The following is a 54516-nucleotide window of genomic DNA, read 5'->3' as shown; positions in this document are numbered from 1 at the left end:
GCGACGCCGGTGGGAGGCCAGATGGGGGTGACCACCACGCCTTCGACGACGAGGCGGCCCATCAGGCCGAGTCGTCCGGCCGCGTAGTAGCAAACCGCCACGGCCAGCGACATCAGAGCCGCCTCCGTGGAGGACCGGAACTGCCGAGTATCCAACACGTCAGCCATCAGACACCGGCCGGGCCGCCACGACCGAGCAACGCCCCTGCGTGTCGGGCGCCGCCGTCCGGCACGGGCCCGGGCGGGTCCGAGGACCGACCCGGCCCGAGGCGAGCCCCCTCCCCTCACTCCTTGGCCGCCGGCCGGGCCGGACCGCCGTCATGGCCGACGACCAGGACGGCCGCGTCGTCCTCGTGCCCCACCGTGGCCGCCAGCTTCATGACGGCGGTGGCGAGCGCGTCGACGTCCAGTCCGGCGACGGCGGTGATCCCGGCGAGCCTCGTCACCCGGTCCAGACCCTCGTCGACGTGGAGCGAGGGCCCCTCCACCACCCCGTCGGTCAGGAGGACGAAGACACCGTCGGCGGCGAGCCGGTGGCGCGAGGCCGGGTAGTCGACGCCGCGCAGCACACCGAGCGGAGGCCCGCCCTCGCTGTCGTCGATGCCGGAGCGGCCGTCGGTGGTGGCCCAGATGTGAGGGATGTGACCGGCCCGGGCGCACTCCAGGGTGCCGGCAGCGGGGTCGAGCCGCAGGAAGGTGCAGGTGGCGAAGAGGTCGGCGCCCAGAGAGATGAGCAGGTCGTTGGTGCGACCGAGCAACTCTCCCGGGTCTCCGGTGACGGAGGCCAGCGCGCGCAGTGCCACGCGGACCTGTCCCATGAAGGCGGCGGCCTCGATGTTGTGTCCCTGCACGTCTCCGATGGACATGCCGATCTGCCCGCCGGGCAGGGAGAAAGCGTCGTACCAGTCACCGCCGACGTTGAGCCCGTGGTTGGCGGGCTCATAGCGGACGGCCAGCCGGACGCCCGGAAAACTGGGCAGGTGCGAGGGCAGCATGCCGCGCTGCAGGGCCACGGCGAGCTCGACACGCGAACGCTGCGTCTCGGCCAACTCCCGCGCCCTGGCGGTCAGCGACCCGAGCCGGACCAGAAGATCCTCACTGTTGTCGGCCGGCCGTCTGCGGAACATCGATCACTCCGACGTCACGACAATCCTCGCATCACTTCGTCCCGGTCTCCAGCACGCGGGACCACAGGGAACCACCTCGGTACGAACAGGTCCTTCCCACTCTGCCCGGAGGGGACAGCGTCCGCATCTCATCGGCGGAGAACGCGGCGGATCCCAGCGGGGCCACCCCGCACCGCCGGAAACGAGCAGCGGTTCCGCGAGATCGAAGGCATCGCCCCGCCCCTGACCTACGTCCGGACCGAGCAGGCCGACGCCGCGCGACTCGCAAGACACCGGCGGCCCCAAGGACGCCGGGCATGAACACGAACCACACCCCCGTCCCCCGGCGCGAGGAGTTCTGCGCCGGTCCTCCTCGCCGCCGGGTGATGCCGGTGACGTCCGCCCGGCAGAACCTGCTGCCGACGGGGTGGGGCGCAGACGGGGCCGGCGGAGGGCATCGAGTCGTTCCAGCCGGAACGCCCCCACGACGTCGATATCGAGATCGTCTTCTGGCACGAGTACGGGAACCTGTTCAGTCCGGAAGCTTCCGTGAGGTTGTACGACGGCTCACGGCTGATCGCGACCGGCGAGTACCTGTCCCCTGCTGAAGACTCACGTCGCAGCCAGCGGTGCTTCGCCGAACCGCAGCCCCGTTTCGGCGAAGCAGCCATCGATCACCTGCGGCCTGTACTGCAGCATCTTGAGCTTGCGCTTGACCGCGCGTGTGATCTGTCCGAGGCCGGCCGAAGTCCTTCGGCTCACCCTTGCGGCCTCGGTACTCACGGATCCGGTAGATCAGCCGGGATCGCTCGCCAGGCTTGTAGCAGGTCATGCCCGCCATCGACACGCGCCCCGAGCCCGACCGCGTACCCGCACCACTGGGGTTCGGCCAATCCGCCCCAGGTCCTGGAGCGCGGCGGAGTCATCGATTGCCCAGCCTCGTCCTCGAAGACGAGGTAGGCGCGCGCTCCGCCGCGATGCTCTTCCCCGCGGCCAGGTCTCCTTCTTCCAGACCACGACCGCCACGTCGTCGCGCTCGATCGCCCGCCGGGCGGGCTGCTGCCACGACCAGCCGTGCCGCTTCAGCAGTTGCCAGGTGCCCTCCACCGTGTAGCCCACGTGGCACAGTCGGCCGATCAGAGTCTTGATCCGGGCCAATGTCCACTGCTGGTCGGCCCAGCCGTGGACCAGAGGCCCACGCTCCAGCTCCCGTTCCAGTCTCGCGATCTGCGCCTTGCTGAGCCTCGGCCGCCCGGCGATCCCTTCGACAGGACCCCCGCTTCACCACGCTCATACCACTGACGGCGTCACCGTGCCACGGACCGCTCACTGACCCGCAGCGCGCGAGGCTGGAGGGAGGACCGTGTGGCGAGGACGCGGCGGCTGCCGCGGAGCGCGGTGCAAAGCATGAGCCGTTCCGCTGCGCCGTGTCGCCCTGCGTGTCAGAGGGTTTCGCCTGCCTATTGATCTTTTCGTTAGTTCTGTGGGTGCGGTGGAGTCGTCGGCGGGATCCTGATGCGGTGTCTTTCAGGCCTTCGCCTGTTGTTCCTCCTTTGACACGGCCGCAGTGGGCCGAGGCCCGGCGTGTGCGGGCGGCCGAGTTGTTCGATCAGGGGCGTTCGGGTGCCGAGATCGCGCGGATGCCGGGGGTCAGTGACGAGAGTGCGCGGCGGTGGAAACGGGTCTGGGAGAAGGACGGCGCCGATGCCTTGCGCCGGCGCCCGGCCACCGGTCGTCCGCCCAAGCTGGACGAGGCCCAGGTCGAGCGGGTGCGGACCGCGCTGGAGCAGGGCGCCCAGGTCGATGGCTTCGAGGCCGGTCTGTGGACCCTGGGACGAGTCGGTCTGGTGGTCGAGCGGGTGACAGGGGTGAGGCTGTCGAAGGCCTCGGTGTGGCGGCTGCTGACCGGCCGGCTGGGATGGGGTCTGCAGCGGCCCGAACGGCGGGCGGCCGCACCCCTCTCCTGCGGCACCGGCTGAACCGGAAACGCGCCTCGATGGCCGGGCTCTCGGCTATCACGCCACCGACCCCGATCGCGGGGCCCGCCTGTACTTCCACCTCAAGCCCGGCAGCTACGACACGGCCGGACTCATCGAGGTCCTGGAGCAGATGAAGACGTTCTACTGCGGGGAGCGGGTGGTGCTGGTCTGGGACGGACTGTCTGCTCATGGGAGCCGGGCGATGCGGGCCTGGGTCGCCGGGCAGGACTGGTTCACCCTGGAGCGATTACCCGCCTACGCACCCGAGCTCAACCCGGTGGAACTGCTGTGGTCCTCGCTCCAGAAGCGTGAACTCGCCAACCTCGCCGGCAACCATCTCGCCGATGTCGCCGATGTCGCCGACGTCACCGAACAGGGCATCCGCCGCATCAACCAGAACGACCGCCTTCCCTGTTCCTTCCTCACCCCCACCGGCCTGACCATCCACCCGTCAACCCCACAGAACTAACGAAAAGATCAGTAGGCGGTGTTTAGGTAGGGCGGCCAGCCATTTGGTGAGGTTGCCCGCGATCTGGTTGATGCTGGTCTCGGTGGTGACGTCGTGTTCGCGACGGGTGGTGTCGCGCCGGACGATCTCGTAGCCGGGCATCGTCGGCAGGACGAGGTGGAAGGCGTCTGCGGCGCGACCGCCGTGCGCCGTCGGCTTCGTGAGCGGTCCGACGACCTTCAGCAACTCGACGATCGAGCCTGGCCGGCCGTGCGTCATGAGCAGCGGCAGGACGTTCGCGTGCGACGAGCGGACATGCGCGCACCGGATGTCGAGGCCGCGCAGGCCTGGTCGGCCAGGCCGAGCCGGGTGGCGACGGTGGCGCCTGCCGGCAGGCCCAGGAAGGGCCGTCGTGGCCGCTGGTCTCGAGTGTGGCCATGGGAACTCCTTGTCCCGACCACAGGGGGTGAGGCCATGTATCCCGACCGGACGCGGCTGAAGCCGCATCAGTTCCCCGACGCGCAGCCACTCGAAACCAGGGAGACTCCCTGGCCTCTCTTGGCGCTGTGCCCGGGGCCGGCCGGAGCCAGGGGCACCCGGGCGCGAGCACCGTGCCGGTCCCGCGGCAGTGCTTCTTCCCTCACCGGAGCACCAGTGAGGCGTACGTGTCCGGGGCCTGCTTCATCACGAGGTCGCTGGCGAGCAGGCCCCTGACCTGGAGCTCAAGGGTGTTGTTGCGGCTCTCGGCGCGATCGGCGCCCGGAACGCGGTCAGGTCCTCGGCGGGACGTCGTACGGTGAGCCAGGTGCAGCCGTACGCGTCCGAGGTGTACGTCACGGGGGACGCCCCCGGCCCGGCGCCCCGGCCCACGCCCTGGCCGCTGCCGCCCGCGCCCCGATCGGGCCGGGCCACCACCTCGACGTCGAGGAGATCCCGTACGTCCCCGCCGGTCGTGCGAAGGCACGCCCTCGCGTCATCCCTCGGCGGGGGCGTCGACGATGTCGCCGTCCTTGTCGAGGGTGTGGGTGCGCCAGTACACGTCCCACGTGTCGTCGACCTCGCGCGGTACCTTGCCCTCCGGATACCGGGCGAATCCCGCCGGAGGCTCCTCGCCGTCCTGGACACAGGCGGATCCGGTACCGCCCACGGACAGCACGGGGTACTCGCCCGAGCTGCAGACGTCCTCCTCGTACTCCAACCCGGCGCATCCCGTGAGCACGGCCATCGCGGCAGCGCCCGTCAGGGCGGCGACGGCGAAGCGGTGCTTCCCGCGTCGGACGGGGGCGGCGGGCCGGATCGTGCCCGAGGACGTGCTCATGAGGGTCTCCTGTTGTTCGGTGTGCCCTCACCTTCGCCGCCGGCCGTCTGCCACGTCGTGAGTGCCCGTACTCAGAAGCGCACACAGGAATGCTCAACACCGCACGGTCCAGCGAGCGTTGCGCGGCCGGCCGCAACCGTCCCCCTGATCCGGCTCAGGGGACGTCCGCGTGCTGTCGGCAGTCTCATTCTCATCGAGTCGGCCACCCTCACCTGGCGGCGGTCCGGGCCGACGACGGCCCGCCAGACGCCGATGCCGCGGAGCTCGCCGACGGGGCGCCACAGGCGGGCGAGACGCCCGGCCCCGGCGAGCTCGCCCGCCCGCACGGCCTCGGCGGCGCGGCGCCGGTCGACCTCTTCCTGGGATGTGCCCTCGGGGACGGCGGTCGTGATCTCGACCAGGAACTCACGCATGGCCAGGCTCCGAAGGTGCGCCTGTTCGACCGTGACCGGCGCTCGGTCGTGCTCACCCCTGCCGGTACCGCGCTCCTTCCGCACGTACGAGCCCTGCTGGACCGTGCGGAGGACCTCCAGCGCATGGCGGGCCGGCTCTCGGGGGCGGACCCGGTGCGACTGGGCTATGTGAACTGGCTGCCCGCCGATCTCACCGCTCGCACCTCCGGGGTGGCCCGGGTGCACGTCGACGCCTGGGGCGCCCCGTCCCACGCGCAGGCTGCCCGGGTCGCTGACGGCGGCCTGGACCTCGCGGTGTGCTGGGTGCGGACGGCGGATGCGGAACGCCGGGGGCTGGCCGCCCGGCTGGTCGGGGCCGACCGGCTCTACGCCGTGTCGACCGGTACCGCGACCGGCGCCGTGCGTGCCCGTGACACCGTCGTCCTGTCGGCAGGGTCGAACGCGGCAGGGGCCAGCCGGATGCGGTCCGGCTTCTCGTTGGCCAATTCGAGGAGCGTGTCCTCGATGTAGGCGATCCGGAGGTTCCTCGGGCTGCGGCCACGGATCGAGTCGGGGCCGACCGGCAACATTTCGGAGAACGTGTCGCCGCGGAACAGGTGCTCCTGCACCTCCTCGGGAAGGTTCAGGTACTGGCGGCTCTGCACCGTGACGACCTGCTGCCGGCGCACGTTGCCCTGGCCTTCACTCTTCCAGACGGCCTTCGGTCCGTCCTGGGTCCAGCGGCCGTCGTGCACGGGGGTGGCCGGGGTTGCCGGGCCCCGCGCCCCCGCCGACGCGCATCTTCGGGTGCCCGAACCTAGCGTGGAGGTGGGAACCGAAGCGACGGAGGGACCACGGACATGGGTGGTGCCATGGACAAGGCCAAGGGCAGGCTCAAAGAGATCACCGGAAAGATCACCGGCCACGAGCGCCTTGAGGCCGAGGGCAAGACGGACCAGATGAAAGTCAAGATCCGTCGGAAGATGACGAGTGTCCGCCACCGAGCCGAAGGCATCAGGGACTCACTCAAACACGACCGCTCGTAGGGGACCGGTGGCGTGGAGAGCCGTGATCCGGACGATGCCGAGCGGCCCGCGGTACGAGGGCGGCGCACCGCGGACGACCGGGCGCGAAGCCGGTGGCGCGGGCCGATCGGCACCTGGCCGGCCGTCATCCTCACGGTCGTCGTCCTCGCCGCCGCGAATCTGCTGCTGCACCGCTGGACCGGCCCGCTCCGCCTGCTGACGGCCGTCGCGGTCAGCGGCCTGCTGCTCGGTGTGCTCCGCTGGGCGGGAGGCACCCTGGCGGACGCGGGTCTCGCACCCGGGACACTCGCCCGCGGCGCGCGATGGGCGCTGGTCCTGATGGGCCTCGTCGGACTCGTCTACGCCGCCGGAGCGCTGCTGCCGGACACCCGCTCGCTGTTCGAGGACCGGCGGTACGACGGGATGACAGGGAGCGAGCTGGCGGCGCGCGTCCTCGTGGAGGTCCCCGTCGGCACCGTCCTGGTGGAGGAGATCGCCTTCCGCGGAGTGCTCTACGGGCTGGTGCGCAGGGCCCGTGGAACCGTCTGGGCGACCACCGTGTCGAGCGTGCTCTTCGGCCTCTGGCACGTCCTGCCGTCCCTGCACCTGGCAACCGCGAAACCCGCGCTGACCTCGGTCCTGGGGGACTCCGCGCTCGGCTCCGTCCTCGCGATCATGGGAGCCGTGCTGTTCACGGCGGCGTCGGGCGTCCTCTTCTGCGAGCTGCGACGCCGCAGCGGCAGCCTGCTGGCCCCCATGGGGCTGCACTGGGCGGTCAACGCGTTCGGCTACGCCGTCGGCTTCCTGCTGCGCTGAGCGCGCGACCCGGGCCGGGCGGGGAGCTCAGTGCTCCGGTGGCTGGATGACGTCCCGCAGCCGGGCCAGGTCCTGCGGCGTGAAGCCCGAAGGCCTCATGACGGCGTTCCAGCCGTCGACGTACGCCGCCTTGTACGTGTGACCGTGTCCGTCCGGCACACCCGTGGAGAACGGCAGGTCCGCCGTGACCTGCCAGAAGGTGACGAACGGGATCCAGACCATTTCTTCCAGCACGTCGCTGCCGGGCGCCTCGCCGATCCAGTCGGGCTCGGAGAGCGCCAGCTTCGGGCTCCACCAGACGATCGGGTCGGACGCGTGCATGAGGTACAGCACCCGCGTGCCGTTCCACGGCGCGCCCTCCGGAGTGATCCCGGCGGTCGGGTCCTCGGTGAACCGTACGGTTCGCCCCTGCCGGTACACGGGCTCGATCTCCGGACTTCCCGTCTCGCGGTGGTCACTGAACTCGCGGAACAGGGTGTTGAAGTTCGGCGGACCGGCGAACAGGGTGCCGGCGGTGCGGTTGCGCAGGTCGTACTCGCCGCTGAAGGCCGCCTCGCCGCCGAACGACCCCAGGCTCTCGCCGGCGACGAACAGCCGCGGGCGCTGGCCCTGGGGCAGCTTGGACCAGACGTCGTACACCGCGTCGAAGAGCTCCCGGCCGGCCTGGCGCGCCTTGGACTGGTCCACGAGATAGGAGATCCAGGACGGGAGGTACGAGTACTGCAGGGCCACGGCGGCGGAGTCGCCGTCGCTGAGGTACTCGAACGAGTCCACGGCGGCGGGGTCGACCCAGCCGCTTCCCGTGGTCGTCATGACGAGCAGGTTCGCACGCTCGAAGCCGCCGGCCCGCTGGAGGTCGGCGACGGCCCGCTCGGCGCGTGCCTCCGTGTCGTCGGCGGTCTGGAGCCCGGCGTAGGCCCGGACGGGCTCCTGCGCCGGGCGGTGGGTGAAGGCGCCGATGTCCCGGGCCGTCGGACCGCTGCCGGTGAAGGCCCGGCCCTGGTAGCCCAACGTGTCCCACGGCACCAGCGAACCGGGCCCGCCGGAGCGCAGCGTGGATGTGGGCTGGTGCACGCCCTCCGGCGTCGTGGTGTCGCGCAGCGAGAACGACTCGTTCGCCGCGTTCATGAAGCCGGCAAGCAGTACGCCGCTGACGACCGACCACACCAGGCCCGCCACCACGACCCAGCCGACCACCCGCGCCGCCCGCGGCCCGATCCGGCGGCGGAGGAGACGTGCGAACCACCGGTACAGGCGCCGCAGCCCCCGGCCCGCGAGCAGGAGGAGCCAGAAGACGAGCGCGGCCAGGAACGGGGAGGCGACGGCGGCGGGAACGCTGTAGTCGGTGATCCCCATCAGTCGGCGGATCTCGTGCTGCCAGTACTGACCGAACCCGAACGCCAGCCCGAACAGCACGATCGCGCAGACGAGGAGAACACGCCACGACCTCCGCGACGCCTCTCGCGCCTCCCGGTCGGCGAACGCTCGCCACACATAGGCCGCGATCACGCCGAGCCCGTAGCCGATGGCCGCGCTGATACCGCAGATCAACCCCTGGAGCACCCCGCTGCGGGGCAGCAGGGAGGGGGTGAAGGAGAGGCAGGCGAGGAGGAGCGCACCCCAGCAGCCGGGGAGCGTGAGCCGGAGTGACCGACGGTGCTTCCCGGAGCCGGTCGCCGGCTCCACGCCCTCGGTCTCCCCGTGTCCCGCAGAGCCTTCCGGCGGAGACTTGTGCATGCCAGGAGCCATAGGTGTCCTCCGGGGAAAATGGTCCCAAGGCCCGATCCGACGTGCCACCCGTGACTCCCCGTGCCGTATGTGCCCCGTGGGCGCTGCTGCCGGCGGGGCCGACTCGGGGTGAGCCGTCATCTATGCTTCGTAGCGGCCGTGAGACGGTCGCCGTCCCTCTGGGCGGCGCCCGCGAAGCGGCAGGTCAGCGGGCCGGGGACGGCGCCGGTGTCGGGGGTTCGGTCCTGGGTGGGGACCACGTGACACTGATCACGAAGATCCTGGGGAATCGAGTGACCGCCGCGGCATGTCCCCGTGGTGGGGGTGGCCAAGCCCCCGCCCGCGAACAGAGGTCCCCAGGGAGAAGTGAGGTATGTCAGTGATCGTCGTCGGCGGCATGATCGGGATCGGCAAGACGAGTGTGGCCGAGCTGCTCGCGAAGGAGCTGGGCAGCGGGGTCTTCTACGAGAGCGTGGACGACAACCCGATCCTGCCCCTCTTCTACACGGCGAGTCCCGAGGAGATCGAGGCGAAGCGCTACCCGTTCCTGCTCCAGCTCTACTTCCTCCAGACGCGGTTCGCCTCGATCAAGGAGGCGTACAAGCAGGGCGACAACATCCTCGACCGGTCCATCTACGAGGACTGGTACTTCGCCAAGGTCAACCACGACCTGGGCCGCATCAGCTCGCTCGAGATGCAGGTGTACGAGGGGCTGCTGAACGAGATGATGCGCGAGATCGACGGCCTGCCGTACCGCAAGGCACCCGACCTCATGGTGTACCTCAAGGCGGACTTCGAGACGGTGCTCAAGCGCATCGGCCTGCGCGGCCGTGATTTCGAGCAGGACGAGGCCCTCGTGGAGTACTACCGGACGCTGTGGTCCGGTTACGACGACTGGGTGCACAAGCACTACTCGGCCAGCGAGGTCCTCGTCATCGACATGAATCACACCGACGTGGTGAACAACCCCGGCGACGCCGCCCGCGTGGCGCGCGAGGTCAAGGACGCCCTGACGGAGGCCGCACGCCGCGTCTGAGTGCCCTGGCGTTGCGCCAGGAGGACAGGGCGAGCGGCGCGGCGGTGGGGAAGGCTGCCGCGGCGATGAGAGCGGAGATGTGCAGGCCCGGGATCAGGTCCCGGCCAGCGGCGAGCGAGGCGAAGAGGACGACGCCGAGCGAGTTGCCGATTTGGCGAGCGACGTTGAACACCGCCGAGGCCGCACCGGTGTTCTCGGCGGCGCGGCCTGCACGACGGCGGCCGTGGCAGCAAGGACGGTGCTGGGGGTGGCGGGTCCGGTCGCGACGAGGGCCGGCAGCAGCACCCAGCAGGGCGTGTCGGGGCCGGTGAACCCCGCCGCGCCGAGCAGCAGCGCTCCCGTCATCGGCGTGTACGGGCGGTGGCGGGCCGTCAGGCGCCCTGGAGCGGGGCCGCGACCAGCAGACTGCCCACGAGAGGGCCGGCGGCGAACGCGATGGCGGACATCCCGGCCCAGACGACCAGGGCCCTGGTCCGTGCCGCCGCTGCCGGGTGGGCGGCGGTCAGGAGGGCCAGGGAGGCGGGTACCAGGAGGGCGCCGCCGGGCACCCTGCACCATGCGCCCCGCGCCGAGTACCGCCGGAGTGGAGGCCGGGGCGCACCCGGCCGAGGCGAGGGCGAAGACACCGAGGTCGGTGAGGGACACCTTCCGGTGCCCGAGCCGGTCGCCGAAGCCGCCGCCCATGAGCAGCAGGCCGCCGAAGACGGCACCGCAGCCGGAGACGGCCCAAGCCGTCGCCGAGGCCCCGGCACCGACCGAGTCACGGATGGCGGGAACGGCCACCGTGACGACGGTGACATCCGGCATCACCAGGAAATGCCCGGGCCGAGGGTGATGAGCGGGCGCAAGGCCAGTCGCCCGGTCGTGGCGGGCGGCGCCTCGTGAACCGCGCTCCTTACGGTCGTCGTACTCCTGCCGGTGATCCTCGACTCCCGACACTTACAGAGCCGGTCAGAGCATCGAGGTCCCCTTCCGCTTCTACGCCGAGTTCCTGGACGGCGTTCGGGGGCAGGCGAACCGTCTTGCCGAGCAGTCCAGGGAGGAGTGGGACCGCGTCAGCCGGGTGAGGCGCCTGCGGGGTGAGCCGGAGTCTTGGTCCGTGGCTGGTCCGGAAGAGCTGGTCAGGAGTGGGAGACCGATGGGATGAACAGGGAGTTTCGACGCAAACGCGACCCTCCGATAGGTGGGGCGCGCGAGAGGCGCCTGCCGGGTAAAAACCCAGGTCAGGCGCCTCCTTTCGTGCCCCTAGAAGAAACCGAGCTTCTTCGGCGAGTACGACACCAGGAGGTTCTTCGTCTGCTGGTAGTGCTCCAGCATCATCTTGTGGGTCTCCCGGCCGATGCCCGACTGCTTGTAGCCTCCGAAAGCGCTGTGGGCCGGGTAGGCGTGGTAGCAGTTCGTCCAGACGCGGCCCGCCTGGATCGCGCGGCCCGCGCGGTAGGCGGTGTTGGTGTCGCGGGTCCAGACGCCGGCGCCGAGGCCGTAGAGGGTGTCGTTGGCGGTGCGGATGGCGTCGTCGAAGTCGGTGAAGGAGGTGACGGCGACGACGGGGCCGAAGATCTCCTCCTGGAAGATGCGCATGCGGTTGTCGCCCTCGAAGATGGTGGGCTGGACGTAGTAGCCGCCTGCGAGGTCGCCGCCGTGCTCGACGAGTTGGCCGCCGGTCAGGATCTTGGCGCCTTCCTGCTGGCCGATCTCCAGGTAGGAGAGGATCTTGCGGAGCTGGTCGGCGGAGGCCTGGGCGCCGATCATGGTGTCGGTGTCGAGGGGATGGCCGGGGAGGATCTTCTCCGTGCGGGCGACGGCGGCTTCGAGGAACTCGGCGTAGTGGCCGCGCTGGACGAGGGCGCGTGAGGGGCAGGTGCAGACCTCGCCCTGGTTGAGGGCGAACATGGTGAAGCCTTCGAGGGCCTTGTCGCGGAAGTCGTCGTCCGCGGCCCAGACGTCGTCGAAGAAGATGTTGGGGGACTTGCCGCCGAGTTCGAGGGTGACCGGCTTCAGGTTCTCCGAGGCGTACTGCATGATCAGCCGGCCCGTGGTCGTCTCGCCGGTGAAGGCGATCTTCGCGACGCGCGGGCTGGTGGCCAGTGGCTTGCCGGCCTCCTCGCCGAAGCCGTTGACGATGTTCAGGACGCCGGGCGGCAGGAGGTCCGCGACCAGGCTGAGCCAGAAGTGCACGGAGGCGGGGGTCTGTTCGGCCGGTTTGAGGATCACCGCGTTGCCGGCGGCCAGGGCCGGGGCCAGCTTCCAGACCGCCATGAGGATCGGGAAGTTCCACGGGATGATCTGAGCGACGACGCCCAGCGGCTCGTGGAAGTGGTACGCGACGGTGTCGTCGTCGATCTCGCTCAGCGCGCCCTCCTGGGCCCGCAGTGCCCCCGCGAAGTAGCGGAAGTGGTCGATCGCGAGGGGGATGTCGGCAGCGAGCGTCTCCCGGACGGGCTTGCCGTTGTCCCAGGTCTCGGCGACGGCGAGCGCCTCCAGGTTGTTCTCCATGCGGTCCGCGATCCGCAGCAGCACCTGCGCCCGCTCCGCCGGTGCCGTCCGCCCCCACGCCGGGGCGGCCGCGTGTGCCGCGTCGAGGGCGCGTTCCACGTCCTCGGCGGTGCCGCGCGCGACCTCCGTGAAGGGGCGGCCGTCGACCGGGCTGGGGTTCTCGAAGTAACGGCCGGACGCCGGGGCGACGTACTCGCCGCCGATCCAGTGGTCGTAGCGGGCCTGGTACGACATGAGCGCGCCCTCGGTACCGGGTGCGGCGTAACGGGTCATGGGCATGGCCTCCCTGGGACGCGCCGGCCGTCCCTGGCCGGCGCTCACGCCCGAGTGTGGTGACCCGTACGTTGCAAGTCCGTTGCACCGGCGGACAGTTCCGCCTCCAGGGAGTCGAGCCTCGCCCGTACGGGAGGGAGTTGCGGCGCCGGTACGGCCGCGCACAGCGCCCGCCAGACCACCACGTCGTCCTCGCCCCACGCGCTGTACGCCCAGTCCGCGAGCAGCCCCGGATCGCGCCGGTCCACCAGCGCGGCCCGCAGCCGGCCCGCCAGCCGCTCCCGCAGCCGTACGACCCCGGGCGCGGTCGACGCGGGCAGCAGCGGACCCGCGTACTCCCCGGCCGCCGCCGCGACGGCCCCCGAGGCCAGTCGTCTGTCGACCGTCGCGAAGTCCGCGTCCACCACCCCGGCGAGCCGGTACGGGCGCGACCGCAGCACGTCCGGGCCCAGCAGCGCGCGCAGCCGCGACAGCTCCGCCCGCAGCGTCACCGGGGTGACCGACTCGTCCTCGTACAGGAGGGTCAGGAGCTCGTCGCCGCCGACGCCCTCCGGGCGGTGCGCGAGGATCACCAGGATCTCGCTGTGGCGACGGCTCAGCCGCAGCCGCCGCCCGCCCACCGAGAGCAGCGCCTCGTCCCGGCCCAGCGCCGACAGCCTCGGCCGCCCCGGCTCCGGCGCCGGCCCGAGCAGCGCCAGTTGGGACTCGGCAGCCCGTGCCACCGCCTGGACGAAGCCGAGGCTGTGCGGGTGCGCGAGCCGTTCCCCGCCGGTGACGTCGACCGCGCCCAGCACCCGCCCGCTGTGCGGATCGTGCACGGGCGCCGCGGCGCAGGTCCACGCCCGCACCGGACGCCGGAAGTGCTCGGCGGAGACCACCTGGACGGGACGGTCGACGGCCAGGGCCGTACCCGGCGCGTTCGTACCCGCTGCCGCCTCCGACCAGCGGGCCCCGGCCACGAAGTTCATCGCCCGGGCCTTGCGCAGGGTGCCCGGATGCCCCTCGACCCACAGCATCCGCCCGGCGGCGTCGCAGACCGCGAGGAGGTGCTCCCCGTCCGTCGCGTACGCCCCCATCAGCTCCCGGATCACCGGCATCGCCGCGGCGAGGGGATGGGCCTCCCGGTACGCGGCGAGCTCGTCCTCGTCCAGTTCCACCCGCGCCGTCCCGTCGGGGCTCACGCGCGCGCGTACCGACCGGCGCCACGACGCGGCCACCAGCGGACGGGCCGGCCCGGTGCGCGGATCGCCTCCCGCGCCCAGGCCCGTCGTCTCCACGTGAGGATCGGCTCCCGCCGCCGGATCCCGCTCCGCCCTTGGCTCCGCGGCCACCCGCGCATCGCTCAACTCGGCCTCCTCGTCGAGGTCGTCCCGGCCCGTCGCGCTCATCGTGGTGCGCCCGGAGGCCACCGACAAGCTCCCCCGCATCCCGGCATATGCACCCTGTCCGGGACCGGCCCCCGACCCCTCACGTAGAGTGGGGCCCGGGCCGTGACTGGCGCTTGAGGTGGATCACCACCGGGGAGCGGCCCGGCGGAGCGCGCCCGACGGCGCGACCGTGCCGATGCCGTGCGCCTGGGCGAGAAACCGGTCAGAGACGACGCCCAGGAGTTGCCATGTCCACCAGCACCGCCACCCTCATGGACGGTACGGCCCTCGCTCGCCGCACGGTCGAGGAGACCGCCGCCCGCGCCGCCGAGATCACCCGCCGCACCGGCGTCACCCCCTGCCTCGCGACCGTCCTGGTCGGCGCGGACCCGGCCTCCGTCACGTACGTGAAGATGAAGCAGAACCGCTGCGCGAAGGCCGGAATCCGCTCCAAGCACGTCGAGCTGCCCGCCGAGACGACCACGGAGGAGCTCGTCGCGGCCATCACCGCCCTGTCCGAGGACCCCGAGGTCCACGGCATCCTGCTCCAGCACCCGGTCGGCCCGCACATCGACGAGCGCGCCGCCTTCGAGGCCATCGCCCCCGAGAAGGACGTCGACGGCGTCACCATGGCCTCCTTCGCCGCCATGGGCTTCGGGCTGCCCGGCTTCGTCTCCTGCACGCCCGGCGGCATCATGCGCCTCCTCGACGCGTACGACGTCGAACTCAGCGGCAAGCGCGCGGTCGTCGTCGGCCGCAGTGCGATCCTGGGCAAGCCGGCCGGCCTGCTGCTCCTCGGCCGCGACGCCACCGTCACCTACTGTCACTCCCGTACCGAGGACCTCTCCTCGGTCGTCCGCGAGGCCGACATCCTCGTCGCCGCCGTCGGCAAGCCGAACTTCATCAAGGGCGAGGACATCAAGCCGGGCGCCGTCGTCATCGACGCGGGCTACAACCCGGGCAACATCGGCGACGTCGACTTCGCGTCGGCCGCCGAGCGCGCCTCCCTCATCACCCCCGTCCCCGGCGGTGTCGGCCCCATGACCATCGCCGTGCTCCTCGCCCAGACGGTCGAGGGCGCGGAGCGTCAGCTCGGCCTGTAGGCAGCTGTGACGGGGCGGCGGCGGTGACGGGGCGAGGGATCGTGGCGGGGGAGTGCGCGGCCTGCGATCGTCACGATTCTGTACAGGTCGTGTCCGGTGGCCGATAATCGCTGGCCGCGCCGCCGCCGAGCGGTGAACCTGGTCCCTGTGCCCCACCCGCCGACCGTCACTCCTCCGCCCGATCCGGACCGCCCGGGCGCGTCCGACAAGCCTGACACGCCTGGAGTATCCGGAGTGTCCGGTCCCACCGGTGCGGACTCCTCGCCGGGCCCGGGCCCGGCGAGGAGTCCGGGCCTGAACCCGAGCCCGGGTGCCGTCGGCGCGATCCGGTCCCGGCCGGTCGAATCCCTCGCGGTCGAGCCCGACGTGCTCGACGCGCCCGATGTGCCCGGCGTCGAGTCCGCCTGGTCGGCCCGCTTCGTGCGTCTCGGCGCGCCCCGGCCCGGACCGGCGGCGCGGCGCGCCCGCTGGTTCGGCGTGCCGCTCGTTCCGCTGATGACGGCCGCCCTGGTGGCCGGTGCCTTCCTGACCGCCCAGGGCGGAGCGGAGGGCGGTGGACTCGCGGACGGACGGTCGGGCGGGGACCCGGTCGGCGTGCCGTCCCCGGTCGTCACCAGCGGTACGGGACCGGCCGTCCCCGCTCCGACGACCGGAGCCGGGACGGCCGACACGCCGGGCGCGGGAACGCCGACGGACACCACGACCACGGGCGGCACGCCGACGAGCACCGCGCCCGAGGGCCGTACGGGGCGGCCCCAGGGGAGCACCGCCCCCGTGCACACCGGTCGCTCGGCCGGCGCCACCCCCTCCGGACGTCCGGAGGGCGACCGGCTCCCCGAGCGGTCCGTCCCCTTCGACGCGCTGCGCGTCGGCGACTGCTTCGACATCGACCGCGACGCGCCGGGCACCGCCCTCCGGCGCGGCTGCGACACGCCGCACCGCGCCGAACTCGTCGCCCGGCCCCGCCTGGTCGGCACCTTCGCCGCCGATGAGGCGGTGCGCGAGGCGGCCACGCTGCTCTGCCGCGAACCGCTCCGCCGCAAGGCCGCCCGGCAGCCGCTCGGCACGCGCTGGACGACCTTCGTCCAGTACCCGTACCGGACGAGTCACCTCCTCGGTGCGGACACCGTCGCCTGCAGCCTGGCCACCACCGGCGGCACGCTCAGCCACCGGCTCCTGTAGCGCCGGCGGCGAACGCCGTCGCCAGGGCCGCCGCCGGGTCGCCGTCCGGCGGGCCGGCCGGGGACCAGCGGGCCCCGGCCTTCAGATACGGCCACCAGCGCCCGTCCTCGCCGAGCCGCAGCTGCGCCTCCGCGCCCACGACCGTCCACCGCGCGCCGCCCGCACGCCGCAGCACCGGCCGCTCGTCGTCGGCCCAGGCCTCGGCGAGCCGGACCCCGGCCCGCTCCAGCGCCTCGGCGTCCGGCGTCCACTCCTCGTCCAGTACGGCGAGGGCGGCCGCGCCCCCGAACCGCCACGCGCGCGTGGCCAGGTCCAGCTCCGGCCGCGACCTGCCCGAACCGGAGGCGAGCCGCGCCGCGATCCAGGGAACGGGGCCGCCCGCCGCGAGCCGGACCGCGTCCTGAGTGACCGTCAGATGTGTCGGCTGCGTCGGATGCGGAGGATGAGGCAGATGCGGCGGACGAGCCGGAGGCGGCAGGTGCGCCTCGGCCGGAACCGTCGCGCCGTCGTGCGCGCCGCCTTCTCCGCCCGACAGCTCACCGTCTTCCCTGCCCGACAGCTCGCCGAGCAGCCGGTACGCGCGCGTGGCGGCGTCCGTCGCCAGGAACTCCAGCGCGGCCGGGTCGACCCCCGGCTCCGGCGGGGTGTCCGTGTCCAAGGACGGCGACCGGCCCGGCACGGACGGGGCGACCGGAGGGGCGGGCAGCGGCGGCACGAGGAACGCCGCGGCGAACGCCTCCTCGGCCGACACGCCGGGCATCCCACCGGGCCCCTCGGCCCCGTCACCCGCCGCCGCCCCGCCCCGCGCGGACGGCGCGGCGGCCCGGGAGGCGCTGCGCGCCTGCAGCTGGTCCAGGAGGGTGCGCTCGCCGCGCCCACGCATCAGGAGCAGGACGAAGGGATCCTCGTCGAGGATCCGGGCGACCTGATAGCAGAGCGCCGCCGTGTGCGGACAGTGGTCCCAGGCCTCGCAGCCGCACTCCGCCTCCAGATCCCCGATGCCCGGCAGCAGTTCGAGCCCCGCCGCCGCGGCGTCCTCCACCAGGTGCGGCGGCATCTCGCGGTCGAGGAGCGCGGCGATGTGGCCCGCGCTGTCCACGGCGAGGTCGAGGAGCCGCTCCCACTGCTCCTCGGAGAACTCCCGCACCAGCACGTCGCCGCGGTACGCCGTGCCGTCGCGGTCCTTGACCATCGCGGTGATCCGGCCGGGCCGCACCGAGACGGCGCCCACGGCCCCCGCGCGCGCGTGGCGCCGTCCCGCCTTGAGCTGCTGCCCGTCGAGCGCGGAGTCCTCCAGGGCCTTCAGCCAGACCCGTCCCCACCAGGTGCGGGTGAACGCACCGCCCTGCGCCGGCGGCAGCGCCTCGAACGTCCGCTCGTCGTCCCCGTACACGTGACCCGGCCCGTGCTCCGGTCCGTACCCGCTCATCGTCCGTCCCCTCGCAGCCGTACCAGCTCCGCCAGTTCGGCATCGGTCAGTTCGGTCAGCTCCGGCGGCGCGTCCCCGCCGGTCCCGAGGACGGTGTCCGCCAGCTCGCGCTTGCGGTCGAGCATCGCGGCGATCCGGTCCTCGATCGTCCCCTCGGCGATCAGCCGGTGGACCTGCACCGGCCGGTCCTGCCCGATCCGGTACGCGCGGTCGGTGGCCTGTGCCTCCACGGCCGGGTTCCACCAGCGGTCGTAGTGCACGACGTGTTCGGCGCGGGTCAGGTTGAGCCCCGTTCCGGCGGCCTTCAGGGAGAGGAGGAAGACCGGGACGTCCCCGCTCTGGAACCGGGCGACCATCGCCTCGCGCTCGGCGACCGGCGTGCCGCCGTGCAGGAACTGCGTCCGCACGCCCCGCGCCGTGAGGTGCGCCTCCAGGAGCCGGGCCATCCCCACGTACTGGGTGAAGACCAGGGTGCACGCGCCCTCGGCGAGGATCGTGTCGAGCAGTTCGTCGAGCAGCTCCAGCTTGCCCGAGCGGCCTTCGATCCTCGGCCGTTCCTCCTTGAGGTACTGGGCGGGGTGGTTGCAGATCTGCTTGAGGCCCGTCAGGAGCTTCACGACGAGGCCCCGGCGCTCCATGCCGCCGGCCTCGGAGATCGCCGCGAGCGTCTCCCGCACCACCGCCTCGTACAGACCGGTCTGTTCGGGCGTCAGGGAGACGGTCCGGTCGGTCTCGGTCTTCGGCGGCAGCTCGGGGGCGATGCCGGGATCGGACTTGCGCCGCCGCAGCAGGAAGGGGCGCACGAGCGCGGCGAGCCGCTCGGCCGCGGCCGGGTCGCGCCCGCCCTCGACGGCCGCGGCGAAGCGGGTCCGGAAGGTGCCCAGACTGCCGAGGAGCCCCGGTGTGGTCCAGTCGAGGATCGCCCACAGCTCGGAGAGGTTGTTCTCCACCGGTGTGCCGGACAGCGCCACGCGCGCGCGTGCCCCGATGGTCCGCAGTTGACGCGCCGTCGCCGAGTACGGGTTCTTGACGTGCTGTGCCTCGTCCGCGACGACGAGCCCCCAGTTCCGGGCGGCGAGCCGCTCGGCGTCGAGCCGCATGGTGCCGTACGTGGTGAGCACGAAGCCGCCGTCGGTGAGCTCCTCCAGGTCGCGGGCCGCGCCGTGGAAGCGGCGCACCGGTGTGCCGGGTGCGAACTTCTCGATCTCCCGCTGCCAGTTGCCCATGAGGGAGGTCGGGCAGACGACGAGGGTGGGCCCGGTGGACGCGGGGTCGCTCTGCCGGTGCAGATGCAGGGCGATGACCGTGATCGTCTTGCCGAGGCCCATGTCGTCGGCGAGGCAGCCGCCGAGGCCGAGCGAGGTCATCCGGTGGAGCCAGTCCAGTCCGCGCAGCTGGTAGTCGCGCAGGGTCGCGGCGAGCGCCGGGGGCTGCTCGATCTCCGGCCGGTCGCCCTCGGGTGCTGCGAGCCGCTCCCGCAGCCGCTCCAGCCAGCCCGTCGCCGCCACCTCGACGGGACGGCCGTCGACCTCGGTCGTGCCGGTGAGCACCGCCGAGAGGGCGTCCACCGGCGTGACCTTGCGGTCCTGTCGGGTGCGGGCCCGGCGTACCTCGGCGGGATCGACGAGGACCCAGCGGTCGCGCAGCCGTACGAGCGGCCGTCCGGCCTCGGCGAGCAGGTCCAGCTCGGCACGGGTGAGCTCGTGGTCGCCGACGGCGAAGCGCCAGTTGAAGGCGAGCAGGGAGTCCGCGGCGAGGAAGGAGGGCAGGGCGGAGGCGCGGGCGGCATCAGTGGGGTCCGCGGCGTCCGCGCCGTCGCCGTCGGGCCCGAAGCCCTCACGGGATCCGGGGACCCCGGCTTCCTGCGGGCCGATGACCGCGCGGGCGGTCAGCCGGTCGGCGAGCTCGCGCGGCCAGTGGACCCGGACGCCCGCCGCCGCGAGGGCCTCGGCCGCCGGTCCCAGGAGCTCCGCGACCTCCTCGTCGGCGAGTTCGACGGTGTCGGGTACGGCCGCCGACAGGAGCGGGGACAGCGGGGGCCAGGCGCGTGCGGCGCGCCGCAGGGCGAGGAGGGTGTCCATCCGGGCCCGGGGGCCGAAGGAGGCCCCGGCCCGTCCGGAGCCCGCCCACACCTCCGCCGCGTCCGCGACCAGGGTCGGGTCGGCGGCCCCGTGCAGCTGGAGCACCGCCCGGAAGCCGGGTGCCTCCCGCGCCTCCGCGGTGAAGCCGGGCAGTTCGAGCCGGAGCGAGAGCCTCACGCCCGCGTCGTGCACCGCCGCCACGTCGGCGGCCCACGCCCGCTGTTCGGGAACGGTCTGCGGCGCGTCGGCCGCGAAGGCGGGCCCGCCGGCCGCGAGCGGCGCCGCCGGGGTACGGGGCAGCGTGTCGGCCACCGCGTCGGCGAAGGCGCGGAGCAGCGCCTCGGGCTCGGGCAGCAGCAGCGGCTCGTCACCGGGCGCGGATGCGGGCGCGTCACCGGACCCGGGCGTGGAGACGGACCCGGACGCGGAGACGTACCCGGGTGCGACGACGGACAGGGGCACGGCGTGCGCGGCGGGCGGCATCGACGCGGCGAGCGCGCGGAGTTCGGCCAGCTCCCCGGGGCCGAGCGGCCCGACACGCCATGCGTCGTGGTCGCCGGGCGTGACGCCGGGCAGCAACAGCCCCCGTGCGACGAGGTCGAGGGCGAAGAGGGCGGCGGCACCCCAGAAGGCGGTCGCGGCGGGGGCGGCGTCCGAGAACCGGCCACGGGCGAGCAACGGCAGGGCGTCCCGTACGGACAGGCTCCGGGCGGGGACGGTCACGGCCTGGAGCGAGAAGCCGTCGACGACCGTGATCTCGGTGTCGCCCGACAGCGGTTCGCCGTCCGGTGACCAGAAGGCGATCCGTCCGGCGCGGGGTGGATCGGCGGGGAGGAAGACGGCGGAGTGACGGAGGAGTTCGAGTGAGGGGTCTTGGGGGGCGGGTTCGCGGGCCGGTTCATGGGATCCGTGCGAGAGCGACAACGCATTCCTCAAATTTGACTACCTGGAGACCGAGTCGCCGAGGATACCCCACGAACTCGCCAGGCGTGCACTCCGTCCAGGTGATCCGAGTCACACGCTCCGGGGGTGGGGCTCGCCCCACCCCCGCCCCCCGGTGCACCCCCGGCAGCGGACGGGTGGTGACGCCATGGCCCGGGACGATCACGGATCCGTACGTTCTCAACAGGCGCCCAACCACTGAGAACCCACCCCACCGACCGACAGAATCCGGAGCCCGTCATGTCCCAGGCCACCGTCCTGCCCCCGGCCGCCGCACCCGTCGCGGCGCCCGCCCGTGCCAGGGGCGGCAGCGAGTTCAGCCCGCTCCTGCGGACGGTCAGGGAACAGGGCCTCCTCGACCACCGTCCCGGCTGGTACGCCCGGGGGATCGTCGTCAACCTCCTCGGCATCGCCGCCGTGGTGGCCGGCCTCGCGCTGATCGGACCCTCCTGGTGGGCGCTGCTGCTCGCGTTGCCCCTCGCCCTGTTCTCCGCGCGCGCCGCCTTCGTCGGTCACGACGCCGGCCACGCCCAGATCACCGCGAACCGCAAGGCGAGCCGGATCCTCCAGCTCGTCCACGCCAACCTCCTCCTCGGCATGAGCCGGGAATGGTGGAACGACAAGCACAACCGCCACCACGCCAACCCCAACCACCTCGACAAGGACCCGGACGTCGCCGCCGACATCCTCGTCTTCGCCGAGCACCAGACGACGGGCCGCACAGGCCTGCGCGGCTTCCTCACCCGTCACCAGGCCTGGCTGTTCTTCCCGCTGACCACCCTGGAGGGCATCGCGCTCAAGGTGTACGGGGTCCAGGCGCTGCTCGCGAAGGACGGCCCGTGCCGCACCCGGCGCGAGCGGCTCGTCGAAGGCACCCTCCTCCTTGCTCACTTCGCCGGATACGCGACGCTGCTCCTCACACTCCTGACGCCCGCCCAGGCCCTCGTCTTCGCCCTCGTCCACCAGATGCTCCTGGGCGTGCACCTCGGCATGGCCTTCGCCCCCAACCACAAGGGCATGGACCGGCCCGACGAGCACGCGGACGGCGACAGCTGGGGGCATCTGCGCCGCCAGGTGCTCACTTCGCGCAACATCCGGGGCGGCGCCCTGACCGACTGGTTCCTCGGCGGGCTCAACTACCAGGTCGAGCACCACCTCTTCCCGAGCATGCCGCGCCCGAACCTCCGCCTGGCGCAGCCCGCCGTCCGGGCCCACTGCACGGCCCTCGGCGTCCCGTACACGGAGACCGGTTTCGTGGACTCGTACCGCCAGGCCCTCGGCCATCTGCACGAGGTGGGCGCGCCGCTCCGCGCCGAGGGCGCCGAGTAGGGTCGTCCACCGAGGCGCGATGTGATCATCGGTCCGGGACGGTGGAGAGTCGCCACCCGGGCCGACGGAGAAGGGGAGCTCTCATCATGAGCGGCGCTACCGTGACCACGGTCAGCAGCAACGGCACGTACTCGTTCACCAAGCCCAACAGGGAGAGCATCACCCTCCTCGCCGGGCTCGGCGTGGAGGGCGACGTCCACGCGGGCGTGACGGTCAAGCACCGGTCCCGCGTCGCGCAGGACCCCACCCAGCCCAATCTGCGGCAGGTCCACCTCATCCACGCCGAGCTCTTCGACGAGGTCGCCGGCGCCGGTTTCGAGGTCGCCCCCGGCGACCTCGGCGAGAACGTCACGACCCGGGGCATCGACCTCCTCGCCCTGCCCACCGGCACCCTCCTGCACCTCGGCGCGGAGGCCGTCGTCGAGGTCACCGGGTTGCGCAACCCCTGCGCCCAGATCGACGACTTCCGGCACGGGCTGCTCAAGCAGGTCGTCGGCCGCGACGAGAACGGCGAGATCGTGCGCAAGGCGGGCGTCATGGGCGTCGTGCTCACCGGCGGGGAGGTGCGGCCCGGCGACCCGGTCCGGGCCGAACTGCCTGCCGGGCCGCACCGCCCGCTGGAGCGCGTCTGAGCGTGCGGGGCCTCACCCCTCCAGAGCGCAGGAGTTGACCACGTCACCGCCCGCCGGCCGCGCGATCGTGCGGTCGGCGGGCGGTGCCGTGCCCTCCTCGACCCAGCGCGTCAGGGCGTCGAACGCGGAGCGGTAGCAGGGCAGGATCGGCCGCAGCCGGTCCGGATACGCGTCGTAGAGACCGTCCGTATGCGTCCCGTCCTGCACCGTGTAGTAGCGGTGCAGCCCGCCCCGGCCCCGCGCGTCGATCATCCGCGCGTACACGTCGGAGTCGGTGGCGATCGGCAGCAGGGTGTCGAGGTCGCCGTGGAGCGTGATGAGCGGCTTGCCGATCCGTCCGGTGAGCGCGACCTTCGCGACCGCGCGGTGCACGGACGCCGGCCGGGAGGCGTAGTCGTAGACGGCGTCCGAGGCGCAGGGCGCGAAGATCTGCTCCACGGTCCCGCCGGCCGTGGCACCGGGGCAGGCCGGGTCGTACGAGGGGTCGAACTCGGCCCGGAAGAGCTTCTGCGTCAGACCCCAGTAGGCCTTCTCGTGGTACGGCCACAGGAAGCGCGAGCCGGGTGCGAAGCCCGCCGCGATCAGGTCCTCGTCGGTGGCGAGCCCCTGGGTCCTGGCCACCGTCACCGGCAGGCTCGTCAGGAGGTTCGGGCCGCGTGTCGTCCACAGCACGCCCTCCCAGTCGACCCCGCCGTCGTACAGCTCGGGCCGGTTCTCCAGCTGCCAGCGCGTGAGGTAGCCGGCGTTGGAGATGCCGGTCATGTACGTGCGCTCCGGCGCGTGCCCGTAGCGCTGCCGTACGACCTTCCTGGCCGCCCGCGTCAGCTCGGTCACCCGGCGGTTCCACTCGGCGACCGCATCGCCCGGCTCCTTCCCGTCGGTGAAGAAGTCCGGGCCGGTGTTGCCCTTGTCGGTGGCGGCGTAGGCGAAGCCCCGGGCGAGCACCTGGTCGGAGATCAGGGCGTCCGTGGAGTACTGGCGGCGGGAGCCGGGGGAGCCGGTGACGACGAGCCCGCCGTTCCAGTGGTCGGGCAGCCGGATGACGAACTGGGCGTCATGGGCCCAGCCGTGGGTGGTGTTGAGGCGGGAGTCGTCGGGGAAGTAGCCGTCGATCTGGACGCCCGGCACTCCCGAGGGGTTGCGGGTCGCCTTGGCGGCGAGACCGGCCTGGTCCGCCATGTCGGTGTACGGGGTGCCGGCGAGCGCGCTGGTCGTCAGGTCGTCCAGACAGGCGGACTGCTGACGCTCGGCGCCGGGCACGTCGACCCGGTCCTGACGGGCGCAGTGCGCGGCGGCCGGAACCTCCGCCCCGGCGGGGCCCGCCGGGGCGAGGACGGTGACCCCGGTGAGGAGCGCGGTGAGCAGGGGGACGCCTGGGAACAGGCGCATGGTGGGCCTCCGGTGGGACGACGGGAATGAGGTGCGGCGCCACATCGTGCGGCGCACCGCCATCGCCGGGCCATGGTGTGAAGCCACACCGTGGGCAGTCGTCCTATGGGGAGCGGAGGCGGGGAAACGCGCCGGGCCCTCAGGAGGGGCGCACGGCCATCGCGTCGAGCGCTTCGAGGAGAGCGGGCAGCTGCGGCCCCCGCGTCACGGGCAGCACCTCGCGCGGAAAGTCGTCGAGGAGGACGAACGCCATGTCGTCCGCCCTGGCGACGAGCGACCAGCCGGGACCGTCGGCACGCAGCATCCCGGAGGCCGAACGCACCCGGCCCACCGGCGGGGGCTCCTCCAGATAGCCGCGCAACTCGCCCAGGGCCTTCCTGACGCCGGTGTACGGGTCGGTGGCCCGGTCCCGGTCCTGGGGCGGGGTCGGGGCGGGCGCGGGGGCAGGCTGCGGAGCCTCCGCTCGGGGCGGCGTGGGGCTGCCGGATTCCGCGGCCGTCTCCGTGTCCCGGGCCGCGGCCGGCCCGCCCTCCGTGCCTTCCTCGTCGAACCGGGTCCGCCAGGCGGCCCAGTGGAGCGCCACCTCGTCGGCGCCGAGGCGTCGCTGCGCCGGGCCCCACTCCTCGCCGGAGGGCGGTACCAGCGGCGCCGGATCGCCCTCCTCCGGCTCCGGATCGTGGGGGGCCGGGACGCCGGGGGCGACGGTCGCCACGGGCAGCGGCCAGCCCGGCAGCCCGGCCACCACCGAGGTCTCGTCGGGGGAGAGGTCGTAGGCCATGCCGCAGTCCCAGGAGGAGATGGCCACCGCGACGAGCGACACGTCGTCGACGACGACCGTCCAGCGGGCCCCGTGCCCGTCCTGGCCGAACACGAGCCCGTACCCCTCGGCGTACGGCTGCAGGCCCAGAGCGGCGCAGGCGGCCGGGTAGTCGTCGCCGAGCACGCTGGGGAAGCGCTCGGGCGTCAGAAGCGCCGCGGTCAGCACGAAGAGCGCGTCGGCATCGGCCTCGGCGATCGGGTCCGTCCCAGCCACGGCATCCTCCCCATCTGGTCGTCGGCGCACCTTAACCAGTCGGTAACCCGCGCGTCGAGGGTCTCCGCGAGGGAACCTCGCGACTTCGCGGTGCGTCCGTCAGCCGTCACCGGCCCGCTGGGCCGGCGACTGGTCCCGCAGACCGAGCAGCGAGCGGGCCACGGTGCTCGGGGACTGGCCGCGTTCCCGGGCCAGGGTGATCAGGGCCCGGCAGGCCAGTTCGTTGATGCCGAAGGTGAGCATGCCGGGCGAGACCCGGCTCGCCGCCTCCTCCGCGCGGGCCGGATCGTCCTCGGCGCAGGCGGCCACGTACTCGGCGGCCGCCTCGAAGAGGTTGTACCCCTGCCGGGGGCGCGGTGGTGCGGGCGCGGCGGCCTCGGGCGCCTTCCGGCTGGAGGGGAGGAGTCTGCGCAGTCTGTCCGGAACTCGTGCCACGGCCCGCCGCCTTTCCCGGGCACGACTGCCCGGCATCTCCACGGTAGACAGTGAAGTGCCGGTAAAGAAGGGTGCGTTGGCATCGGTGAGGGGCGTGTGAGGGAGTGTCGGATGAACTCGGCCGGTGTGCGGAGGGGCGCTCCCGGCCGCCCTTCCGCCCGGTGCTCAGTCCTCGCGGACGGCGAGGGCCAGGTAGCGCGCGTCCTCGTCGACGTAGCTGACGAGCCGCCAGCCGGCCTCGGCGAGCAGGGGGCGGAGCCGGGGCTCGGCACGCAGGTCGTCCGGTGTGATCCGCCGGCCGTGGCGGGCCGCGAGGGCGGCTCGGCCGATCGGGTGGAACAGTGCGAGGCGGCCCCCGGGCCGTACGACCCGGGCGAGTTCCCGCAGATCGGCGACGGGATCCGCGAGGTGCGAGATGAGCCCCGCCCCGAAGACGGCGTCGAGCGCGCCGTCGCGCACCGGCAGCCGGCCGACGTCGGCGAGCAGCAGTCTCCCGCCCGCCTCGCCGCCGCGTCCGGCGTCGACGGCCCGTTCGATCATCTCGGGGGTGAGGTCGGCCCCGAGGACCGTGCCGGAGGGGCCGACGGCGGCGCGGAGCGGCGGGAGCGCGCGGCCGGTCCCGCACCCGGCGTCGAGCACGGCGTCGCCGGGACGCAGGCCGAGCTCACCCACGGCCGCGGCGTACGCGGGGCCGTCGTCGGGGAACCGGCTGTCCCAGTCGGCCGCGCGGGCACCGAAGAACTCTCGTACATGCGTGGGGTCATCGCTCATGTGCTCATGATCTCGTACCCTCGCTGACACGGAGGGGTGAACGTTCTGTGCGCACGTTCGAGCTCGGCGTGATCGTTCGGGACCATCTCTCTGTCATATTCCAGCAGCTTTCGAAATGCGCCCCCGGTGCGCCCCCCGGTGCGCACTAGCGTCCCTGAGCCATGGGACACCTGGACCACGCCACCTTCGGCTGGCTGACACCCGCGCTGTCGTACGCGATGGCCTGCATCGGCGCCGCCCTCGGGCTGCGCTGCACCGTACGAGCGCTCGACGCGACCGGCCGGTCACGGCGCAACTGGCTGCTCACCGCCGCCTCCGCGATCGGCACCGGCATCTGGACGATGCACTTCGTGGCGATGCTCGGATTCGGCGTGACGGGCACCGACATCCGCTACGACGTTCCGCTCACCGTCCTCAGCCTCGTCATCGCGATGGCCGTCGTCGGCGTCGGCGTCTTCGCCGTCGGCTACGGACGCGACCGGGTCCGCTCGCTCCTGATCGGCGGACTGACCACCGGCGTCGGCGTGGCGAGCATGCACTACATGGGCATGGCCGCGCTCCGGCTCCACGGTCAGGTGCGCTACGACCCGCTGCTCGTCGGCCTCTCGGTGCTGATCGCCGTCGTCGCCGCCACGGCCGCGCTCTGGGCGGCGCTCAACATCCACGCGCCCGTGGCCGTGGCCGTCGCCTCGCTCGTGATGGGCGCGGCCGTCAGCAGCATGCACTACACCGGCATGTTCGCGGTGCGGGTCGAGGTCGCCCCTTCCGGCGCCCCCCTTCCGGGAGCCACGGTCATGCAGTTCATCTTCCCGCTCGCCGTCGGCCTCGGCTCGTACCTCTTCATCACCTCCGCCTTCGTCGCCCTCTCCCCGACGGCCAGGGAGCGCGCCGCGTACGCCTCCGCCGGACGCCTCACCGAACCGGACGAGCGCGCGGTCGACGTCGCACCGCCCGGCTTCCGCACCGGGGAGCCGGCCCGTACGCCCACGATCTGACCCCCCGATACACGACACGCCGCACCAGAGACAGACGCAGCCGGAACGAGGAGGCCATGCGAACTCCCCGCAAGACCAAGGACGCCGAGGCGGCCACGCCGCCACCGGCGGCCGCGCGCGGGCGGCGCGCACACGCGGGCCCGCCCGCCGACGAGCCGGGGGAGCGGACCCCCGAGGCCTCCCCGTCCCAGGGCCCCGAGGGCACCTCCGTACGGCAGCCCCCCGGGGGTCAGCCTTCCGCGCGGCAGTCCTCTGCGCGGCGGCCCTCCGTGCAGCAGCCCTCTGCGCGGCGGCCCTCCGTACGGCAGTCCTTCGCGCCGCGGCGGCCCGAGGGCTCCGCCGGGCCGCAGGCGCCCGACGCGCGCCGTGTCCGTCCCGCGTTCCGGGGACTGCGGCCGCGCACCGTCCGCGCCAAGATCGTCTCGCTCCTGATGGTCCCGGTCGTCTCGCTCCTCGCCCTCTGGGGCTTCGCCACCGTCACCACCGCGCAGGACGTCGCCAGGCTCCGCCGGCTCCAGCACGTCGACGCCGAGATCCGCGTGCCCGTGACGACCGCGCTCACCGCCCTCCAGGCCGAACGCCGCGCCGCCGTACGGCAGGTCGCGGCGCCCGGAGCCACCCGGGCGGCCGAGCTCAAGGACCGGATCCGTCGGACGGACGAGGCCGTCGACCGCCTCCGCCTGGACGGCACGCACACCGTCGGCGACACCGGAGACCTGCCCGGCGACGTCGCCGGCCGGGTGAGCACCTTCGTCGGCAAGGTCGAGGGCCTCGCCCGGCTCCGCACGGCCGCGGCCGAGGGGCGCGCCGACTGGGACCAGGTGTACGCGGAGTACACGGACACCATCTCCGCGGCCTTCGCCGTCGGCGGCGCCCTCACCGGCATCCAGAACGCCGAGCAGGGGGCCGACGCGCGCGTACTCCTCGAATTCGGCCGGGCCGGCGAGATGCTGTCCCGCGAGGACGCCCTCCTGACCTCCGCCCACCTCACCGGCCGGCTCACCGCGGACCGCCTCCGCGACTTCTCCGGGGCCGTCGAGACCCGGCGCACCCTCATCGCCTCGGCCACCGCCGACCTGCCCGCCGCCGAACGCGCGGAGTGGGCCCGGCTCTCCGCCGGAGGCGACCACGCCCGGCTCACGCGCGCGGAGGACCGGGTCGGCGCCGCCGCCCCCGGCCGCCCCGCCGCCCAGGCGGTCACCTCCACCGAGTGGGACGGCACCTTCGCCGCCGTACGCGGCGGACTCACCGCGATCGAGACCCACGCGCGCGTGGACGCCGCCGACCGCGCCGACCCCTTCGCCGGCGGTGCCCTCACCGCGGGCGGCGCGGCGGTCGTCCTCGGCCTCGCGGCCGTCGCCGCCTCGCTCGTCATCTCCGTACGCATCGGCCGCGGCCTCGTCGTCGAACTCGTCAGCCTCCGCAACACCGCCCTCGGCATCGCACGCCGCAAACTCCCCGCCGCCATGCGCCGGCTCCGCGCGGGCGAGGAGATCGACGTCCAGGCCGAAGCGCCGCCCGGACCCGTCTCCCAGGACGAGATCGGACAGGTCGGCGAGGCCCTCACCACCGTCCACCGCGCGGCGCTCTCCGCCGCCGTCGAACGCGCCGAACTCGCCAGCGGCATCTCCGGGGTCTTCGTCAACCTCGCCCGCCGCAGCCAGGTCCTCGTCCACCGCCAGCTCAACCTCCTGGACAGCATGGAGCGGCGCGCCGACGACCCCAACGAGCTCGGCGACCTCTTCCGGCTCGACCACCTCACCACCCGCATGCGGCGCCACGCGGAGAGCCTGATCATCCTCTCCGGAGCCGCCCCCGGCCGCGCCTGGCGCATGCCCGTCCCCCTCACCAACGTCGTCCGCGCCGCCGTCTCCGAAATCGAGGACTACGCGCGCGTGGAGGTACGCCGGCTCCCCGAGACGGCCGTCGTCGGCGGAGCCGTCGCCGACCTCACCCACCTCCTGGCCGAACTCATCGAGAACGCCGCCCAGTTCTCCCCGCCCCACACCAAGGTGCGGGTCAGCGGCGAACCCGTCGGCAACGGCTACGCCCTGGAGATCGAGGACCGGGGGCTCGGCATGGGCAAGGAGACCCTCGCCGAGGCGAACGCCCGCATCGCCCAGTCCGAGGCCCTCGACCTCTTCGACAGCGACCGGCTCGGCCTCTTCGTGGTCAGCCGCCTCTCCTCCCGCCACGACATCAAGGTCCACCTGCGGACCTCCCCCTACGGAGGGACGACCGCCGTCGTCCTGCTCCCGACCGACCTGCTCCAGGGCGCACTGCCACCCGGCCGCGGCGACCTGGCGAGCGGCCCCGACACGCCCCCCGCCGGAACCCCGCGCGCGGGGAACCCCCGTACGCGCGCCGCGGGCGGACCGGGAGCGGGCGACGGGCGGCCCGGCGAGGCGCCGGGCGCCGACCCCGCGCGCGCCGCGCGGGAGCGCGAGGAGGCGCACCGCGCCGAGGCCCGCCGCTTCGGCCGCCCCCAGGTCCCGCAGCCCGCACAGCCCGCCCCGGCCGGCCCCGCGCTCCCCGGCCACCCGGCCTCGACCGTCGCGTCCGGACGCCGGACCGCCCCGCAACCACCGGCCGGAACACGACCAGGGACCGTCCCCCAGCAGGCGGACGGAACGCGACCCCCGGTCCCGCCGCAGTCGTCTCCGGCTCCCCGCCCGCAGCCCCTGGCACGCCCGACCGCCGTACCCGCGCTCGCGGCACGACCGGAAGGCCCGTCAGGAGCCGTTCCGGAGCCCGGAGCCGGGGCGGGTGCCGGACCGGGAACCGCCGCCGCGGGAGTCACCGAACTGCGCCGCCGCGGCCCCTCCGTACCGACGCCTCCGCGGGGGGAGCCGCCCGCCGCACCGGACGACCGGGCCGGGCACGGTGACTCCGAGGGCGAACTGCCCCGCCGCATACGGCAGGCGAGCCTCGTCCCGCAGCTGCGCGAGGCACCGGCCCCGACGCCGGTGTCCGTCCCGACCGCACCCGGCACGGACACGCGGACCCCGGAACAGGTCAGGGACCGCATGGCGGCGTACCGCGACGGCTGGCAGCGCGGCGGTGGTGCCGCCCCCGGCACCAGGCGACCCCTCGGCACGGGCTTCGGAACCGGCCCGAGCCACGACCTCGGCCACGGCACCGCCCCTCTCGACCCTCGCTCCGAAGGAGACGACGCATGATCGACCACGAGCGGATCTCGCACCACCGGTCCGGCGAACTGGACTGGCTCCTCGACGACCTCGTCATGCGGGTCCGCGAGGTCCGCCACACCGTGGTGCTCTCGAACGACGGCCTCGCCGTGGGCTCCTCCAGCGGACTCAGCCGCGAGGACGCCGAGCACCTGGCCGCCATCGCCTCCGGCTTCCACAGCCTCGCCAAGGGCGCCGGACGTCAGTTCCACACCGGCGGAGTCCGCCAGACGATGGTCGAGATGGACGACGGCTTCCTCTTCGTCGCCGCGGCGGGAGACGGCTCCTGCCTCGCCGTCCTCAGTTCCGTGAGCGCCGACATCGGCCTCATCGCCTACGAGATGGCCCGCCTCGTCAAGCGCGTGGGCGAGCACCTGCACACCCCGCCGCGGCTCACGATGACCCCGCCGGCCGCCGGCTGACCCGGAGAACCCCATGAACGACGACAGCACCGGCGACGCCCCGTCCGCGCCGGGCAGTCAGTGGTACGACGCCGAAGCGGGACCGCTCGTACGCCCGTACGCGATGACCGGAGGACGGACCAAGCCGGGCCCCAGCAACGTACGGTTCGACCTCATCGCCCTCGTCGTCGTGGACGACGATCCGCCCGGACCGGCCGAGGAGGCACTCCTCGGCCCCGAACACCGGTCCCTGCTCGGCCTGTGCCGGGCCGAGACCCAGTCGGTGGCCGAACTCGCCGCCGACGCCGACCTCCCCGTCGGCGTCGTCCGGGTCCTCCTCGGCGACCTCCTCGAATCGGGCTTCGTACGGGTCAGCCGGCCCGTACCGCCCGCACAGCTCCCCGACGAAAGAATCCTGAGGGAAGTAATCGATGGCCTACGAGCGCTCTGAGAGCAACGGCGCGGGCGACGACCCGGACACCTCCGCCCTCGCCCTGAAGATCCTGGTCGCCGGAGGATTCGGCGTGGGCAAGACCACCCTCGTCGGCGCCGTCAGCGAGATCCGGCCCCTGCGCACCGAGGAACAGCTCAGCAAGGCAGGCGAACTCGTCGACGACACCGGGGGAGTCGATCAGAAGACCACCACGACCGTCGCGATGGACTTCGGCCGCATCACGATCCGCTCCGGCCTCTCCCTCTACCTGTTCGGCACGCCCGGCCAGGACCGGTTCTGGTTCCTCTGGGACGAACTGTCGCAGGGCGCCCTCGGGGCCGTCGTCCTCGCCGACACCCGGCGCCTGGAGGACTGCTTCCCCGCGGTCGACTACTTCGAACACCGGAAGATCCCGTTCGTGGTCGCGGTCAACTGCTTCACGGGCGCGCGTACGTACGGGGCGCACGACGTGTCCCGGGCCCTCGACCTGGACCGGGGCACGCCCGTCGTGCTGTGCGACGCGCGCGACCGCGACTCGGGGAAGGAGGTGCTGATCCGCCTCGTCGAGTACGCCGGCCGGATGCACACCGCCCGGCTCCTGGACACGGTCGGCTGAGGGCGGGCGGGCTCCCGCGGCACGCGCGGGCGTGGTGGAGTGCTTGCCCTGTTCACGACAGTGCGTAAGGCTTGCGGCGATACGCGGACCACGACGGTACGCACCGCGAGGCTTCGAGGACCGCCACGGTCCGGGCCGAGAGGGACGCACCGGTACAAGGGGGAGGATTCACTGATGGCGTTGGACAAGGAACTGGACTGGCTCCTGGACGACCTGACGCAGCGGGTCGGATACATACGGCACGCGCTGGTGCTGTCGAACGACGGGCTGGTGACGGGTGCGAGCAGCGGACTCGTCCGCGAGGACGCCGAGCACCTGGCGGCCGTCTCCTCGGGCCTGCACAGCCTGGCGCGGGGCTCGGGCCGGCACTTCCGGGCGGGCCGGGCACGGCAGACGATGGTGGAGTTCGACGACGCGCTGCTCTTCGTGACGGCAGCGGGCGAGGGCAGCTGCCTGTGCGTCCTGAGCGCGGCGGAGGCGGACGTCGGTCAGGTGGCGTACGAGATGACGCTGCTGGTCAACCGTGTCGGAGAGCACCTCGGCGTGGCGGCCCGGCAGCCCGGGATCCCTGGCGGCGGCGTGCTCTGACGTCACCTCCGAGGCGGTTGTCCACAGACGGTTGTCCACAGATCGTGCGGCTGTCGTCACTCTGCGTTACTTTTTCCCTGTGGGTCGGAGAGGCCCGCGACCTGGAGAGATCACGGACGCAGGGGAGGGCCGCGCAATGACGGTGGACGAAGGAGCGCGCACGGTGACGCCGGGGCGGGCCGCGCAGGAACTGGAACTGAGGCGCGACGAGTTCCGGCTCGCGGTGCAGCTCGGTCTGGTGAGGACGGTACGGGCCGGGGAGGGGGAGCGGCGGCGGGTCGAGCGGTGCGAGCTCGACCGGCTCAGGACGGCCCCGGACTTCCCCGCAGGTCTGCGCGAGCGGGTGCGCACGGTCGGTACGGCGGAGGCCGCCGCCCTTCTCGGCATCACCGCCGACCGCTTCACCCGGCTGGCCCGCACGGGGCATCTCAGCCCGGTGCGGTTCTCCCTGAACCGCTACCGGGCCGTGGTGTGGATGTATCTGGCGCAGGAAGTGACCGAGTTCGGCCTCACGTGTCCGGCCCTGCTGACGGGGCGGCTGCCGCTGGAACTGCGTGAGCGTCTCGCCGCACACGAGGACCGGCGGCCCAGGAACTGGCGGACACGGCGGCTCGGCCTGCTGCTCCGAGCCACCGACGACCCGTGGGCGCGGGCCGCCGCCATCGCCTCCCTTCTCGACCCGGTCCAGGTGGCCGAGGTCGTCGACGATCCGTACGAGCGCAGCCATCTGGACCGGCTGCGCCCACCCCCGCCGCCCGGGACTCCGGCGGGAGCGGCCGCGCGCGAGTTCGCCGAACGACTGACGCGTGCCGACGAGCCGGACGAGATCCTCTGGCACCGACTGAGCCTGGCCCTGGCCCTGGACGAGGCTCGCGCACAGCGGCAGGCTCCCCATCCTGGCGAGACGCGTGAGGCGGGGGTCGCCTTGCAGCTACCGCCGACCCTGCCGACCTCGCCGATCCCGTCGATGTCACCGGTGCCTTCGATGTCACCGGTGCCTTCGGTGCCTTCGGTGTCGCCGGTGCCTTCGGTGTCGCCGGTGGATCGGGTTGTGGCGGCAGATCGTCCGCCGGGTCGGCCTGTGGTGGGTGACCGGTCGCCGGGACGGCCGGTGCGGAGCAGGTTTCTGGAGCGGTTCCGCAGGGGGAGGGCGGCGGGTTCGGAGCGGCCACGGCGGCGGAGGAAGCCGGTGGACTGGCCCTGACGTGATGGCCGGCGTGCCTGCCGGCGTGCGGTCGGAGCGGGGTGTGGGGAGGATGGGCGCATGCTGCTGGCGCGTGTCGCGGAAGTGTCCCGGGAGATCGCCGCCACCTCCGCGCGGTCGCGCAAGATCGCGCTGCTGGCAGGACTGTTCGCCGAGGCCGGGCCCGAGGAGAGTCCGCTCGTCATCGCGTATCTGTCCGGGCGGCTGCCGCAGGGGCGGATCGGGGTCGGGTGGAGCATCCTCAAGGACGTCGTCCCACCAGCTGTTCCGCCCGTCGAGCGTCCCGGGCTCACGCTCGGGCAGGTCGACGCGGCGATGGCGGAGCTGGCCGCCGTGTCCGGCGCGGGAGCCCGCGACGAGCGGACCCGGCTCGTCCGCGCGCTGTTGGCGGCCGCCACCCACGGCGAACAGGAGCTCCTGCTGCGGTTGCTGGCGGGGGAGGTGCGGCAGGGAGCCCTCGACGCAGTGGCCCTGGAGGGCGTCGCCCGGGCCGCCGGGGTCCCCGCCGCCGAACTGCGGCGGGCCGTGATGCTCGAAGGGTCGCTGCCTACGGTCGCGCAGGCCGTGCTGGCCCAGGGAGCCTCCGGTCTCGACCGGTTCACGCTGCGGGTCGGCAACCCCGTGCAGCCCATGCTCGCGCACACGGCCACTTCCGTCGCCGAGGCGATCGCCGCCCTGGGAGCGTGCGCGGTCGAGGAGAAGCTCGACGGCATTCGCATCCAGGTGCACCGGCACGGTGATGACATTCGGGTGCACACCCGCTCGCTCGACGACATCACCGACCGCCTCCCCGAGGTGGTCACGACCGCCCGTGCCGTCGCCGCCGACGCGTTCATCCTGGACGGCGAGGTCATCGCGATCGAGCCCGGCACGGGGCGCCCCGTGTCCTTCCAGTCGATCTCCGGCCGGGTCGGCTCCCGCGCCGACGTGGCCGGAGCGTACGCGGCCCTTCCGCTCACGCCCGTCTTCTTCGACGTCCTCGCGGTGGACGGCGAAGGCCTGATCGACCGGTCGGGCCTGGAGCGGCACGCCGTCCTCGCCCGCCTGCTGCCGGAGCCGCAGAGGGTGCGCCGTACCGTCGTCGCGGATCCGTCCGACCCCGCGCAGACCGAGGCGGCTGAACGGTTCTACGCGGCCACCCTGGCCCGGGGACACGAGGGCGTGCTCGTCAAGGCGTTGGAGGCGCCCTACGCGGCCGGCCGCAGGGGACGCGCCTGGCTCAAGGTGAAACCCGTCCACACCGTCGACCTCGTCGTGCTCGCCGTGGAACGGGGCCACGGCCGCAGAACCGGGCTGCTCTCCAACCTCCATCTCGGCGCGCGCACCGCCGACGGCGGCTTCGTCATGCTCGGCAAGACCTTCAAAGGACTCACGGACGAGATGCTGCGCTGGCAGACCGAGCGGCTGGGTGAACTCGCCGTCTCGGACGACGGGTTCACCGTGCGCGTACGGCCCGAGCTCGTCGTGGAGATCGCGTACGACGGACTCCAGTCCTCGACGCGGTACCCGGCGGGTGTCACCCTCCGCTTCGCCCGGGTCGTACGGCACCGCCCCGACAAACGGGCCTCGGAGGCCGACGTCGTCGAGCGGATCATCGAGGGCCACTGACCCGGTCGACGGCCCTCGCGGGGCGGCCTTCCGAGAGGGATGCTGGAGACGTGGCACGACGAGCGCCCGGCACGAGGGGCGCGTGGCACCAGGAGCGACCGGCGGGCGCGAGGAGATGAGCGACGTGTACGACATGCACATCGACACCGATGTCACCGTGCAGCTCAGCGACTGCTGCAAGGAGGACGCGCAGGCCGTGTTCGACGTCCTCGACCGGGTCTACCAGCTGGAGGACATGACGACACCGAGCCCGCAGGCGGCCACGGGGCCGGCGCCCACCGTCTGGACCGCCACGTTCGACACGGCCGGCGGGCGGCGCGAGGAGGTGGCCCCCACCCATCTGTCCGCCCTGGTCGGAGCCACGCTCAACGGTGGCTACCGAGCCGTCGACGAGGTCGAGAAGGTGCTCGCCATCGGCTTCGACATCCAGTCCCTGCAAGCCGTCTCCGGCGACCAGGAGACGGAGGCCCGGCTGCTGCTCGCGTCCCGCTAGCGGAACGCCGGAACATCGGGACGCTCCGAGTGGCGCGGATGGGCGCCGCCCGGGGTTCTCGTGTGTCCGTGCCCGTGCCCGTGAACGGTCGGCGGACCCCGGGCGCTCCTGCCGACACCCCGCCGACATCCCCGGTATACACCATGTGTATAGTGCCTTCCGGTCGTGCGCACCGTCCTGACCAGCGGTGACCGCCGTACCGAAGACATTACGGGGAAAGCGGGTCCATCATGTTCCGATCCAGGCCTGGCCGCGGCAGGGCAGTGACCGCGGCCCTGCTCGCCGCGGCGTCGCTGATGCTGACGCTCAGTGCCTGCGGGGCCGATCCGATCACTCCGCAGGACGCCCGCGCGGAGGCCGGAACGGACGGCAAGGCGGGGGACGCGGCCCGCCGCGTCGACTGCACCAAGGTCAAGTGCATCGCCCTGACCTTCGACGCGGGACCGGGCAAGGACACCCCCCATCTCCTCGACGTCCTCAAGGAGAAGCGGGTCCCCGCCACCTTCTTCCTCCTCGGCAGCAAGCACGTCGACCGCTATCCCGAGGTGGTCAAGCGCATCGCCGACGAGGGTCACGAGGTCGCCAACCACACCTGGTCGCACCGGATCCTGACCGACCTCGACGAGTCAGAGGTCCGCGGGGAGCTGTCGCGCGCCCAGGACGCCATCGAGAAGATCACCGGCCGGAAGCCCACGCTCATGCGCCCGCCACAGGGCCGCACCGACGGCACGGTGTCCGACGTCAGCCGGGAGCTCGGGCTCGCCCAGGTCCTGTGGAGCATCACGGCCAAGGACTACTCCACCACCGACTCGGCGCTCATACGCCGGCGGGTCCTGGAGAACGCTCACCGCGACGGGATCATCCTGCTCCACGACATCTATGCCGGGACGGTGCCGGCCGTGCCGTCGATCATCGACGAGCTCAAGCGTCGGGGCTTCACGTTCGTGACGGTGCCGGAGCTGCTCGCTCCCGGGAAGGCCGAGCCCGGCGAGGTCTACCGTCCCGAGAAAGACTGACGGGACCTGCCGCGAACTGCCGAAACCGGGTGAGGTGACTCACATCGCCCACCCGGGATTCCTCGGAACAATCGGGGAAGGCCCACCGTTCCTATGTATGTGACTGCGAAGGGGCCCGGTCCCCAAGGTCCCCCCCAGAGGTGACCGCTCTTCGCCGGTCACGGCGATCGGCCCCGGTTGGAATCCCCCGTCCAACCGGGGCTTTGTCGTTCCCCCCTCTCGGCCCCTCCGTCAGCCGCGCGGCGGGGCGCCGGCCGGGTGACGGAGGGCGGAGGCCAGCATCAGACCGGCGCCGCGGACGACGCTGGTGGCCGGGTCGTTCGCGAGGCGGAGCCGGGCGCGGAGGAAGTGGGCCAGGCGGCCCGTCACGTCGAGCCGCAGGGCGCCTCCGCCGGTGACCAGGACGCCCCGGCGCAGCGCCCCGCGGACGGCGCCGGTGTGGTCGTGCCGCCACAGGTCGCTCACCATGTCGGCGGTCGTCGCGGCGATCGTGTCCGGCGCGCTCCCCGACGTCGGCAGGTCGTCGAGGCCGACCTCGGCCAGCCGGGCGTCCTCGACGAGGCCGTCCACGACGAGCGTGACCTCCGTCAGCTGGGCGCCGAGGTCGACGACGAGCAGCGGGCCGCCGCCGGACGGGGCGGCGTAGGCGGCCGCCGCGCGGGCGCTGTCCACGGCGATGACCCGCACCGCGCCCAGACCGTCCACGATCCGCTTCGCCGCGGCCCGCTCCTCCGGAGCCGCGAGGACCGGGTGGGTCAGCATCACGACGGTGTCGTGCCCGCCGTCGCCCGGAGCCGAGGCGGCCAGGCTCCGGAGCAGACGGAGCTGGGAGTCGGCGTCGGTCACCCGGCCGCGCCGCACCGGTCCGCTCGGGACGTCTGCGAAGACGCCCGCTCCCGGGGCCCATGCGCGGGTCCGGGAGGAGCCGATGTCGAGGGCGATCCCACGCACCGGCCGCTTCGTGCCCCGGCCGTCGACTGCTGCTCCGAACGATCCCATGACTTCCGTCCATTCCCTGCGAACCCGCTGATTGCGAGGCTGATATGGCACCTCACTATCCAATATCCGTGGCTGTGGCGCCATGGTGCTTGGGGATCGAAGGGGGACCAGAGGGAAGTGGCGGTGAGGGTGTGTCAGCCCTCGGCGCCGAGCCACAGGTCGGGACCGAACACCTCGTAGTGGATGTCGGCCGCGGCGACGCCCCGGCCGAGGAGGCCGCCGCGCACCGCGCGCAGGAAGGGCAGCGGCCCGCACAGGTAGGCGGTGGTGCCCGCCGGCAGCTCGATGAGCGTGACGTCCGCGCGGCCCGGCCGGGCGTCGGACTCGCCCGGCTCCTCGTACCAGAGGTGCAGCGTGCCCTGCGGCAGCGCGGCCACGAGGCGCCGCAGCTCCTCGGCGTGCGCGTGGGCGGCGGGGGCGCGGTCGGCGTGCACCACGACGACCGGGCGGGTCGAACCCGTGGCGACCAGGTGGCCGAGCATCGCCAGCATCGGGGTGCTGCCGATCCCGGCGGAGGCGAGCAGCAGGGGGCTCTCGCCCTCGGGCAGGACCAGGTCGCCGAACGGGGCCGAGACCTCCACGGTGTCGCCCGCGGCGGCGTGCGCGTGCAGCCAGGAGGAGACCTCGCCCGCCGGGTCGCCGTCGACCCGCTTGACCGTGATCCGCCACTGCGGGTGCCCGGGGGCGGCGGACAGGCTGTACTGGCGGATCTGCCGGGCGCCGTCGGGCAGCGTGACCTGGACGCTCACGTACTGGCCCGGCCGGAACGGGGCCGTGGGGGTCCCGTCGGCGGGGCGCAGGACGAACGACACCGTGTCGGCCGTCTCCTCGTGCCGCTCGGCGATCTCCATGGCCCGCCAGACCTGGCCCTCGGCGACACCCGCCTCCTGGTAGAGGCGCGCCTCCACGGCGATGAGGGCGTTGGCCATCAGCCAGTACACCTCGTCCCAGGCCTGCGCGACCTCGGGCGTCACCGCGTCGCCGAGGACCTCCACGATCGCGGCGAAGAGGTGCTCGTGCACGATCTTGTACTGCTCGGAGGTGACGCCGAGCGAGGCGTGCTTGTGCGCGATCCGGGACAGCATGGCGTCGGGGCGGCTGTCGGGGTTCTCGAGCAGGGCGACGGCGAAGGCGGCTATGGAGCCGGCGAGCGCCTTCCGCTGCTCGCCGTTGGCCTGGTTGCCCCGGTTGAACAGGTCGCGCAGGAGCTCGGGGTGGGCGGTGAAGAGGCGCCCGTAGAAACGCTCGGTGATCTCGTCGAGCGCGCCGCCGACGGCGGGCAGGGTGGCACGGACGACCGGAACGGCCTGCTCGGACAGCATGGGAACTCGCAATCTGGTAGATGATCTGCGTATTTAAAGGTGTGAGGATGCCCGGGGGGTCCCGCTTGGGGCGGACGCTCCCCGGGAGCGTCCGCCGTCAGGGTGATCGTGCGGGGCGCGGGCCGAGGGTGAGCAGGAGGGGGCCGGTCGGCGAGGTCACCAGCTCCTCGACGGTCAGCGGGTCCAGTGCGCGGTAGAAGGCCTCCTGTGCCTCGCGCAGCGCCCCGCGCAACCGGCACGCGGTGCGCAGCGGGCACGGTGGATCGCCCTCGCAGGCGACGACCTCCTCCTCGCCCTCCAGCGTCCTGGTCAGCCAGCCCACCGAAGAGCGTCGGCCCAGCTCCGTCAGGGCCAGCCCGCCGCCCCGGCCGCGCCGCGCCTCGACCACGCCGAGGTGCTGGAGCCGGGTGACGACCTTCGCCATGTGGGCGTAGGGGACGGCCATCGACTCCGCCACCTCGCGGGTGGTGACGGACTCCTCGGGTGCGGTGACCGCCAGGCGCATCACGGCACGGAGCGCCAGGTCGGTGAACTTCGTCAGCCTCACGCCCCGACCGTATCAAACAGGTATCCCGCATACGTATTAAGGGGGTGGGTCTTAAGGAGATGGTTCCCGATGCCGCCGTCTCCGCCGCAGCCACCACCCGCCCGTGAGCAGGCAGCTGGCGACCAGCACGATGCCGGCCACCGGCCACTGCCCGCCCGCGATCCGGGTGTCCGTGGCGGCGACCACGAGGAGGCCGACCAGCGGCAGCAGAACCGATCCCAGTGCCCGCAGCCCCGCCAGGGCCATGGCCGGGTCGACCCGGACACCGCGCGGGGCGCGCAGGTCGCGCGTGCCGACGTAGAAGACGGTGGCCCGGTCGGTCAGCCGGGTCGTGGCGCGGTCGTACGAGCGGGCCATGTACGGCAGCCAGACGAGCGGGGCCACCAGGCCGACGAGGAAGACGCAGGCGATGAGCGCGTACTGGCCGAGCCGGCCCCATCTGCTCACGCCGTCGTCGGACGGCGTGAGCAGACCGAGCAGCCGGGCCATGCGCATCACCATGTCCCAGAACGTGGCCAGCCGCCTCCGCCCGCCCTGCCCGCGGGGTGGGGGCGGGGGCGGGGAGGCGGCGAGGGCGGCCCGGGCCGCCGCGGTGTCCTCGTACACCCCTTGCAGGACGAGCAGTTCGGCCGCCCGCTCCGGATCGGTGGGGTCCCGCCCCTCGACGGCGGCGAGTTCGAGCACCATACGCGCCTGGGAGAGGAGGGCGCCGCAGAACGCGAAGGGGATGAGGAGCAGGAACGGGCCGCCGACGAAGGCGCCTTCCGTCGTGACCCTCCGGAGTCCACGGTCGACGACGAGGGCCCGCAGCGCCGTCTCGTCGGCCTCGGGATGAGCCGTACGGAGGCGTTCGACCGCGGGCCCGGCGCCCGGTCCCAGCCGCCGCAGCGCGAAGCGGGCGAGCGTCTCCGGGAGCCTCCCGGGGTCCGCCGCGATCTCCCGCAGCAGGGAACCCTGGAGCCCGGCACGGCGCTCGCCCTTCTTCGCGTCGGCGTTGCGGCCTCCCGCGCGCCGCTTCCGCCCTCTCGGGAGCCTCAGGACAGGACCTTGGCCTTGGCCTTCTCGAACTCCTCGTCCGTGATGGCGCCCTTTTCCTTGAGGTCGGCGAGCCGGGCCAGTTCGTCGGTGGCGCTGCCGCCGCCCTGCGTTCCGGCGGTCTTGCGGATGTAGTCCTGGAACGCGGCCTCGCTCTCCCGGGCCTGCTTGACGTCCCGTTGGCCCATGCTCTTGCCGCGTGCGATCACGTAGACCAGCACGCCCAGGAACGGGAGCAGGATGCAGAAGATCAGCCAGCCTGCCTTGCCCCAGCCGCCGAGGGAGTGGTCCCGGAAGATGTCGGTGATCACCTTGAACAGCAGGAACAGCCACATGATCCAGAGGAAGAACCACAGCATGGTCCAGAAGAGGTTGAGGGCGGGGTAGTCGTCCATGCTTGCACACTCCGTTCCCGCACAGGCCGGGGAAGGCCTGGCGCTGGAGCGAGTCTTGCCCAGCACGCGTCCGTCCGCATGTCGTACCGGCTCCGCGTGCGGGACGGGCGCGGCCGTGTTCGCATGGAGATCACGGACCGTCGCGGGAGGCCGGCAGGGCACGCCCGGGCGGAGCCGCGAACCGCACGGGGAACGGAACGGAGCGGCATGTGGGCCCGGTGGAATGTGTCGTGCTCGCCTTCCCGGGAGAGCGGCTGAAAGCGGCGGCGGTGACGGCCGTCGCGGAGCTCCGCAGGGCGGGACAGGTACGGCTGATCGACTCGCTCGTCGTGGTCGAGTCCGCCACCGGGGAGGGGTCCGGCTCCGAACTCGTCGAGTACGAGGAGTACGGCGACGCCACCGCCGAGATCGGGCCCGGGATCAATCCGCTCGGCCCCGAGGACGCGGCCGAGGCGGCCGAGACGCTCGAACCCGGCTCGTGCGCGCTGATGCTGCTCGTCGAACACGTCTGGGCCACCCGTGCGGCGGAGGCGATCCGCGAGGCGGGCGGCCGGATCTCCGGGAGCGTACGCGTACCGCACGAGGTCGTCGCAGAGGCGCGGAACGCCTATCACGAGGCCGTGGTCGCCACCGCGGCCGGAAGGGACTGAACGCTGTTCCTCCGACGACGTGCCCTCGCACGGCCGGTCGTACGGCCCGCAGGCGCGCCCCTGTTGCCCGGGGCCCTCGTGGGCGGCGCGGCCTGCGCGGCGTGCCGCAGCGCGGCCCGCTCCGCGTGCCGCAGCGCGGCCCGCTCCGCGTGCCGCAGCGCGGCCCGCTCCGCGTGCCGCGAGGGCGACCAGGAGCAGGCCATCGCCGAACTCCAGGCCCGGCAGCAGCCGCCGGCAGCTCTTCCTTCGGCGCCGCCCGTCCCCGGCGGGGCACCGACGATCACCGACCGGCCGGCACGGCTCGGCGAGCTCGTCCAGCAGGGTCTGCTCACGCCCGAGGAGTTCGCGGCCACCGAGGCGGAGTTGCTCGGCGCCTGAGGAGAGCAGGCGTCAGGCGCGGCGCAGGGCGGCCAGGGCGCGGTCCGCGTGGGCGCTCATCCGCAGTTCGCTGCGGACGACCTCCCGGACCCGCCGGTCCTGGCCGATCACGAAGGTGACGCGCTTCGTCGGCGCGAGCGAGAACCCGCGCCTCACGCCGAACCGTTCCCGTATGGCACCGTCCGGGTCGGACAGCAGGGGGTAGCCGAGCGAATGCCGCTCGGCGAACTCCTGCTGCCGCTCCACCTCGTCGGAGCTGATCCCGACGGGCAGGGCGCCGACGGCACGGAACTCGGCCGCGAGGTCGCGGAAATGACAGGCCTCGGCGGTGCAGCCGGGAGTGAGGGCCGCCGGATAGAAGAAGAGGACGACCGGGCCTTCGGCGAGCAGGCCTGTCAGCGAGCGCGGGGCGCCCGTCTCGTCCGGAAGGGTGAAGTCCTCGACGAGGTCACCGACGTTCATCTCAGGCCGTCCTCGATCCGTCCCTGGGGTGCCACCGGCGCCTCCGGTGGCCGGCCGGTGACGTTACCGTACGGTAGGGTCCGCGTCATCCCTGGTGCGCCGCCTCCGGAGTCGCGTTCCGCGCGGCGGTGCGCCGGTCGAGCACGGCGAGTGCCTGCTCCCCCCAGCGCAGGTTCTCCTCCTCGAAGAACCGGCCGCGCAGCAGCGTGAGATACGGCCCGACGCGCTCCGCCTCGCCCAGGTACGTGTCCTCGTCCCTGCCGTCGAGCATCCACTCCCGCAGCCGGTCGTAACGGGCCAGCTTCGCCCGGGCCGTCTCCATCCGCTGGGCCACGAACGCGCGGACGGCCGTGGTGTCGCCCTCGTCGCAGGCCTGCACCTGCACCATCAGTTCGTCGCGGACGGCGCTCGGGCGCGGCGGTGTCGTCGTGTAGGCGATCAGATCCTTCCGGCCCGGCTCCGTGAGGCTGAACATCCGCTTGTTGGGGCGCCGTTCCTGCTCCACCACCCGGGCCGTGATGAGACCGGCCTCGGCGAGCCGTTCCAGCTCGCGGTAGAGCTGCTGCGGGGTGGCGGCCCAGAAGTTGGCGACGGACACGTCGAAGATCTTGGCCAGGTCGTATCCGGAGGCCTCGCCCTCCAGGAGAGCTGCGAGGACGGCGTGCTTGAGGGACATCCGGACACGCTAGCAGCACGTTGAATAGTTTCCTCCGCACCTATTCAACCGGCGGAGCATCCCTGGGCCGGACGGGTGCCCTTCGCTGGCACGTCCGTCCGGCGCCTGCCTAGGCTGGAGAGGAGGGCGGGCCGCCGCGGGGGAGCAGATCCGAGGGGCAGCGCGATGGACAGCGACACGTTCGTGTACACCACCTATATCCGGACCACCCCCGACGAGCTCTGGCAGGCGCTCACCGAACCGGCTCTCACCCGCCGCTACTGGGGCGTGACCTTCGAGTCGGAGTGGACCCCGGGCGCGCCCATGGTCTGGGACGAGGCCGGCCGCAGGACCGAGGACCCCGAGCAGGTCGTCCTCGCCGCCGAACCCGGCCGTCTCCTCTCGTACACCTGGCACACCTTCACCCCGGACTGGGCCGAGGCCGTGCGTCTCGAACAGGAGGCGTACGAGAGCCTCGTCCGGGAGCGCCGGTCCCGGGTGACCTTCGTGATCGAGCCGTCGGGTGACACGGTCAAGCTCACGGTCACCCATGGCGACCTGGAGCCCGACGGCACCATCAAGGCGCTGATCGGGGAGGGCTGGCCCGCGCTGATCTCCAGCCTCAAGTCCCTCCTGGAGACCGGCGAGGAACTTCCGGAGCCGGCCCGCTGACCCGCCCGCCCCGCCTGCTGACCCGTCCGCCGACCCGTTCGCCCCGCCCGCTGGCCCATTCGAGTCGTCTCGCCCCCGACTCCGTCGCCACACCCGGTGCTGTGATCATCTTTTACTCCTTCCATCCGTTTTGATGCTGAGGTCGGCGACGCCCGCCGACCTCACCGCCGGGAATGGGGAGGACGTCCGACGTGTCGTCACGCAGATACGCACGGGGATGGGGAGCGCTCTCCCTGGCCGTCGGAGCCGTCCTCGTCAGCACGGCGGCCCAGTCGCCGGACCCGGACTCCGAAGACGAGCGGTGGGCCGCCGGGGCCAGGGACTCCACCGCCGTCGTCTCGGTCGACGGCTGCGCCGGAGGTGGCCTCTGCACCGCCCCGCGCCACGCGGTCCTGCTCGGCGGCGGCCGCGTCCTCACGGGCCGGCCGTTCACACTCGGCCCCGAAGCCTCCGGGCTTGTCGAGCTCGCCCTCCGTACCCCCGGAGTGCTCGCCGACGTCAACGTCACCGACCAGCGCGGCCGCCGGATCTCCGGAACGCAGAGCGCGGACCGCACCCGCTGGACCAGCGCCGCACCCTTGCCGGCCGGGGTCCGCTACGCCGCCCGGCTCGTCGTCGAAGGGGCGGGGGCGCGAGGCCCGCACCGCGCCCGCCTCGACTTCCGTACGGAACCGGCCCCCGCGGGGGAGCGGCTCACCGTCGCCTTCGGACCCGGGCACGGCGGCACGTACGGAGTCGGGATGCCGGTCACCGCCGAGCTCAGCCACCCCGTGCCGGCCGACGATCCCGAAGCCCGCCGCGTCGTGGAACGGGCGCTGGAGGTTCGGGCCGAACCCCACGTCGAGGGCGCCTGGCACTGGGTCGACTCCACCACCCTCCACTACCGGCCGCGCACGTACTGGCCCGCCCGCGCCACGGTCCACGTCCACAGCGGCCTCGACGGGGCCCGCATCGGCGGCGGCCTCTACGGCGGCCCCTCACGCCCCCTCAGTTTCACCACCGGACCCGTGGTCGAGGCCGTCACCGACGTCTCCGCCCACGAGATGACCGTGTTCCGCGACGGGGAACTCCTGCGCACCTTCCCGGTCACCACCGGCAAGGCCGGCTACCGCACCCGGGGCGGCATCAAGGTCGTCCTCGCCAAGGAGCCCCTCGTCCGCATGCGCGGCGACTCCATCGGCATCACGAAGACCAGCACCGATTTCTACGACCTCAAGGTCCGCTGGGCCACCCGGGTGACCTGGAGCGGCGAGTACCTGCACGCCGCGCCCTGGTCGCTCGACTCCCAGGGCAGCGAGGACGTCAGCCACGGCTGTACGGGGATGAGCACCGAGGACGCCGCCTGGCTGTTCGGCACCGTGCGCGAGGGAGACCTCGTGCGGGTCGTCAACGGGTACGGGCAGCCCATGACGCCCTTCGACAACGGCTTCGGCGACTGGAACCTCAGCTGGCCCGCGTGGCTCCGGGGCAGCGCCCTCGCCACAGACACCGCAGACGTCACGGACACCACCGACACCGACACCGGCACGGGCGCTGATCCCGGTTCCGCCGCGGGCGCCCTGAGCCCGACCCTCTGACCCGCCGACCGCAGGGAGCTTCGATGCAGGACATCACCAAGGTCGAGGTCGGGGACGCGACCCTCTTCGTGGAGACGCGGAGCATCGGCCCCGACACCGGACTCGAAGGGCTCCGAGACCGCCTCCCCGACCTCTCCGGCGTCACCGACGCCCTCTCCTCCTTCGCCGGACAGATCGGCGAGGCGCTCCACCGGGCGGCCCCGGACCGCGCGACCGTCGAGTTCGGCTGCCAGCTCGGCCTGGACGGCGGCAAGCTCACCGCGCTGGTCGTCCAGGGCCACGCGAACGCGAGCCTGCGCGTGACCCTCGAATGGGATCGGAAGCCCGGCTGACCGATCAGCGACCGGGCCCGCAGGAGTTCGGTGCCGACCAGGATGCCGATGGCCGGGAGCAGCAGGATCTTCACGGCTCCGGCGAGCCGCGCGATGCCCGACAGGGTGGTCCCGGTGCGGAGGGCAGGGCCCTCGACCGGGGCGAAGTCCAGCCCGCAGCCCCGCCCGTCGGGGCGGCCCCCGACCCGTACGAAGAGCCCCGTGGGGGCCACGAAGGAGCGCACCCGCAGGCCGTAGCGCGGGGCCACGTCGTGCAGCACCCGCTCCACCTCGGCGGTCTCCGCCCCGCCGCCGCAGCCGCAGGGCGGCGGCCCGCCGGGCGAGGGCGCGCACATCAAGGCGGGACAGAGGGAGCGTTCGGGAAAACCGGCAGGGCGGGGGCGGCACCGCCGTCCTGGCGGCCCCTCAGACCCGCCCGCCGCCCGGCGTGTCCGAGGAGAGCCGCTGCGCCGCGTAGATCGGCACCACCGAGAGCAGCACGAGGGCCGCCGCCACCACGTTCACCACCGGCGCCTGCTGAGGGCGGGTCATGTTGTTGAAGATCCACACCGGCAGGGTCTGCACTCCGGGTCCCGCCGTGAACGTCGTCACCACGATCTCGTCGAAGGACAGCGCGAAGGCGAGCAGCCCGCCCGCGAGCAGCGCCGAACGCAGCAGCGGGAACGTGATGTCCCAGAAGACGCGGAACGTGTGCGCCCCCAGGTCCATCGCCGCCTCCTCGTACGAGCCGGGCAGCCGACGCAGCCGCGCCACCACGTTGTTGAAGACGACCACGATGCAGAAGGTGGCGTGGCCCACGACCACCGTGAACATCCCGAGGCCCACGCCGAGGGGTTCCAGGACCGTGCCGAAGGCCGAGTTGAGCGCGATGCCCGTGACGATGCCGGGCAGCGCGATCGGCAGCACCACCGCGAACGAGACGGCCTCCCGCCCGAAGAAGGAGTACCGCTGCACCGCGAAGGCGATGAGCGTGCCGAGCACGAGCGCCACCGCGGTCGCCGCCGCACCGGCCTGGACCGAGGTCCACAGCGCCGCGCGGGCGCCCTCGTTGTCCCAGGCCGCCGCCCACCAGTCGAGCGTGAGGCCCGGCGGCGGCCAGCTCGCCGAGCGGTCCGGGTTGAGCGAGCCGAGCAGGACGAGCAGCAGCGGCAGATAGATCGCCGCGAAGCCGAGACCGGCCGCGGTGCGCAGCGCGATCCGCGCGGGACGGGAGAGGTTCATCGGTCGCGGTCCTTCCGGCCGGTCACAGGCTGCGCAGCGCGCCGGAGCGCCGCACCGCGAGCAGGTACACCACGATGACGGCGACCGGCACGGTGCCGAGCGCGGCCGCCAGCGGCAGGTTCAGGGTGACGTTGGAGTAGACGAGGTTGCCGATCAGCTGGGTCTTGCCGCCGACGATCTGCACCGTGATGTAGTCGCCGAGGCTCAGCGAGAAGGTGAAGACGGACCCGGCGGCCACCGCCGGCCACACCAGCGGCAGCACCACCGAGACGAAGGTCCGCCAGGTCCTCGCCCCGAGGTCCGCCGAGGCGTGCAGCAGGCTGTCGGGGAGCTGGGCGAGCGCGGTGTGGATCGGCAGCACCATGTACGGCAGCCAGAGGTACGTCAGGACGATCACCGTCGCCGTGAGCCCGTACCCCGGCCCGCTCAGGCCGAACGGCCGCAGCGCCCAGTCCAGCGGCCCGCCTTCGGAGAGGATCAGCCGCCAGGCGTACACCTTCACCAGATAGCCGGCCCACAGCGGCATCAGCAGCGCCACCACGAAGAACGGCCGGCGGCGCGGGTGCGCGACCCGTGCCGTGTAGAAGGCGAGCGGGAAGGCGATGACGACGCAGAGCGCGGTCACGGCGAGGGCGACACCGACGGTGCGCAGGGCGACCGTGCGGTAGACGGATGAGCTGACGAGTTCCTCGAAGTTCTGCGTGGTCCAGATCCGCACGACCTCGGAGGTGAAGGTGTCGGTCGACCAGAAGGCGGACAGGAACAGGGCCGCGAGGGAGCCGAGGTAGGCGAGGACCAGCCAGAGCAGCGGCGCGGTGAGCAGGGCCGCGAGCCGCAGCCGGGGCCGCCGGTGCAGGGCCCCGGCGAACCGCCGGACGGCACTGCGGCCGGGGCCGGCGGCTCGCGTCGCGGACTCGGGGGAGAGCCCGGGGGAGAGTGCGGTCATGGCGTCGGGATCAGCCCTTGATCTCGGTCCAGGCCTGGACCCACTTGGCGTACGGCACGCAGCGCGTGTCCGTCCGGCCGTCCAGGCACTGCTCGATGGGCGTGGTCCAGAAGTGGACCTGCTTCCAGTACCCCTCGTCGGCGGCGTGGAAGACCGTGCAGTGGTTCTTGTCGGCGGTCTCGGCGCACGACTTCGCGTTGGCCGGGGCCTCGCCGAAGTACTCGGCGACCTGCGCGTTCGTCTTCGGCGAGACGATCCAGTCGAGCCACTTGTAGGCGCAGGTGGGGTGCTTGGCCTTGGCGGAGACCATCCAGGTGTCGGACCAGCCGGTGGAGCCCTCCTTCGGCAGGACCGCGTCGACCTTCGCGCCCTCGGACTTGGCGAGGTTGGCGATCACCTGCCAACTGGTGCCGACGACCGAGTCGCCGCTCTTGAAGGCGGAGATCTCCTTGAGGTAGTCGCTCCAGTACTCGCCGATGTGCGCGTTCTGCTCCTTGAGCAGGGCCACGGCGGCGTCGAACTGCTTCTGGTCGAGGGAGTAGGGGTTCTTGATGCCCAGCTCGGGCTTGGTCGCCTTGAGATACAGGGCGGCGTCCGCGAGGTAGATGGGGGAGTCGTACGCGGTGACCTTGCCGTGGTGCGCCGAGGCCTTGTCGAAGACGGCGGACCAGGAGTCGGGCGCCGGCTTCACCTTCTCCTTGTCGTACATGAGGAGGTTGGCGCCGCGGCCGTGCGGGATGCCGTAGGCGACGCCCTTGACGGAGTTCCAGTCCTTGTTCTTGAGCCCGGCGAAGACATCGGCGTAGTTCGGCACGAGCGCCGTGTTCACGGGAGCCGCGTCGCCGGAGGCGATCAGGCGGAGGGAGGCGTCGCCGGAGGCGGAGACGGCGTCGTACGCGCCGGTCTTCATCAGCGAGACCATCTCGTCGGAGGTCGCGGCCGTCTTGGCGTTGACCTGGCAGCCGGTCTGCTTCTCGAAGGGGGTGACCCAGTCGACCTTCGGGTCGTTGCTGCCGTCCTCGACGTATCCGGCCCAGGCGATCAGATTGACCTCGCCCTCGGCCTTGCCGAGAGCCGTCGGCGCCTTCAGGTCGGGCGGGTTGAGACCGCCGGACTTCCCGGAACCCGCCGGGTCGGCCGATCCGCAGGCGGTGACGAGGAGCAGCCCGGAGAGGGCGGCTGCGGCCAGGAGGGAGCGGTGCGGACGCACGTGGATCTCCGTTGCGTGAGGGGACGGGGAGTCGCGGTTTCTACGGGGCGCCTTACGGGCCTTGCGGAGCCCGGACGGGGCTGACCCGGGTCTCTTGCGGGGCCTTGCAGGGGGCTGTCACGGGCCTTGCGGGGCTTCTAGGAGGTCTCGGGGACGCGCACGGCGTGGCTCGGGTGCCACTGGAGGCCGATCCGGGCGCCCCGGAAGGCGGCGAGGTCGGCGGAGGAGCTCTCCAGGTTCTGCTGGAGGGCGGTGAGGCGGCCGCCGCCGTCGAGGTCGACCAGGAAGCGGGTCGAGTCGCCGAGGTAGACGACCTCCGCGACCGTGCCGGCGGCGGTGGCGTGCCCGGGGTCGCCGGACGCCTTGCCGTCGCCGAGGATCCGGATCTTCTCCGGCCGGATGCTGTACGTGCCCGGCGCGCCGACCACCCGCCGGGCGGTGTCCCCGCTCAGCAGGTTGGAGGTGCCGACGAAACCGGCGACGAACGGGGTCGCGGGGCGCTCGTAGATCTCGGCGGGGGCGGCGACCTGTTCGATCCGGCCCTCGTGGAAGACGGCGATCCGGTCGCTCATCGTGAGGGCCTCCTCCTGGTCGTGGGTGACGAACACGAAGGTGATGCCGACCTCGCGCTGGATCTCCTTGAGCTCGACCTGCATCCGCTCGCGGAGCTTGAGGTCGAGCGCGCCGAGGGGCTCGTCGAGCAGCAGCACGCGGGGGCGGCCGACGAGCGCGCGGGCCAGGGCGACCCGCTGGCGCTGGCCGCCGGAGAGCTCGGAGGGCCGGCGCCGGCCCGTCCCGTCGAGGCCGACCTGCGCGAGGGCGGCCCGGGCCCGCACCAGGCGCTCGGCGCGGGGCACGCGGCGGACCTTGAGGCCGTAGGCGACGTTCTGCTCGACCGTCATGTGCGGGAAGAGCGCGTAGTCCTGGAAGACGGTGTGCACGTCCCGCTCGAAGGGAGCGAGACGGGTGACGTCGCGGCCGGCGAGTTCGACGGTGCCGGCGCTCGGCGTCTCGAAGCCGGCGATCATCCGCAGCACCGTCGTCTTCCCGGAACCGGACGGGCCGAGCATCGAGAAGAACTCGCCGTCCGCGATCTCCAGATCCACCCCGGCCACGGCCTCGGTCCGGCCGTAGGTCTTGCGCAGTCCCGTCAGCCGGATCGCCATTCCCTCCATGGGCGGGAACCTTTCTGGTGCGGTGGAGCGTTGCTCGGGCGTGGGCGTAAACATATGAAGTCATAGTTCAAATCTCAAGACCCCTTTAAGGTAAAGCCTGAGTCAACGCCCGACGCGCGAGGTGGTTAAACCGTGAGACCGAACGGCAGGCCGGACGACGGCGACGCGGCCGGGACGGGCGCGGCCCGCAGGGCCGTCTTCACCCCCGTCGACACCCGGGCCCGGGTCGACACCGTGGTCCGCCGCATCGGCGACGCCATAGAGCTCGGACTCCTCGCCGACGGCGAGCAGCTGCCCGGCGAGACCGAGCTCGCCGGACAGCTCGGCGTCTCCACCGTCACCCTCCGCGAAGCCCTCATGGCCCTCCGGCAGCAGGGCCTCGTCACCACCCGCAGGGGCCGCGGCGGCGGCAGCTTCGTCACCCTGCCCGACACCCCGACCGAGGAGCGGCTGCGCGCCCGCCTCGCCGACTGGTCCACCGAGGAGCTCCGCGACCTCGGCGACCACTGGGCCGCCGTCTCCGGCGCCGCCGCCCTGCTCGCCGCCCACCGCACCCAGCCCGGCGACCTGCGCCCCCTCACCCGTACGGTCGAAGAACTCGCCACCGCCGAGGACCCGGCGACCCGCAGCAGGCTCTACGGCCGTTTCCACGTCGAGTTGGCCGCCGCCGCCCAGTCCGCCCGCCTCACCCGCGAGGAGATCGCCCTCCAGACGGACCTGGGCCCGCTGCTCTGCCTCGTCCTCGACGACCCGGTCCATCTCGGCAATGTGTCGGATCGTCACCGCGCCGTGATCTCCGCCGTGCAGGATGAGGCCGACGAGCGGGCCAGAACGCTCGCCGAGACGTGTGTACGGGAGTCGGTGGGGCGGCTGATCGCGCTGCGCCTCGGCACCCCCGGCCGCGCAACCGAGCCGCGTCCTGAGGAGGACACGCATGGGCAGGAGCACCGGGCTCGCGGGCCCCGCGGGGGCCGTCACTGACCCGGACCGGGTCGACGGGGCCGTCAGCCGGGTACGGGACCCGGACCGGATCGGCGAGGCCGTCCGCCGCGTGCGGGACTCGGGCCCCGTCGACGAGGTCGTCCGCCGCGTCCGGGACACCCTCGAAGGAGTGTTCACCGCCGTGGCCGCGACCGGCGCCGACACCGGCGCCCTGCTCGCCGAGGTGTCCGGGGCCGGGCGCGAACCCGTCGCCGCCGACCTGGCGGCCCTGCGTCCCGGACTGCGCGCCCGGCTCGCGGGCCACCCGCTCGTCTCCGGCGTGGGCTTCGTTGCCGCACCGGGCCTCCTGGGCGACGTACCGGGCTGGCTGGAGTGGTGGCAGCGAGGCCCCGACGGAGCCGTGCGCCCGCTCCTGCTCGACCTCGACCCGGAGCACTCCGCCTACTCCGACTACACGCACTGGGACTGGTACACCCTGCCCCGCGAGACCGGCCGCAGGGCCGTCGCCGGGCCCTACGTGGACTACCTGTGCTCCGACGAGTACGGCCTCACCCTCTCCGCGCCGATCGACCTCGGCGGCCGGTTCGTGGGCGTGGCCGCCGCCGACGTCTACCTGCGGCACTTCGAGGCGGCCGTGCTGCCCGTGCTCCAGCGGCTGCCCGCACCCGCACGGCTCGTCAACGCCCGGGGAAGGGTCGCCGCCTCCACCGACCCCGCCCACCTCGCCGGATCCCTCACCAAGGGCCCCGACTTCGCCGCCGTCCTCGCCGGACCGCCGGCCGAACACCGCACCGACGGCCTGCGCCTGCTGCCCTGCGGCGGCACCCCGCTCGTCCTGGTCACCACCGACGACTGAGGCGGGCCTCCCCGTCCAGCCGGGCCGGCAGGCCGAAGAGCGGGAAGAGGCGGTCGGTGTCGCGGAAGGCCGTGATGCCCGTGACGCGGTCACCGGAGAACTCGACGACCTGGAGCGCCCAGGGCGTGTAGCCCGTCCCGTCCGGGCGGGGGCGGTACTGGCCGAAGGCCGGAGTGCCGTTCGCCGTGGTCGGCAGCAGACGGGAGCCCCGGCAGCCGACGGCCGGGCCGGTCAGCCAGGCCTGGATGTCGGGGACTCCGCGCATCCACCGCGCGTACGGCGGCAGGCACAGCGTCGCGTCGACATGGAGGAGCATGCCCAGCTCCTCCATGTCGTACCGGGAGAACGCCTGGGCGTACCGCTCGGCCAGCACCCGCCGGACGGGTTCGGACGGCGCGGGCGCGGTGGCGGAGGAGACGTCCCGGCGCGCGGCCAGGGTCGTACGGGCCCGCTGGAGGGTGCTGTTGGCCGAGGCGACGGTGGAGCCGTGCAGTTCGGCGACCTCACGGGCCGAGAAGCCCAGCACGTCCCGCAGGATCAGGGTCGCCCGCTGCCTGGGCGGCAGATGCTGCAGCGAGGCGACGAACGCGAGGCGCACCGACTCGCCCGCCATCGCGGTGGCCTCCGGATCGCCGTCCGGACACGGCTCGATCCACCGGGCGGCATCGTCCGGGGGACCCGGCGGCGTGGCTCCGTCCGCCGGTCCGGAGAGGTCCATCGGCAAGGCCCGCCGCCGGCCGGACGCGAGGGCGTCCAGGCACACGTTGGTCGCGATCCGGTACACCCACGACCGGAGCGACGACCGTCCCTCGAACCGCCCGAGGTTTCGCCACGCCCGCACCAGGGCCTCCTGGACGGCGTCCTCGGCCTCGGCGTACGACCCCAGCATCCGGTAGCAGTACCCGGTCAGCTCTGCCCGGTACCCCTCAAGCCCCTCCGCGGTGAGCTCCACGCCGCCGTCCCCCATGCCGTGACCCCTTCGATGAGCAGGCCCCAGGCCGTCGACCTGGGGATTCGCTCCAGATGATCACAGGCTCGCCAGGAGGTCGTCGAGCGGTTCCGGCACCCGGTCGGTGTCGAGGGCCTCCACCAGGAGGGTGCCGTAGCGGATCTTGCGGCCCTTCTTCGTGCCGAGGAAGCGCCGCAGCTGTTGGTGCCGGGGCCGGCCGTGCTGGGCGGGCTGGCTCAGGAAGGTCTGCCAGGGGCGCAGGTCGCCCTCCGTCCGGATGATGTCCTCGACCCGCGCCGGGCCCAGCGTGCGGATGAGCTCGTCCTCCAGGTCCGCCACACAGACGAAGAAGTCCCGCCGCGGCGCTCCGGCCCGCTGGAGGCCACGCTCGTAGAAGCCCTGCTCGCGCTCGTCGCACAGGCCCGTCAGACGCAGGCCGAGACCGGGCGGTCCGAGCAGTTCGGCGTAGCGGGCGATGCTCATCGCCCCGCCCATCGACACCACGCACACGCCCTCCGCGGCGAGGTCCCGGCCGCGCCGCGCGGCCAGCGTCTCGACGGCCGCGAGATCGCTCGGCCCTTCCAGGAGCACCGCCGTCCGCAACCCCAGGGTCACGGCCAGATCCCTCGCCGTGTCCCCGCCGGAAGCGCCTGCCGCCCATCGGCCCATCTCGTCCTGGAACGCCCTCGTGTCTGCCATGGGGCGAGTCTGCACGGGCACGCACCCGTGCGGCACCGAATATCCGAGGGGGTCCGGCCCTCAGTCGTTCACGGCCGTCAGCAGCACCACCGCGTCCTCCAGGGCCGTCAGTCCGTGCCGCTCCTTGGGGAGCATCCGCAGCGTGCCCGACGGCAGCTCCTCCGCCCATCCGGCCGCCGTCAGGTTCACCCGGCCCCGCAGCACCTGGAGGCTCGCGGCCGGCGGCGCGTTGTGCTCGTCGAGGGAGGTGCCCGAGGTCAGGGCGATGACGGTCTGCCGCAGCACCCCGTCGTGCATGATCCGGTGCGCGCTGCGGCCGTGCGGTGCCGTACGGGCCGCGGCCAGGTGTTCGTCGGCGAGGGCGGTGAGGTCCAGCATCATGACTCTCCCTGCGGGATGCGCGGGCGGATACCCCCAGCCTCCCGTGTGACGTCCCCGGCGCAACTCGGGGCCGCCGGCCGCACCGCGAGGAGCACCACGAGCCCGGCGGCGCCCACGCACGCCCCGGCGGCGAGCAGCGCCGCCGGCCAGCCGTGGGCCGCGTACAGCCAGGACCCGGCGAGGGAGCCGAGCGCCCCGCCGGTGAACGTCGCCAGCATGAAGACCGTGTTGACCCGGGCCGCCACCGCCCGGCCGATCGTGA

General features: G+C 73.1%; 58 protein-coding genes, 3 pseudogenes and 1 riboswitch (2 of these 62 cut by a window edge). Of the genes and pseudogenes, 27 read left to right on the top strand and 34 right to left on the bottom strand.

Features of this window, described 5'->3' with window-relative positions; all coding sequences use genetic code 11:
- From ACFYUS_RS36420 to ACFYUS_RS36405, 4 genes are all read right to left on the bottom strand, one after another.
- Positions 1–167, bottom strand: the beginning of a protein-coding gene (locus tag ACFYUS_RS36420; RefSeq protein WP_388862096.1) for an MASE1 domain-containing protein. The gene continues 853 nt to the left of window position 1, outside the view; 167 of the gene's 1020 nt are visible here — the first part of the coding sequence; it begins with the start codon at positions 165–167; its stop codon lies off the left edge, out of view.
- A 116-nt stretch (positions 168–283) separates the two neighbouring features.
- Positions 284–1126 (bottom strand): PP2C family protein-serine/threonine phosphatase, encoded by an 843-nt coding sequence (locus ACFYUS_RS36415; RefSeq protein ID WP_388862094.1) that lies wholly within the window; start codon positions 1124–1126, stop codon positions 284–286.
- 591 nt (positions 1127–1717) lie between these two features.
- Positions 1718–1888 carry a hypothetical protein gene (locus ACFYUS_RS36410; RefSeq protein ID WP_388862092.1) on the bottom strand — a complete coding sequence of 57 codons (171 nt, stop codon included), beginning with the start codon at positions 1886–1888 and terminating at the stop codon, positions 1718–1720.
- Between the two features lie 45 nt (positions 1889–1933).
- Positions 1934–2224 carry a winged helix-turn-helix domain-containing protein gene (locus tag ACFYUS_RS36405; RefSeq protein ID WP_388862119.1) on the bottom strand — a complete coding sequence of 97 codons (291 nt, stop codon included), beginning with the start codon at positions 2222–2224 and terminating at the stop codon, positions 1934–1936.
- 467 nt (positions 2225–2691) lie between these two features.
- On the opposite strand from ACFYUS_RS36405, the gene ACFYUS_RS36400 reads away from it, so the two are divergent.
- Positions 2692–3084 carry a helix-turn-helix domain-containing protein gene (locus tag ACFYUS_RS36400; protein WP_388862090.1) on the top strand — a complete coding sequence of 131 codons (393 nt, stop codon included), beginning with the start codon at positions 2692–2694 and terminating at the stop codon, positions 3082–3084.
- Positions 3085–3151: 67 nt separating this feature from the next.
- Positions 3152–3553, top strand: coding sequence for a transposase (locus tag ACFYUS_RS36395; RefSeq protein WP_388862117.1), 402 nt, complete (start codon positions 3152–3154; stop codon positions 3551–3553).
- A 129-nt stretch (positions 3554–3682) separates the two neighbouring features.
- On the opposite strand, the pseudogene ACFYUS_RS36390 reads toward ACFYUS_RS36395, so the two are convergent.
- The 3 genes and pseudogenes from ACFYUS_RS36390 to ACFYUS_RS36380 form a co-directional block, all read right to left on the bottom strand.
- A pseudogene (locus ACFYUS_RS36390) lies at positions 3683–3871 on the bottom strand (epoxide hydrolase N-terminal domain-containing protein); the annotation flags it as partial.
- Positions 3872–4505: 634 nt separating this feature from the next.
- The gene (locus ACFYUS_RS36385) at positions 4506–4850 is read right to left on the bottom strand and encodes an SCO0607 family lipoprotein (RefSeq protein WP_388862088.1); all 345 of its coding nucleotides are present in this window, start codon (positions 4848–4850) and stop codon (positions 4506–4508) included.
- Positions 4851–4921: 71 nt separating this feature from the next.
- On the bottom strand, positions 4922–5263 hold the full coding sequence (locus ACFYUS_RS36380; RefSeq protein ID WP_388862086.1) for a muconolactone Delta-isomerase family protein: 342 nt from the start codon (positions 5261–5263) through the stop codon (positions 4922–4924).
- Between ACFYUS_RS36380 and ACFYUS_RS36375 the strand changes: the two are divergent.
- A pseudogene (locus ACFYUS_RS36375) lies at positions 5210–5689 on the top strand (hypothetical protein); the annotation flags it as partial. The gene ACFYUS_RS36380 and the pseudogene ACFYUS_RS36375 overlap by 54 nt on opposite strands.
- On the opposite strand, the gene ACFYUS_RS36370 reads toward ACFYUS_RS36375, so the two are convergent.
- The gene (locus ACFYUS_RS36370) at positions 5629–5997 is read right to left on the bottom strand and encodes a hypothetical protein (protein ID WP_388862084.1); all 369 of its coding nucleotides are present in this window, start codon (positions 5995–5997) and stop codon (positions 5629–5631) included. The pseudogene ACFYUS_RS36375 and the gene ACFYUS_RS36370 overlap by 61 nt on opposite strands.
- Positions 5998–6114: 117 nt before the next feature.
- Here ACFYUS_RS36370 and ACFYUS_RS36365 point away from each other — a divergent pair, with 117 nt between their 5' ends.
- Positions 6115–6288: a CsbD family protein gene (locus ACFYUS_RS36365; protein ID WP_388862082.1), complete on the top strand. Its 174-nt coding sequence runs from the start codon at positions 6115–6117 to the stop codon at positions 6286–6288.
- Between the two features lie 12 nt (positions 6289–6300).
- Positions 6301–7083, top strand: coding sequence for a CPBP family intramembrane glutamic endopeptidase (locus ACFYUS_RS36360; RefSeq protein WP_388862080.1), 783 nt, complete (start codon positions 6301–6303; stop codon positions 7081–7083).
- Positions 7084–7110: 27 nt separating this feature from the next.
- Here the strand turns inward: ACFYUS_RS36360 and ACFYUS_RS36355 are convergent, their stop codons facing one another.
- Positions 7111–8820: an alpha/beta hydrolase gene (locus ACFYUS_RS36355; protein ID WP_388862078.1), complete on the bottom strand. Its 1710-nt coding sequence runs from the start codon at positions 8818–8820 to the stop codon at positions 7111–7113.
- A 364-nt stretch (positions 8821–9184) separates the two neighbouring features.
- Here ACFYUS_RS36355 and ACFYUS_RS36350 point away from each other — a divergent pair, with 364 nt between their 5' ends.
- Positions 9185–9847 (top strand): deoxynucleoside kinase, encoded by a 663-nt coding sequence (locus tag ACFYUS_RS36350; protein WP_388862076.1) that lies wholly within the window; start codon positions 9185–9187, stop codon positions 9845–9847.
- Between the two features lie 371 nt (positions 9848–10218).
- Here the strand turns inward: ACFYUS_RS36350 and ACFYUS_RS36345 are convergent, their stop codons facing one another.
- From ACFYUS_RS36345 to ACFYUS_RS36330, 4 genes and pseudogenes are all read right to left on the bottom strand, one after another.
- Positions 10219–10395, bottom strand: coding sequence for a hypothetical protein (locus ACFYUS_RS36345; protein ID WP_388862121.1), 177 nt, complete (start codon positions 10393–10395; stop codon positions 10219–10221).
- 55 nt (positions 10396–10450) lie between these two features.
- Positions 10451–10654 (bottom strand): annotated as a pseudogene (locus ACFYUS_RS36340) (MFS transporter); the annotation flags it as partial.
- A gap of 438 nt (positions 10655–11092) precedes the next feature.
- Entirely contained in the window at positions 11093–12616 is a 1524-nt protein-coding gene (locus ACFYUS_RS36335; protein ID WP_388862074.1) for an aldehyde dehydrogenase family protein, read from the bottom strand.
- A 44-nt stretch (positions 12617–12660) separates the two neighbouring features.
- Positions 12661–13962 carry a GAF domain-containing protein gene (locus ACFYUS_RS36330; protein ID WP_388862115.1) on the bottom strand — a complete coding sequence of 434 codons (1302 nt, stop codon included), beginning with the start codon at positions 13960–13962 and terminating at the stop codon, positions 12661–12663.
- 134 nt (positions 13963–14096) lie between these two features.
- Positions 14097–14203: riboswitch (ZMP/ZTP riboswitch) on the top strand.
- Positions 14204–14231: 28 nt separating this feature from the next.
- Between ACFYUS_RS36330 and ACFYUS_RS36325 the strand changes: the two genes are divergently transcribed.
- Both ACFYUS_RS36325 and ACFYUS_RS36320 read left to right on the top strand, forming a co-directional pair.
- The gene (locus tag ACFYUS_RS36325; protein ID WP_388862072.1) at positions 14232–15086 is read left to right on the top strand and encodes a bifunctional 5,10-methylenetetrahydrofolate dehydrogenase/5,10-methenyltetrahydrofolate cyclohydrolase; all 855 of its coding nucleotides are present in this window, start codon (positions 14232–14234) and stop codon (positions 15084–15086) included.
- A gap of 234 nt (positions 15087–15320) precedes the next feature.
- Entirely contained in the window at positions 15321–16268 is a 948-nt protein-coding gene (locus tag ACFYUS_RS36320) for a hypothetical protein (protein ID WP_388862070.1), read from the top strand.
- On the opposite strand, the gene ACFYUS_RS36315 is transcribed toward ACFYUS_RS36320, so the two are convergent.
- Positions 16249–17697, bottom strand: coding sequence for an SWF or SNF family helicase (locus ACFYUS_RS36315; protein ID WP_388862068.1), 1449 nt, complete (start codon positions 17695–17697; stop codon positions 16249–16251). The two genes, ACFYUS_RS36320 and ACFYUS_RS36315, sit on opposite strands and share 20 nt — an antisense overlap.
- Positions 17694–20702 carry a DEAD/DEAH box helicase gene (locus ACFYUS_RS36310; protein ID WP_388862066.1) on the bottom strand — a complete coding sequence of 1003 codons (3009 nt, stop codon included), beginning with the start codon at positions 20700–20702 and terminating at the stop codon, positions 17694–17696. Before ACFYUS_RS36310 ends, ACFYUS_RS36315 begins: the two co-directional genes overlap by 4 nt.
- A 258-nt stretch (positions 20703–20960) precedes the next feature.
- Between ACFYUS_RS36310 and ACFYUS_RS36305 the strand changes: the two genes are divergently transcribed.
- Together ACFYUS_RS36305 and ACFYUS_RS36300 are read left to right on the top strand one after the other, a co-directional pair.
- Positions 20961–22049: a fatty acid desaturase family protein gene (locus tag ACFYUS_RS36305; RefSeq protein ID WP_388862064.1), complete on the top strand. Its 1089-nt coding sequence runs from the start codon at positions 20961–20963 to the stop codon at positions 22047–22049.
- 86 nt (positions 22050–22135) lie between these two features.
- Positions 22136–22681: an MOSC domain-containing protein gene (locus ACFYUS_RS36300; RefSeq protein ID WP_388862062.1), complete on the top strand. Its 546-nt coding sequence runs from the start codon at positions 22136–22138 to the stop codon at positions 22679–22681.
- 12 nt (positions 22682–22693) lie between these two features.
- On the opposite strand, the gene ACFYUS_RS36295 is transcribed toward ACFYUS_RS36300, so the two are convergent.
- The 4 genes from ACFYUS_RS36295 to ACFYUS_RS36280 all read right to left on the bottom strand — a co-directional run bounded on the left by ACFYUS_RS36295 (position 22694) and on the right by ACFYUS_RS36280 (position 26309).
- Entirely contained in the window at positions 22694–24070 is a 1377-nt protein-coding gene (locus ACFYUS_RS36295; protein WP_388862060.1) for a tannase/feruloyl esterase family alpha/beta hydrolase, read from the bottom strand.
- Positions 24071–24209: 139 nt separating this feature from the next.
- Complete coding sequence (locus ACFYUS_RS36290) at positions 24210–25103, bottom strand: hypothetical protein (protein ID WP_388862058.1); 894 nt, start codon at positions 25101–25103, stop codon at positions 24210–24212.
- Between the two features lie 99 nt (positions 25104–25202).
- Complete coding sequence (locus ACFYUS_RS36285) at positions 25203–25538, bottom strand: hypothetical protein (protein ID WP_388862056.1); 336 nt, start codon at positions 25536–25538, stop codon at positions 25203–25205.
- A gap of 165 nt (positions 25539–25703) precedes the next feature.
- Positions 25704–26309, bottom strand: coding sequence for a class I SAM-dependent methyltransferase (locus ACFYUS_RS36280; protein WP_388862054.1), 606 nt, complete (start codon positions 26307–26309; stop codon positions 25704–25706).
- Between the two features lie 161 nt (positions 26310–26470).
- On the opposite strand from ACFYUS_RS36280, the gene ACFYUS_RS36275 reads away from it, so the two are divergent.
- The 10 genes from ACFYUS_RS36275 to ACFYUS_RS36230 all read left to right on the top strand — a co-directional run bounded on the left by ACFYUS_RS36275 (position 26471) and on the right by ACFYUS_RS36230 (position 36851).
- Positions 26471–27304 (top strand): MHYT domain-containing protein, encoded by an 834-nt coding sequence (locus ACFYUS_RS36275; protein WP_388862052.1) that lies wholly within the window; start codon positions 26471–26473, stop codon positions 27302–27304.
- Between the two features lie 56 nt (positions 27305–27360).
- Positions 27361–30483, top strand: a complete 3123-nt coding sequence (locus tag ACFYUS_RS36270) for a nitrate- and nitrite sensing domain-containing protein (protein WP_388862050.1) — start codon at positions 27361–27363, stop codon at positions 30481–30483.
- On the top strand, positions 30480–30914 hold the full coding sequence (locus tag ACFYUS_RS36265; RefSeq protein WP_388862048.1) for a roadblock/LC7 domain-containing protein: 435 nt from the start codon (positions 30480–30482) through the stop codon (positions 30912–30914). Before ACFYUS_RS36270 ends, ACFYUS_RS36265 begins: the two co-directional genes overlap by 4 nt.
- A 13-nt stretch (positions 30915–30927) precedes the next feature.
- Complete coding sequence (locus ACFYUS_RS36260; RefSeq protein ID WP_388862046.1) at positions 30928–31344, top strand: DUF742 domain-containing protein; 417 nt, start codon at positions 30928–30930, stop codon at positions 31342–31344.
- A complete protein-coding gene (locus tag ACFYUS_RS36255; RefSeq protein WP_388862044.1) occupies positions 31325–31942 on the top strand; it encodes an ATP/GTP-binding protein in 618 nt (205 codons plus the stop codon). The genes ACFYUS_RS36260 and ACFYUS_RS36255 overlap by 20 nt, the downstream gene beginning before the upstream one ends.
- Positions 31943–32116: 174 nt before the next feature.
- Positions 32117–32530 carry a roadblock/LC7 domain-containing protein gene (locus ACFYUS_RS36250; protein WP_388862042.1) on the top strand — a complete coding sequence of 138 codons (414 nt, stop codon included), beginning with the start codon at positions 32117–32119 and terminating at the stop codon, positions 32528–32530.
- Positions 32531–32666: 136 nt separating this feature from the next.
- On the top strand, positions 32667–33734 hold the full coding sequence (locus ACFYUS_RS36245) for a DUF6397 family protein (RefSeq protein ID WP_388862040.1): 1068 nt from the start codon (positions 32667–32669) through the stop codon (positions 33732–33734).
- Between the two features lie 60 nt (positions 33735–33794).
- The gene (locus ACFYUS_RS36240; RefSeq protein ID WP_388862038.1) at positions 33795–35342 is read left to right on the top strand and encodes an ATP-dependent DNA ligase; all 1548 of its coding nucleotides are present in this window, start codon (positions 33795–33797) and stop codon (positions 35340–35342) included.
- 82 nt (positions 35343–35424) lie between these two features.
- Entirely contained in the window at positions 35425–35835 is a 411-nt protein-coding gene (locus ACFYUS_RS36235; RefSeq protein WP_388862036.1) for a hypothetical protein, read from the top strand.
- Between the two features lie 230 nt (positions 35836–36065).
- Positions 36066–36851: a polysaccharide deacetylase family protein gene (locus tag ACFYUS_RS36230; RefSeq protein ID WP_388862034.1), complete on the top strand. Its 786-nt coding sequence runs from the start codon at positions 36066–36068 to the stop codon at positions 36849–36851.
- A 231-nt stretch (positions 36852–37082) separates the two neighbouring features.
- Here the strand turns inward: ACFYUS_RS36230 and ACFYUS_RS36225 are convergent, their stop codons facing one another.
- The 5 genes from ACFYUS_RS36225 to ACFYUS_RS36205 form a co-directional block, all read right to left on the bottom strand.
- Entirely contained in the window at positions 37083–37850 is a 768-nt protein-coding gene (locus ACFYUS_RS36225) for a rod shape-determining protein MreC (RefSeq protein WP_388862033.1), read from the bottom strand.
- A gap of 134 nt (positions 37851–37984) precedes the next feature.
- Positions 37985–39172 carry a globin domain-containing protein gene (locus ACFYUS_RS36220; protein WP_388862031.1) on the bottom strand — a complete coding sequence of 396 codons (1188 nt, stop codon included), beginning with the start codon at positions 39170–39172 and terminating at the stop codon, positions 37985–37987.
- A 97-nt stretch (positions 39173–39269) separates the two neighbouring features.
- Entirely contained in the window at positions 39270–39719 is a 450-nt protein-coding gene (locus ACFYUS_RS36215; RefSeq protein WP_388862029.1) for an RrF2 family transcriptional regulator, read from the bottom strand.
- A 51-nt stretch (positions 39720–39770) separates the two neighbouring features.
- A complete protein-coding gene (locus ACFYUS_RS36210; RefSeq protein ID WP_388862027.1) occupies positions 39771–40406 on the bottom strand; it encodes a hypothetical protein in 636 nt (211 codons plus the stop codon).
- 347 nt (positions 40407–40753) lie between these two features.
- Positions 40754–41149, bottom strand: a complete 396-nt coding sequence (locus ACFYUS_RS36205) for an SHOCT domain-containing protein (protein ID WP_388862025.1) — start codon at positions 41147–41149, stop codon at positions 40754–40756.
- 230 nt (positions 41150–41379) lie between these two features.
- Between ACFYUS_RS36205 and ACFYUS_RS36200 the strand changes: the two genes are divergently transcribed.
- Entirely contained in the window at positions 41380–41799 is a 420-nt protein-coding gene (locus tag ACFYUS_RS36200) for a DUF6325 family protein (RefSeq protein WP_388862023.1), read from the top strand.
- A 63-nt stretch (positions 41800–41862) separates the two neighbouring features.
- Positions 41863–42177: an SHOCT domain-containing protein gene (locus ACFYUS_RS36195; protein ID WP_388862021.1), complete on the top strand. Its 315-nt coding sequence runs from the start codon at positions 41863–41865 to the stop codon at positions 42175–42177.
- A 12-nt stretch (positions 42178–42189) separates the two neighbouring features.
- Here the strand turns inward: ACFYUS_RS36195 and ACFYUS_RS36190 are convergent, their stop codons facing one another.
- The gene (locus ACFYUS_RS36190; protein ID WP_388862019.1) at positions 42190–42639 is read right to left on the bottom strand and encodes a peroxiredoxin; all 450 of its coding nucleotides are present in this window, start codon (positions 42637–42639) and stop codon (positions 42190–42192) included.
- A gap of 85 nt (positions 42640–42724) precedes the next feature.
- Positions 42725–43315 carry a PadR family transcriptional regulator gene (locus ACFYUS_RS36185; RefSeq protein WP_388862017.1) on the bottom strand — a complete coding sequence of 197 codons (591 nt, stop codon included), beginning with the start codon at positions 43313–43315 and terminating at the stop codon, positions 42725–42727.
- 165 nt (positions 43316–43480) lie between these two features.
- Here ACFYUS_RS36185 and ACFYUS_RS36180 point away from each other — a divergent pair, with 165 nt between their 5' ends.
- The 3 genes from ACFYUS_RS36180 (at position 43481) to ACFYUS_RS36170 (ending at position 45875) form a co-directional block, all read left to right on the top strand.
- Complete coding sequence (locus ACFYUS_RS36180; RefSeq protein ID WP_388862015.1) at positions 43481–43966, top strand: SRPBCC family protein; 486 nt, start codon at positions 43481–43483, stop codon at positions 43964–43966.
- A 191-nt stretch (positions 43967–44157) separates the two neighbouring features.
- Positions 44158–45543 carry an Ig-like domain-containing protein gene (locus ACFYUS_RS36175; protein WP_388862013.1) on the top strand — a complete coding sequence of 462 codons (1386 nt, stop codon included), beginning with the start codon at positions 44158–44160 and terminating at the stop codon, positions 45541–45543.
- 23 nt (positions 45544–45566) lie between these two features.
- On the top strand, positions 45567–45875 hold the full coding sequence (locus tag ACFYUS_RS36170) for a CU044_2847 family protein (RefSeq protein WP_388862011.1): 309 nt from the start codon (positions 45567–45569) through the stop codon (positions 45873–45875).
- 405 nt (positions 45876–46280) lie between these two features.
- Here ACFYUS_RS36170 and ACFYUS_RS36165 read toward each other — a convergent pair whose 3' ends face one another.
- The 4 genes from ACFYUS_RS36165 to ACFYUS_RS36150 form a co-directional block, all read right to left on the bottom strand.
- Positions 46281–47096, bottom strand: a complete 816-nt coding sequence (locus ACFYUS_RS36165) for an ABC transporter permease (protein ID WP_388862009.1) — start codon at positions 47094–47096, stop codon at positions 46281–46283.
- Positions 47097–47118: 22 nt separating this feature from the next.
- The gene (locus ACFYUS_RS36160; RefSeq protein ID WP_388862007.1) at positions 47119–48042 is read right to left on the bottom strand and encodes an ABC transporter permease; all 924 of its coding nucleotides are present in this window, start codon (positions 48040–48042) and stop codon (positions 47119–47121) included.
- A gap of 10 nt (positions 48043–48052) precedes the next feature.
- Positions 48053–49252, bottom strand: a complete 1200-nt coding sequence (locus ACFYUS_RS36155) for an ABC transporter substrate-binding protein (RefSeq protein WP_388862005.1) — start codon at positions 49250–49252, stop codon at positions 48053–48055.
- A gap of 137 nt (positions 49253–49389) precedes the next feature.
- Entirely contained in the window at positions 49390–50427 is a 1038-nt protein-coding gene (locus ACFYUS_RS36150) for an ABC transporter ATP-binding protein (protein WP_388862003.1), read from the bottom strand.
- A 132-nt stretch (positions 50428–50559) separates the two neighbouring features.
- Here ACFYUS_RS36150 and ACFYUS_RS36145 point away from each other — a divergent pair, with 132 nt between their 5' ends.
- Together ACFYUS_RS36145 and ACFYUS_RS36140 are read left to right on the top strand one after the other, a co-directional pair.
- Positions 50560–51408 (top strand): FadR/GntR family transcriptional regulator, encoded by an 849-nt coding sequence (locus ACFYUS_RS36145; protein WP_388862001.1) that lies wholly within the window; start codon positions 50560–50562, stop codon positions 51406–51408.
- Positions 51362–52225 carry a hypothetical protein gene (locus ACFYUS_RS36140; protein ID WP_388861999.1) on the top strand — a complete coding sequence of 288 codons (864 nt, stop codon included), beginning with the start codon at positions 51362–51364 and terminating at the stop codon, positions 52223–52225. Before ACFYUS_RS36145 ends, ACFYUS_RS36140 begins: the two co-directional genes overlap by 47 nt.
- Here the strand turns inward: ACFYUS_RS36140 and ACFYUS_RS36135 are convergent.
- The 4 genes in view from ACFYUS_RS36135 to ACFYUS_RS36120 are tightly spaced (at most 60 nt apart) and all read right to left on the bottom strand, a layout consistent with a single transcriptional unit that may run on beyond the window.
- Positions 52209–53192, bottom strand: a complete 984-nt coding sequence (locus tag ACFYUS_RS36135; RefSeq protein WP_388861997.1) for a sigma-70 family RNA polymerase sigma factor — start codon at positions 53190–53192, stop codon at positions 52209–52211. The genes ACFYUS_RS36140 and ACFYUS_RS36135 overlap by 17 nt on opposite strands.
- A gap of 60 nt (positions 53193–53252) precedes the next feature.
- A complete protein-coding gene (locus tag ACFYUS_RS36130; protein WP_388861994.1) occupies positions 53253–53873 on the bottom strand; it encodes a TOPRIM nucleotidyl transferase/hydrolase domain-containing protein in 621 nt (206 codons plus the stop codon).
- Positions 53874–53933: 60 nt separating this feature from the next.
- Positions 53934–54251, bottom strand: coding sequence for a cupin (locus ACFYUS_RS36125; protein ID WP_388862112.1), 318 nt, complete (start codon positions 54249–54251; stop codon positions 53934–53936).
- Positions 54251–54516, bottom strand: the final stretch of a protein-coding gene (locus ACFYUS_RS36120) for an MFS transporter (protein WP_388861992.1). Its footprint extends 997 nt past the window's final position; 266 of the gene's 1263 nt are visible here — the last part of the coding sequence; its start codon lies beyond the right edge, outside the window; the stop codon is at positions 54251–54253. Before ACFYUS_RS36120 ends, ACFYUS_RS36125 begins: the two co-directional genes overlap by 1 nt.

The organism is Streptomyces sp. NPDC004284 (assembly GCF_042874035.1).
GTDB lineage: Bacteria > Actinomycetota > Actinomycetes > Streptomycetales > Streptomycetaceae > Streptomyces.
This window is presented reverse-complemented; position numbering and strand designations above follow the sequence as displayed.

Coding starts and splice junctions, on each gene's coding strand:
- ACFYUS_RS36415 (WP_388862094.1), bottom strand. CDS start 1,126: ATGTTCCGCAGACGGCCGGCCGACAACAGTGAGGATCTTCTGGTCCGG.
- ACFYUS_RS36385 (WP_388862088.1), bottom strand. CDS start 4,850: ATGAGCACGTCCTCGGGCACGATCCGGCCCGCCGCCCCCGTCCGACGC.
- ACFYUS_RS36380 (WP_388862086.1), bottom strand. CDS start 5,263: ATGCGTGAGTTCCTGGTCGAGATCACGACCGCCGTCCCCGAGGGCACA.
- ACFYUS_RS36365 (WP_388862082.1), top strand. CDS start 6,115: ATGGACAAGGCCAAGGGCAGGCTCAAAGAGATCACCGGAAAGATCACC.
- ACFYUS_RS36355 (WP_388862078.1), bottom strand. CDS start 8,820: ATGCACAAGTCTCCGCCGGAAGGCTCTGCGGGACACGGGGAGACCGAG.
- ACFYUS_RS36350 (WP_388862076.1), top strand. CDS start 9,185: ATGTCAGTGATCGTCGTCGGCGGCATGATCGGGATCGGCAAGACGAGT.
- ACFYUS_RS36335 (WP_388862074.1), bottom strand. CDS start 12,616: ATGACCCGTTACGCCGCACCCGGTACCGAGGGCGCGCTCATGTCGTAC.
- ACFYUS_RS36325 (WP_388862072.1), top strand. CDS start 14,232: ATGTCCACCAGCACCGCCACCCTCATGGACGGTACGGCCCTCGCTCGC.
- ACFYUS_RS36315 (WP_388862068.1), bottom strand. CDS start 17,697: ATGAGCGGGTACGGACCGGAGCACGGGCCGGGTCACGTGTACGGGGAC.
- ACFYUS_RS36305 (WP_388862064.1), top strand. CDS start 20,961: ATGTCCCAGGCCACCGTCCTGCCCCCGGCCGCCGCACCCGTCGCGGCG.
- ACFYUS_RS36300 (WP_388862062.1), top strand. CDS start 22,136: ATGAGCGGCGCTACCGTGACCACGGTCAGCAGCAACGGCACGTACTCG.
- ACFYUS_RS36295 (WP_388862060.1), bottom strand. CDS start 24,070: ATGCGCCTGTTCCCAGGCGTCCCCCTGCTCACCGCGCTCCTCACCGGG.
- ACFYUS_RS36280 (WP_388862054.1), bottom strand. CDS start 26,309: ATGAGCGATGACCCCACGCATGTACGAGAGTTCTTCGGTGCCCGCGCG.
- ACFYUS_RS36275 (WP_388862052.1), top strand. CDS start 26,471: ATGGGACACCTGGACCACGCCACCTTCGGCTGGCTGACACCCGCGCTG.
- ACFYUS_RS36270 (WP_388862050.1), top strand. CDS start 27,361: ATGCGAACTCCCCGCAAGACCAAGGACGCCGAGGCGGCCACGCCGCCA.
- ACFYUS_RS36265 (WP_388862048.1), top strand. CDS start 30,480: ATGATCGACCACGAGCGGATCTCGCACCACCGGTCCGGCGAACTGGAC.
- ACFYUS_RS36260 (WP_388862046.1), top strand. CDS start 30,928: ATGAACGACGACAGCACCGGCGACGCCCCGTCCGCGCCGGGCAGTCAG.
- ACFYUS_RS36255 (WP_388862044.1), top strand. CDS start 31,325: ATGGCCTACGAGCGCTCTGAGAGCAACGGCGCGGGCGACGACCCGGAC.
- ACFYUS_RS36250 (WP_388862042.1), top strand. CDS start 32,117: ATGGCGTTGGACAAGGAACTGGACTGGCTCCTGGACGACCTGACGCAG.
- ACFYUS_RS36245 (WP_388862040.1), top strand. CDS start 32,667: ATGACGGTGGACGAAGGAGCGCGCACGGTGACGCCGGGGCGGGCCGCG.
- ACFYUS_RS36240 (WP_388862038.1), top strand. CDS start 33,795: ATGCTGCTGGCGCGTGTCGCGGAAGTGTCCCGGGAGATCGCCGCCACC.
- ACFYUS_RS36230 (WP_388862034.1), top strand. CDS start 36,066: ATGTTCCGATCCAGGCCTGGCCGCGGCAGGGCAGTGACCGCGGCCCTG.
- ACFYUS_RS36225 (WP_388862033.1), bottom strand. CDS start 37,850: ATGGGATCGTTCGGAGCAGCAGTCGACGGCCGGGGCACGAAGCGGCCG.
- ACFYUS_RS36220 (WP_388862031.1), bottom strand. CDS start 39,172: ATGCTGTCCGAGCAGGCCGTTCCGGTCGTCCGTGCCACCCTGCCCGCC.
- ACFYUS_RS36210 (WP_388862027.1), bottom strand. CDS start 40,406: ATGGTGCTCGAACTCGCCGCCGTCGAGGGGCGGGACCCCACCGATCCG.
- ACFYUS_RS36205 (WP_388862025.1), bottom strand. CDS start 41,149: ATGGACGACTACCCCGCCCTCAACCTCTTCTGGACCATGCTGTGGTTC.
- ACFYUS_RS36190 (WP_388862019.1), bottom strand. CDS start 42,639: ATGAACGTCGGTGACCTCGTCGAGGACTTCACCCTTCCGGACGAGACG.
- ACFYUS_RS36185 (WP_388862017.1), bottom strand. CDS start 43,315: ATGTCCCTCAAGCACGCCGTCCTCGCAGCTCTCCTGGAGGGCGAGGCC.
- ACFYUS_RS36180 (WP_388862015.1), top strand. CDS start 43,481: ATGGACAGCGACACGTTCGTGTACACCACCTATATCCGGACCACCCCC.
- ACFYUS_RS36170 (WP_388862011.1), top strand. CDS start 45,567: ATGCAGGACATCACCAAGGTCGAGGTCGGGGACGCGACCCTCTTCGTG.
- ACFYUS_RS36165 (WP_388862009.1), bottom strand. CDS start 47,096: ATGAACCTCTCCCGTCCCGCGCGGATCGCGCTGCGCACCGCGGCCGGT.
- ACFYUS_RS36160 (WP_388862007.1), bottom strand. CDS start 48,042: ATGACCGCACTCTCCCCCGGGCTCTCCCCCGAGTCCGCGACGCGAGCC.
- ACFYUS_RS36150 (WP_388862003.1), bottom strand. CDS start 50,427: ATGGAGGGAATGGCGATCCGGCTGACGGGACTGCGCAAGACCTACGGC.
- ACFYUS_RS36140 (WP_388861999.1), top strand. CDS start 51,362: ATGGGCAGGAGCACCGGGCTCGCGGGCCCCGCGGGGGCCGTCACTGAC.
- ACFYUS_RS36135 (WP_388861997.1), bottom strand. CDS start 53,192: ATGGGGGACGGCGGCGTGGAGCTCACCGCGGAGGGGCTTGAGGGGTAC.
- ACFYUS_RS36130 (WP_388861994.1), bottom strand. CDS start 53,873: ATGGCAGACACGAGGGCGTTCCAGGACGAGATGGGCCGATGGGCGGCA.
- ACFYUS_RS36125 (WP_388862112.1), bottom strand. CDS start 54,251: ATGCTGGACCTCACCGCCCTCGCCGACGAACACCTGGCCGCGGCCCGT.